The sequence below is a fragment of the Mucilaginibacter gotjawali genome, from assembly GCF_002355435.1.
GTDB classification, from domain to species: domain Bacteria; phylum Bacteroidota; class Bacteroidia; order Sphingobacteriales; family Sphingobacteriaceae; genus Mucilaginibacter; species Mucilaginibacter gotjawali.
Map to the genome: position 1 here is coordinate 5,991,797 of NZ_AP017313.1, position 57,671 is coordinate 6,049,467.

The following is a 57,671-nucleotide window of genomic DNA, read 5'->3' on the forward strand; positions in this document are numbered from 1 at the left end:
GGAATTCGCAAAGCTGATAAAACCGGAAAAAATGTCGTGGTGGGGAATGGCGCGGATTGATACGATGGACAAGTTTAGCGATGCCTCTTTAGCATTGATCAGGGAGGCTGGGTGCAAGATCATTTTCTTTGGCGCCGAAAGCGGCAATAACCTGATCCTGGACCAACTGGATAAAGGAGGCACTCAAACAGGTAATCAGATCATCAGATTTGCGGAGCGGTTAAAGAAATTTGATATTATCCCCGAGTACTCTTTTGTGTTGGGCACCCCGGCGCCAACAGCAAAACAGGTGGAAGCCCAGATTGATTTCGAAATAGATTTTATTAAAAAAGTAAAGGCAGTAAATCCCCGGACCGAAATTGTGCTGTACACCTATAGCCCGGTTCCTACGGAAGGGTCGGCCCTTTTTAAACAGGTAGAAGCTGCTGGGTTTAAATATCCAAAAGTATTGGAAGACTGGATTAGCCCTGCCTGGGAAAACTTTGACCTGCGGAAAAATCCGCTTACCCCCTGGTTAACGCCCGAAATGATCGGTAAGATTCAAAACTTTGAAACAGTTTTAAACGGTGTTTATCCAACCGTTACAGATATCCGCCTCAGCAGCATCAAACGAAAAGCGATACAGCTGGTAGCCGGCATGCGTTACAAGGCGAATGTATATAATTACCCTTACGAAATAAAGCTGCTGCAAAAAGTTTGGAAATACCGCCAACCGGAAATCCAGGGATTTTAAACGTTTTTTATGATAACGGCCGGAAATGATATGGAAACAACCCTCGACGAAACCAATACTTCCACCTTCGAAGATCTGTATATCAGCGTCAGGAAAAAAGAGCGGCGGATAGTCTCTGACGGGGAGTTGATGTTTTTGCCGGATGTGGATGCATCGCATGTCCACTATAATGAATGGCTGATCAGAAAACGGTCATCCATGCGATTGACCGCATATCTGCAAAAGAAAAAGCGCACCTTAAAGATTCTCGAAATTGGATGCGGAAATGGCTGGCTGGCTTCCCGGATTTCGGCAATTCCACATACAACAGTAATTGGACTGGATATAAATGAACCTGAAATCAACCAGGCAAAACGGGTTTTTAAAAAGGACAATCTTGATTTTTTAACAGGCACTTTTACCCCGGAATTGTTCGCCGCTGAAAAGTTCGATATAATTTTATTCGCAGCATCAATTCAATATTTCACCTCACTAAATGACGTCGTGCAACAAGCGCTTTGTTGTTTAACAGAACATGGAGAAATACACATTGTCGATTCGCATTTCTACGAACCATCCGAAGTAAAAAATGCAGCGGCCAGGTGCATTGACTATTACACAAACCTGGGCTTTCCGGAAATGGCCGGCCATTATTTTCATCATTCAACGGCCGATCTTCTTCCTTTTAATTGCACCATGCTCATAAACCCCGGGAGTTTAATGAACCGGATCAGCAAAAAGGAGCCTTTTTATTGGATAATGATAAAGAATTAATCAGATGTCTGCACAATCAGTATACCAAACATTCAACAGGTTCCGTACCCTGCAAACGAGCAGGATAAGCGCACTGCCTGTTGTTATACTGATGCCGCACAGCGCCTGCAACTGCAGGTGTGTGATGTGCGATATATGGAAAGACAATAAAAACCTGAAACAACTGACTGAACAGGATGTTCGGCAGCTTTTGGATTCATTGAAAAAATTCGGGACACTGCAGGTGGTGATGTCGGGCGGCGAGGCTTTACTTAATGCAAATTTCTTCCGGCTATGCGAGATTCTTAAATCAGCTGACATCAATATAACCTTGCTGACCACCGGCCTCACTATTAAAAAGAATGCGGATGAAATCCTGCAATGGGTTGATGACCTGATCGTCTCGCTGGATGGCGACGAGGCCCTGCACGATGCGATCAGGAATATTCCGGGGGCATTCAATAAGTTGAAAGAAGGGGTAGAATTTATCCACTCTTTAGATCCTGATTTCCCGATAACGGCCAGGACAGTGATCCACCGGCTGAATTTCAGGAATTGGGAAGCGATCATCCGATCTGCAAAAAGTATGGAAATCAACCAGGTGAGCTTTTTGCCGGCCGATGTTAGCAGCCATGCTTTCAACAGGCAAATGGCCTGGACTGAACCCAAGCAACATGAAATATTGATCCCGGAAAAAGAATTGCCTGAATTATTGCAGGTGATCAACAGAATAATAGCTAATAATTTTGATTTTGAATCCGGTTTTATTGCCGAATCTCCAGCAAAACTCAGGCAGATACATGATTATTACGCGGCTTTTTATGGTTTAAACCCCTTCCCGTTTAAAAAATGCAATGCGCCCTGGGTATCAACCGTGATTGAGGCGGATGGCAATGTGCGGCCGTGTTTTTTTCATGAGGTGGTGGGTAATATCCGGGATTCTTCACTGGCAACTATACTAAACAGCGACGAGGTAATAAATTTTAGGAAAACGCTGGATATGCATACCCATCCAACCTGTGTAAAATGTGTTTGTTCGTTAAACTTGTCTCCTTTTGCAAAGCTGAGCTAATTTAAAAAGTATGAAAAATATCCTTTTCACCCATTCTTACTTTTTACGTTTCGACCCGAAGCAATGGCAACTGGGCCAGCCTTATCCGCCGTTGGGTACTTTGTACGCAGCGGCACTAATGCGGCAGCATGATTACGCCGTTTCATTGTTTGATACGATGTTTAGCAGCGATCCGGAAGAAATTACCCAGGCGATAACAACACACCGCCCTGATTTTTTGGTGATCTATGATGACGGCTTCAATTACCTCACCAAAATGTGTTTGACCAATATGCGCTCGGCCGCCTTCAGCATGTGCAAAATTGCCCGGGCGGAAGGTTGTAAAGTGATTGTTTCAAGCTCAGATTCCACGGATCATTTTGCTGAGTATTTAAACGAGGGCGCCGATTTTGTGATCATCGGCGAGGCAGAACATACGTTGCTGGAGTTAGTGGATCATATTGAAAATGGCGATGACGATTATTCGGCCATAAACGGACTAGCTTATTTAAAGGACGGCAAAGCCACAAAAACACCGGGCAGACCGGTTTTAAAAGACCTGGACAGTATGCCGATGCCGGCCTGGGACCTGGTTGATATAGGGCAATACCGGGAAACCTGGCTTAAACATACCGGGTATTTCTCGCTGAACATGAGCACTACGCGCGGCTGCCCATTTAAATGTAACTGGTGCGCCAAACCCATTTATGGCAATCGCTACAATTCGCGCAGCCCTGCAAATGTGGTTGAAGAGATCAAATTACTGAAGGACCGGTATCATGTCGATCATATCTGGTTTTGTGATGATATTTTCGGGTTAAAACCGGGCTGGACCAGGGTGATGGCCGAACTTTTGGAAAAGGAGCAGATCAGGATCCGCTTCAAGATCCAATCAAGGGCCGATTTGCTGGCAGAAGAAGATACCGTAAAAGCACTGGCAGAAGCCGGCTGCGAAAATGTCTGGATCGGCGCTGAAAGCGGTTCGCAAAAAATCCTTGATGCAATGGACAAGGGCATTACTGTTGAGCAGATCAGCAGGGCAACTACGCTGATGAAACAACAGGGGATCAAGCCGTCATTTTTCATCCAGTTTGGCTATCCCGGCGAATTGAAAGAAGACATCGGGCTAACGATAGATATGATCAATGCACTGCTTCCTTTTGAAATTGGGATCTCTGTTTCCTATCCATTACCAGGAACCGTGTTTTATGAAAAAGTGAAGGCTGACCTGAAGAAAAAAACCAACTGGACAGATTCGGATGAAATGGCGTTAATGTTCCACAATACTTTCCCGCCATCTTATTACAAACAACTGCACCGGTATGTTCATCAAAACTACCATATGCACCTGGCAAAAAACAGCCTGGTAAAGTTGGTCCGCGACCCCTTGCGCGCTAACTCAAAAAGCCTGCGAAAAGCCTTGTCCGTTTTCTATCATACACCGGCAACGTTTGTTGAAGGTTTAAGACTAAGGAAATTGGAGGTTGAAAAGTGAAAACGACCGCAATAGATATAAATGAGCAACTCACCGAAACGGCTTTTACCGGGCAATCCGTTGTTTTCGATCAGATCTATTCTGGCAATACCATTATCAGCTATAAAAGAGAAAGAGTACGTGCTCATGTATTACCATATTTAGCGCCGGGAAGCACTATCCTGGAGTTGAACAGCGGCACAGGCGAAGACGCTTTGTTTTTTGCGCAGAAGGGGCATAAAGTTCATGCTACCGATATCTCACCCGGCATGCAACAGCAACTTGTTCAAAAGGTAAAGCAGGCCGGCCTCGAAAACCGGGTGAGCAATGAGCTTTGTTCATTTACTAATTTAAACCAATTGGGAAATAATGGCCCCTTTGATTTGATCTTCTCCAATTTCGCAGGCTTAAATTGCACCGGCGAACTGGATAAAGTACTTACGTCATTTAACGATTTATTAAAACCCGGGGGACTAATCACCCTTGTAGTATTACCAAAGTTTTGCCTGTGGGAAACGCTGCTGATTTTTAAGGGTAAATTCCGTACAGCATTCAGGCGATTTTTTAGCAGCAAAGGAAGGTCGGCCCATGTTGATGGTGTTTATTTTAAATGCTGGTATTATAACCCTTCCTATATTATCAAAAGACTTAAAGGTGAATTTGATTTATTAAGCATTGAGGGTTTGTGCACTATTGTTCCGCCGTCCTATATAGAGGGTTTTGCAGAGAAGCACCCAACTGCCTATCAATCTTTAACCGCTAAGGAAAATAGGTTAAAATCACGCTGGCCCTGGAAGTTCATCGGGGATTACTATATTATTTCGATGAAGAAAAAATGAGCGGCGACATGGCAGTTATATTTTCAATGACACTTCCTGTCTAACAAAAAGGCCTTCTGAAAATTGAAGGCCTTTTATATTCATACTATTTTTATGGTATTACTGTATTTTATGAACAACAACGTGATAGGAGATATCTGCATACGAAGATCCGGTGATATAGATCGTGTAGATCATACCGCTCTGCAATATTACCGGCAACGCCAGCTTAACTGTTTGAGAACCTGAAATATAAAGCGCCATCGAGCTATTGGCAGCAACGGTGTAAAAAGCCGATGCAGTACCAGCGGTTACATTTGTCGCTATTTTTGAAGATCCTACAATCCCAAAATCAATACCAGAACTTAGGTCAGCATTAAAATTAATAAATTGTACGCTGGCGGCGTTTGCAGGTGGCATTGCAGCATTATCTGCGGTAGTATACGATGTAGTGGTAGTGTTTTTACCGGTATAATAAACAGTATAATAGCCACCCGGGGCAAATGTTAAGCTAAAAGAATTATTTACGGTTTGTGACCCGGAGTTGAAAAACTGGGCATTGTCGGTACCCGGCGCGGTGGCAACATAAGAAGAATATTGCCCGAAAGCAATTGCAGCGCTGTCTATCTTTTTGTTATTCAAATAAAAATCCTGTGCGGCAGAACCCTGAACGGTATTTACAACCATCACATGGGCCGGTGGTGCACTGTTGTCGACATTATCAACATGGCATGAGCTAAGAACCGCCGTTAAACCTGTGAATAATAGAGCAAGGCAGGCAAATTGGGGCTTTAATTTAAATGTTTTCATGGTGTTATATTTTATTTATATAGCAATGAAAACCAAATATTATTCCAAACAGCTTGTTTCGTTTTTAACCAACAGTTAATTAATTAAACCATTTCTTATTAAAGGCAATTTGTATCTTTTGGTAGACAAAAATAAGCGCTGCGTGCCCGACAACTTTTTTTGACTATTTAATTAAATGAAACGTTTTAAAGGCCGGGAGGAAAACAGCTTTATTGTAATGAGCTTTTTAAGATGTTGTGGTGGCTTCACTGCCTTGCAAAATGGACGAAACCAGGCGTTCATATTTGGCAAGCAATTCACATTGAAAATTCCCGGGGTCAGGTTTTGAAAAGTGCTTCCCCGATGCCATGCCCATAATAAACCCATGACTGTTTTGCTTTTTTTCTTCCGTCTTTTTTGCCCACCTGCTCTCTGTTATTTTCATCAGCATATTATCTATCGCGTTGCCCAGGCGGTTATCCAACAAGAACTCCGTTACCAGTTTAAAAAACGAAGCTTTTACGGGCTTTGCCGTTGCTACACGCATATTTTTGTTTGGCAGAAACTCCCTGGTCCATGAGTTCTCCAAATAAAATTGCTCAAACACCAGGTCGCCCTGTAACGGGATTAATGTCCCTATTTCAATGGCGGTGTAAATGTTTTTTTCGGGTATTTCCAGTTGCTGTTCATCCACATAATAATTCATGCAAAAGTAATGCTCCTTTTTCACCAGGAAGGTTAGCTTTTTAAAGCAGTGCATGATCGTCCTGGCAACCCACAGCCGGTTTTTAGCAGTGATAATAAACAAATCTATATCCGAGAATTCATCTGCAAAATTCTTAGACAGAGAGCCAGAAATGGCAATGCCGCGTACGTACGGAAAGCAGACTAATATATTGCCGATCTTCCCGGCTACTTTGATTAATTCCGCAGCCATTTTATTGCCTTCGTTTCTCCGGATAATCTGATAATGATCTTTTTTTAAAGTATAAAACCGGTCGAATTGATGAATAACGCCGTTTACAGTAAGGCATCTCAATGCATCTTCAAATTCCTCATATGGATATTTCCTTTTGAGAAATACATATACTTCCGCCCTGGTTAAAGGATAATTGAACATGTCGAAATAGGCAAGCGTTGCCAATATATTTTCTTTGACTTCGGGCATGTTTTTATTAATTAAAGGGTACGAAGTGTTTTGCATTTTCTTTCTTATTTAGCATCAAAAAATGGTTGCTCCTATATTAATAATGACGGCTAAACCTGCGCCCCGGTTGCCTCTACCCGTATCTTTTGTCCTATGCCGGCACTATTAAAATCGCTTTTCGCTTCCAAAACTACTGCCCCGTGGTTTATGGCCGAAGGATGTATTTTAACCGGAAAGCCATTATTACCATCCTCCTCATTTAAGAAAAAAAAGAAGGAAAAAAAGAAAGCATAGAAAATGACGCCCTTATCCACATCCAGCAAATTTTCAGAAAAGGAAACGATAGCCACAATCACCAAAAAGGAGAAAAAAAGAAGGTCCTTGTGCCGGAAAGCGATTTTAAATCCAAAAGCTAATGTGCTTAAATAGATCACAAGACCAATGATACCGGATTTTAACAAAAAACTTATATACTGGCTATGCACATTTAACCTGTTTAAATACGAGCTGTATAATTTATCTTTATAGAAAGCTTCCTGCATTAGGCCTATTTCAGAACCAGCTCCGTAACCGATTATTGGCGCTTTTCTGATCAACGCCGTTGCAGCGTACCACCGGGCCACTCTGCTGTCTGAGGTTTCGGTTTGATTTGATTTGGAGAGATCTGCTTTAAATTCATTAATAAAACGTTCTTTAAACGTGCCTGAATTTAATACGACGATAATTAACAAAACAGAAAGCGCCGCTGAGCCTAACATAAATTTCAACCGTGCGGCTGCTTTTAGTAAAAACCATGGCAGCGCTATATTTACAAGGATGATAGTAGCAATAACTATTGATTTTGAACTCAACTGGATAATTCCGGCAGAAAGGATGAGACTGCAGAACAGGTAAAGCACTTTTTTATCAACCGATTTTTCTTTTAGTAATACTGAGAGCAAAAAAATCAGTGCCACAGCGATCTGCATTGAAAAAAAAGTAGCATGCAGGTCTATCGGTTCCGAAAAATTATGGTTTGTAAAGGCCGCTGAAAAAAGATTTGAATAGGGAAGCCCATAATGTTTTATGGTAACCAACGCATCGGCATACAAATAAATAATGGTAGCGGTACATGCAAAGGAAAACGCCAATAGGAATTGCTGCCGGTATCTTTTTAAATCGAGCGGGTTAAGGCAAAAGATCAGCGGGAAAAGTAAAATAGTAATGTGCTTAGCCCATTCATTAAACCCCTCCTTCGGGTTAATGGTATAAACCGTGCTTAACACCGTTACTATAAATACAGAGGCCAATACAACTGTACGCCATTTAAAAATGGGCTTAATGGTGTTTTTATTTAAATGGATAAGTGTATGTATGAATAAACTCGCCAGGATAAGGTGGCTGTAAAACATATTGAAGGGTAAGCTGGCCATAAATAATATTACATGGTAATAGCTGATCCTGTTGGCCAGGTTATCCTTAATCAACAATAACCCGTTCATGATTTTTATTTTTATGGCATTCAATAATAAACGCTTCGTACTGGTCGATGATCCGCTCCCAATTAAACTGGTACTTAATTTTGCGCAGGTTGTTGTTCACCATTATTTTCTCCGGTTCCTTTCGCTGAACTGTTTCAACCAGGTTACGTACTTCATTTGCATTGGAGAAATAAAAAGCATCGGTATGCAAAACCGATTGGTTAAATGGATTATTGTGAGCCGCTATAAGGGCCTCACTCGCCATTGCTTCCAACAGAGATGGATTTGTGCCCCCGACACTATGCCCATGAAAATACAGGTAAGAGTTGTTTTGCAGCGCCCTTACCTTGCCGGTATTGTATATAGATCCTTTAAACTCTATCCTTTCGTCATTTTTAAATTTATGAGTGATAAATTTTCCAAAGCGGTTATCGGTGCTTCCTAAAACCTTAAATTTCCGGTGGGAGTTGCTGTTATTAAAGCCTTCCAAAATGGTTTCGATATTATTTTCGGGCTCCATCCTGGCCATTAATAAAAAATAGTCTTCCTTTAGCGCCTCTCTATGATCTACCTGCTCACGCTCTTCTTCCGAAAACAGATCGGCGCCATAAGGAATGTATTTACTTTCTATATTATATTTCTCGCCCAGGTACGATTTAATAATCAGCGAATCCGAAATATAAAACTGGCTGTACTTTACAGCAAGTTTTTCTGCATATCTTAAAAATTGCTGCACCGGTTTTGAATATTTGGATCGTTTCCATTCCAGGCCATCCATATTGGTAATAATGGTGCTTTTTGGCGGGTAAAGCTTCCCCCAGACCGAACTGCTGGTGTAGCCCATAATCATTACCACATCAAAATTTCTTTTGCGCGCATCCAACAGGCAATTAAAATCATAAGCAAACTGCCCTGCTGCGCCAACCATGTATTCCGGGTCATAACAATGCCGTATTTCCACACCGTTCCAGCTATCCTCCTGGTAGGGATGATTATGAGAGTTATAAACGGTTACCGAGTGGCCTCTTTTTACAAGCCCTTCAGAAACATATTCAGATATATGCTCAAAGCCCCCATAGTAGTTGGGGATGCCCCTTGTTCCTAAAATTGCTATTCTTAATTTCATGGTGTAGCTGTTAACTGGTATGCTTTTAATGTTTGTATTGCGGTTTGTTTCCAGGTGTATTGATTCAGTATTTTTTGTTGTAATTTTTCACCGCAGGGGGCATTACTTGCCTGCTCAACAGCCTCAAGTATGCTTTGCGGATTTGATGGGTCGCAATAAAAGGCGTCGCTTTCAAAGTATTCGCGGGTATCCCCTTTGTCTGTTATCACAATATTGCAGCTCATAGCGGCCGCTTCTATTGAACTTAGCCCGGTGGTTTCAAACCAACTGGGCAGTACATGTACTTTAGCCCTGCCGTAATAGGCTACCAAATCCTCCTGCGGGAGCTGGTCGATAAAGGCGATGTTATTGGCCGCCATCTCCCGGCATTGCCGGTAATAACCTGGCTGATTTGGCGCCGGGGCGCCGATGATAAATAAACGGAACCGGGTATTATTTAACGCCCTGATCAGGTTCAACTGGTTTTTTACCCCTTCTATCCTGGCCACACATAGCACCATGTATTTATCTTTTTTTATGGCAGGATCATTTTTGAATAAAGCCGGGTCGATGCCATTTGGTATCACGGCATACTTCACCTTACTGCAGTATTTTTGTTGAAGCCGGCGGTATTCCGATTCAGAATTAGGGAGGGCGATGCTTGTCTTCCCTAATATTTCAATAATGCTCTTCCGCTGCCCTTTCCATGTATAATCCAGGCTGGCCAGATGATCCCTGCCCAATACCCAGCGGGCGATTGTTTTGAGATATTCAATACTGTCGCCGGGTAAGTAACTGAATAACGCGCCTATACCTTTGCGGTGGTTTTTATCATACTCGCTGTAGTTTACCAATATGGTTGAAACTACAAACGGTTTGTTAGCTTTTTTGCTGTGGTAAAGAATATCAGCAGGGCGGATAATGTTAAAAAAATGCAGCAAGTTATAATCACTATAACAAATAGCCTGGTTTGATAAAAGAATTTCAGCATCCACTCCCAATTCAGCCAATCCGTTTGCAGTTTGCTTAACCTGCACGGTATCGCCTCCGGGCGCAGTGAATAACGTTGATCTGGTGATGAGTGCTACCTTCATGATGATATTCTTATACTTGTTCCGGGTGGATCCGATGAAGCCAGTTAATAACTCTTTCAGGCAAATAACTCACCGTATAAAGCAGGTAATTATCCAGGCGAAATGGCTGCAGCCCAATGGCCCTTACCATGTGAGTCCGCGCCCGTTCGGGCTGATAATTATTCAACAGAAATTTTTTTCCGCATAAGGCATAATAGGCACCCTCCTTTATTTTGGGTGAATAATGCTTGCCGCTTATCTGGTAAAGTGCAATACCCTCGGCTTCGGTTATGCTGCGTTTTCTCAGCGTTTCATATTTAATCGAAAGGAATTTCCGCGAATGCCATTTTTCATCAATCGTCACAGATTCAGGGTTAAGCCGTACTTTGATCAGCGCCTGTGAAAGATTGCAGGCCTTTTCATTTTTTAAAATATTCACCCATAAAAAATGATCCTCGTAGGTATAAGCATTTTCGTTATAGCCTCCATTTTCAATAATAACTTCCTTTTTGTAAAAAACGCTGGAGTGGATAAAAGGGCATACCGAATATTTTAACTGCTGGATCTCCTCATTCAGGTGCGCTTCCGGGTGATGCGTAAAAATAAAATGCCCGTCCACATCCACATAATCGGCCGCAGCGCCAATGATGCTGTACTCCGGATACGTTGTTATAAAATCGTATTGAACCTTTAGCCTGCCGGGGTAGCAAATATCATCCGCATCAAATCTTGCAATAAAAGGGGCCCTCGCAACGGCGAGGCCTGCATTAAGCGCCGAAGCAACGCCCTTGTTTTCCTGGTGGATCAATACAATCCTCGGATCTTTGAAAGACATTATAATTTCAACCGTTTCGTCTGTCGACCCATCATTAACGATCAACAATTCAAATTCAGTAAATGATTGACACAACACGGAGGCTATTGCTTCCCCGATATATTTACCTGCATTATAGGCCGGCATTAAAACCGTAACTTTTGGATCATCCCTGTACATACGCCGGCATTTTGGAGGTTTCTTTAATGTTGAGGAAAAGCATTAATTCGAAAAATATAACTACTGACAGTTGCTCAAACCAGTAATCAATGGAAAACACCGCCAGCATCAATATTATTAGTGGTATACCGTAGGTAAGCTTTTTATAATGCCGGGCGAAAAACCAAACGTAAAAAACCAAAAAGGCAGCAACCCCAAGCAATCCATATTCGGCCAATAGCTGGTCATAAACGGAGTACGGACTGTTGGTTAATGAATGAAAACCTGTGCGCTTACTAAAATAGTTAAGGTAAACGTCAAGGTGGTTTAACAGGAAATCCTTGCTGATATATATGTATTTTACAGGATAGCCACCGGCAAAACCAAGCCCTGTGGCTTTAAAAGCAAGCTTTGACGAAAAATTTCCGACGCCATCTCCTGCTATTATTTTAGCGGGGTGATTCTCCAAAAACTTTATTGTTTGCAGCTGGCTGATAACCTTTCCCGGCGGACCAGGGATAAAATCACTTCTGGCAGAAAGCGGCAGATCTGTCTTATGCGAATCAATAAACGACAGCAATGTTCGTTGTTCCGGGGTTGTATCTGTTGGCGTTTGGTAGGGTGGTGTGTTAATATCAGGGACTGCTATAAATACCCTTCCATTATTTGTTTTTGGGATATTGAGTGTGGGTGTTTGTGCCGCTATTTCTTTTTTGCCGGGGGACTGTCTTATGCTATCTAAATACTGTGCCGCTATTTTTCTTCTTGTTTCTTCAATAGTCGGCACAATAACCTGCGTTTTAGCAGTAGCGGCAGGGATAGGTTTTTGGGGGTGAATAATATTTGCTATGGTTGCATCAGCATACTTATTGTTTTGCGGCGAAATTTTCGCCATAAAAACAATAAGGAACATTAAACATATAACAATGATACTCTTTTGATCTTTATTGCTTTTGAAGATGAATAAAAAGGCGAGTATGGCTAAGAGTGTGATATTGGTGAAGTTACTGCCTGTTAAAAGCAAAACGGCCATGCAAACGAGTACCATTAACGGTTTTTTTCTCTCTAGAAAATAAATTACCCCAAAGGCATTTAACACCGCATTTGTTGTAGAAATATCAAAACTCAATCCCCTGATGTAATCCCCGGTACCGATAAAATATTTCTGGTATTCACCCTGGTAAGTATAGGGGTTTATGGTGCCGGCCTGCCACATAATTAGCCCGATGTTATAAAATGAACATATCGCATTGATCACAAAAAAAACAAGAATGGTTTGGTGGATGGTTTCCGCATCATTGTTTTCAACTGATAATTTTACCTGGTGAACAGCAAGCAGGCATATCCCCCAAAATATGATCCCGGTAAAAAAAAGCATCAGGTATGCCGGTTCAGCAATACGATGGTTCACCAACAGGCCGATAAAGGCTACGCCAATGATTAACAGGTAAAAAAGCGGTAGTCTTGAATTTTTAAAGCCGAAGCCAAACCTGAAATTAAACTGCAGCAAATAGATAATAATGATAGCCGGGATTTTTACAGCCAGCTTTACATTTATAAAAAGGATTAAAAAAAGCAGCAGCTTCCAGTCTATGGTGCTTAGCAGCTTTTTAAAAAAATTTATGCTGATATTCATCCGTTTCCTAACAATATAATCCTGTGGTTATGTTATAAAGATTACGGCCCGAAAATGGAAAGGGTTGCCTGTGAAATAGTTAAAAATGGCTTTTTTATCCGTTAAATAAATGTTTCAATGATTTAGCGTCCCGCAACTTTAGTTGTTTTGTTAAGAAAAGTAAAAGGAAATAAATAAATATAGCCGTGGGCAGGATGAGCCGGTGATCTGAAAACAGCGCCCGGGATAAAAAGCCGCTTACCAGGGCACAAATGGTACAAGGTATCAAAGGCAACCAAACGGTTTTAAGTCCGGCAATTGTGCCCTGTTTTAAATAATAAATAGTTTGAACAACACAGGCTGCCAGGAAGGCAAAAGCCGCACCTTCATTTTTAAAAAATGGGATCAATAAAATATCGCCCAATACGTTTACTAAAAAAGTAACGATAAACGAGGTTAAAATCATTTTTAACCTTCCCTGTGCAAAATAAGCCGTCCATAAAAAGTTATTCAGGTAAAGTACAGGAAGACACAGGGATAAAATGAATATCGTTTTTATATTGATCAGCCCGTATTTACCGGATGTAATCCGGTCAATAACCGGGCTCCAGCATAAGTTCAGCAGCAATCCGGTAAATGCCGCTACCACCATTTCTATCCTAACCAAAAAAATTAACTCCGCGGCCCTGATATCCGTATTTCGAAATAATTTGGTAAACCGGGGGATAAGCAACGGGGCAATGGCCAATAATGGCAGCGTAGATATTTCAAAGATTTTATAGGCAAAACTATATTCGGCCAGTTTTACCGCAGACACTATAAAACCGATAAAGATCCAATCAAACCGGGCCAGCGCCGAGGTAATTAATACCACACCTGTTTGCGGTAACGATTCAAGCAACAGGTTCTTATACGCCGCGCCATTCCAACTGAAAGCTACCGGAATATTTGTGGTTCGATAGAATAAAAAAATGCAAAACAACAGCTCTGTAACGTCCCCGCTAATAAATATCAGGATAACAAAATAAAGGCTCAAATGATGTAAAACGGCAAGGATGATAAGCCCCGAACACCTTATAAGGTTGGAAATTACCGACATATAAGCCATCAAGCTGAATCGTTCCATTCCGTTTGCTGCCTGTTTAAACGGCGTTGAAAGGAAGATCATCAGTTTACCTATACCTATAAGCAATAATAAACTGTATACCTCATTCCGGTTATGAAAAAAAAGAGCGCCGGCAATTAGCAATCCATAAAAAATAAACCCCGAAATAAGTACGTGCACCAGGTAAATTGAAAGAACAGATGAGGCATTGCTTCCCCCTGCTATCTTTTTAATCACCATTTGGTCCATGCCAAATGACAATATATTAAATACAGAAAGCAGGATAGCTAAAACAAGATTGATTTGGCCGAAACTATTTTTATCGAGCCCGGTTGAAAGCTCATAAAATATGCCCAGGCCTAAAAATTGGTTAACAATAAGTTGAACAGCATTTACCGAAAGATTTTGGATCAGCCCGTTTTTCATAGCCTGCTATTCATCAACCACGATTGATCTTTAATAGGATTTTGATTAAATATAATGAATTGAATTAGTATTCTACGGCATACCTGTCTTTCACGGCTTGTCTTTTCTGATCAAGATTTTCAAGCTGACTAAGGTAAACGTATTTTCGCCGGGTGTTCCTCAGGGTAGCCTTGGCTATCTCCCAACCTTCCTTACCATCCAAAAACCCGAGATAACAGATGTAGTTTTTAATAAATCCGAATGCCGGCGAAATATATAGTTTAACCAGGTTTGCCTTTTTTCCGTTATTAAAATATTTTTTTGCGCTGAGTTTTGCATAAAACTTTCCCTTTATATCGTATTCAGCGGCATCCTTTACCGAATAGTGGTGTATATATCCAACCGTTTTTTTAATGGCGATGGTTTGCGGCATTACCAGCGTTTCGTGAACTACGGTTTCCGACCATTTAACCAGCGTGCGGTTAAACAGCCGGATATGATGATCGCGGCCCCAACTGCCATACCTGATGGCTTTTTTTCCGAAATACGATCTGAACTTTATATCATAAACAGTGCAGGGGTCGCTGAAATTTAATTGGTGCAAAGAAATTGCCAGTTCCACATCCGGCATTTCATCCGCGTCAATACTCAAAATCCAGTCGTATTTGGCAAGGGCAATCCCTTTATTTTTATTTGCACCATACCCGTCCCAGGTTTTTTTAAATATCCTGCATCCATACGTGCCTGCTATTTCCGGCGTACCATCGATACTGTCATTATCAACCACCACAATATCGTCCGAGATCAGCCTGCATTTTTCAATACACGCAGCTATCGTAGCAGCCTCATTTTTTGTAATTATTACGATTGAAACCGGAACCATCAATTGCTCATTTTATGGGTTGTGATTAACCTGTGTTTATACATATACCGCCCGGCTGTTCAAAATGGTTGCCTGGTGATTCAAATTTTTTGCTCACCCGCTGCAATATAGCGCCATGGATATTTTAGCAGACAAAATATATAATTGACAATCAGTATATTACCAAAACCGGCTGATGTTCAGGCAACCTTTGGGCACTGGCAATCGTGATGTAGAAGGATAAGGAAATTTATTACAAAGCGAGTAGTTAAACAACTTAATGAGCGAAGAAGAGCTACATAAACTTATCGGGGGCTGTATTAAACAGGATAGAAAATGTCAGAAAATGCTTTATAAAGCATTTTACGGATTTTCTATGGGCATCTGCCTGCGTTATGCCGGAAACCGGGACGAGGCTGCTGAAGTAATGAACCAGGGCTTTTTTAAGGTGTTTACGCATATGGAGAGCTACGATGTTTCCCGGCCATTTAAAGCCTGGCTCGGCAAGATCATGAGAAATGTTTCCATTGATTTTTACAGGTCGAATTTAAAAACGGCTTATACCGAGGACCTGGATATGGCGGAACATGTTACCGACGGAGAACTTGTTGACAGGAACCTGCATTATAACGACCTGTTAGCGATGGTTCAAAGGCTACCACAGGCCTACCGTACAGTATTCAACCTGTTTGCTATCGACGGGTATTCGCACGAAGAGATCGGCGAGATGCTGAATATAAATGCCGGCACATCAAAATCAAATTTGCATAAAGCCAGGCAAAAACTTAAACAAATGATATTGGAGGCCGATGTATCGGCCCAAAGTGCCAGATACAATAACGGCGTTGATTACAATACCTCGTATGTAGCTATTAATGCTGTAAACATGAATGGGGTATTTATAAATAAAGGTATTAGAGAATGAACAAAGAGAACAATGAAGGGTTAGATGATCTTTTCAAAAAGAAGCTGGAGGATCCTGTTTACCAGGCCGGTTTCCGGGAGGAAGATTGGGGTGCCCTTGAAAAAATGCTGGAACGGCATAAAAAACCACGGGGTATTGTTTACTGGCTGCCTGTAGTAAGTGGCTTAGCCGCCTTATTGCTGGTGGTTTTTGGCTGGTGGTTTTTTAAGGGGGCAACTCATCAGCATAATTCGCAAAAAATGCATTTGACTGCTATAAATCATCCACAAAAAAATTCCGGTAAAAACGGCGGGCCTGCCCGGCAAACAGCAACCCATTCCATCAACACAACACCTGCGCCTGTTACCTATGCCGGCAATTTAAAACCTGGTAAAAACAGTGCAGGAAGTAAAATATTTTTAACATCTGCCGACGGCGCCCGCCGTACCGCCGGCCAGGGTATAACAGTTAATGACACATTGGTCAACCGGTCTGGCGAAATGCTGGTATCGAAAGCACCTGTGCCACAATTTGCAAACGAGCAGCTGGCTATACAAACATTACCCGTAATTGATTTATCGAAAAGAAATTCTGCTAATGCTGCCATTACATCCCCTGATAAAAAAAGCATCAAAAAGATAAATACAAAACGCGCTTTTATACCGCAATACGCGCTTACTGTTTTGGCTGCGCCTGATATAAACGGAGTTGGCTCTTTTCAGCAAAGTAAAGTGGGCACCAATATTGGCTTGCAGTTTTCGGCTGAGGTAACAAAAAAATTAACCATAACTACGGGTGCAGTTTACTCAGTTAAACCCTATATCACCGGCTTTGACAACTACCATACCCTGTATCATTTCAAGGCCGACCCTATAAATGTTACGGCTGATTGCCGCATGCTTGATATACCTATTAACTTAGGCTACCAGGTATTTAACAAACGTCAAAATAGAATAACCATCGGCACCGGTCTTTCGTCCTATATTATGGTGCACGAGAGTTATAAGTTTAATTATGCGAATACATATATAACCGGCCCGTCAAGTTATACAGTGCCCAATAGCAATAAATATTTTTTCGGAGTGCTTAATCTGAACGCCACCTACCAGCGCCAGCTGAACCAAAAAGTTGGATTGACGATACAGCCCTACGTAAAACTTCCCCTTGCAAACATTGGGTATAGCCAGGTACGGCTGCAAACAACTGGAGTGGCCATCGGGCTTAGCTGGAACTTAAATTCGTCATCAACACCCTAGAAAAATGAAGTATATCAGTATTATTTTACTTGCCTGGATGACCTTCAACCGGGCAGGACAAGACCTTTATGTCTGCAAAAATGCCAGGATCAATTTATTTTCGAGCGCACCGATCGAAGATATCAAGGCAGTCAGCCAAACAGGAGCCTCGGTTTATAACCCAACTACCGGCCAATTGGGTTTCAGCGTTACCATCAGGTCCTTCCAGTTTGCAAAATCGCTTATGCAGGACCATTTCAACTCGGATTATATGGAAAGCGATAAATACCCGAAAGCAATATTTAACGGCACCGTTAAAGAGCCGGTTGATATTACAAAAGATGGCTCGTACCCGATTACCGCAGAAGGGAGCCTTAGCGTTCATGGCATATCACAAAAAAGGACCATCCCTGGGACACTGGTCGTCAAAAACGGTGTAATAAGCATGGAAGCCAGTTTTATGGTGAAATGTGCCGACCACCACATAGACATTCCAAGCATTGTATTTCACAATATAGCCGAAAGCATCAAAGTGGATGTTTCAGCCACCTATACAAAATATAACCCAACCAACTAAACAATAAAATGAAAAAACACCTAATGTTAGCAGCCTTTCTTATAGTAAGTTCAGGCTTAATGGCACAAAACGCCGATAACTCAAAAACCAGCACCCCGGCCGATTCATTACTAAATTCAATGAGCAGCGATCAAAAGAATTTACCGGTTATTGGTTTCAGGTCAACAAGGCTCATCCTGTCCCAAACTACAGAAACCGTAAAAAAGAAAACGCTTAATTTTATGGTTATTCACCGTTTTGGTGATTTTGCCGGAAAAAACGGCGGCGGCCGGTTCTTTTACGGATTAGATGACGTAGCCGACGTTTATATCGGCTTTGAATACGGGATCACCGATAATTTAAATATCCATTTCGGCAGAAGCACGCAGCCAACACTTGGCGGCCTGGTGGACCTGGAACTTAAATATGCCATGCTGCACCAGACAACAGATAACAGTGTACCGGTTTCATTAACTGTTTTGGGCCAGGCTGGCGTAAGGCCGTACAATACGTACAATAGTTTTGGCGACAGGCTCTCCTATTTCGGCCAGTTGATCATTGCCAAACAGTTTGGCTCAAATTTTACCTTACAGGTTTCGCCGGGGTTTGTTCAGGATAATACTGCATACCCCTTAGTTGCCGGCAACCAGGAAGGATTTTTTTCGCTTGCCGCAGCAGCCCGCCTAAAGGTAACCAGGCATTTAAACCTGATTATTGATTATGCGCATCCGTTTTCCTCTTTCAGGACTGGCGCCAACGGATTTACCGACCCGCTGGGTTTTGGCTTTGAGATTGAAACCGGCGGGCACGTATTTACCCTTAATATTACCAATGCCCGTTCAGTATCAGAGATCAATTACCTGAGCAACAACCAGGCGGATTTTGGAAAAGGGCAGTACCGTATCGGTTTTACGATCTCGAGGATATTTGATTTTAATCATAAGAGCAGCTATAAATAAAATTTTTACAGCTTCAATAAACCTAAAAAGCCTGCCGGAAAACCCTGCAGGCTTTTTGGGTTACGCTAAAAATTTCTCTGATAAACATTTAAGCTGTCTAACCCGGAACAAGCCAGTTCGAGCAGAAATATTATGATATACAGTGTTTTCCGACCAAATTCGGACATTATTCTTTCAAAATAATCGCTCTCCTATTTGACTTACCAGTCAACACCTTTGATCTCTCCTCCATTATTTTATGAATAAAATATATATTCTATGGATTTAGTAGTATTTAAATAAATTTATTATATTTGCTGCGCTAAATAAACGCCATGACAGCTTTTTTTCATTTGTGCAATAAGTCGACAAACAACCGCATACTGCCTTTAGTGGGTATGATGTGTTGTGCTTCTATCTGTATGTGCTGTTGATCAGGGCGAATTCTCTCCTTCTATCCTCCGCTTATTTTTGGTCAATTATCTAAAGGGATAAGTATGGATTCATCAATACACACTAAACACCTTTTTATAAATTATAAACAATCTGCAATGAACTAAAAACCAATATCATCTAAATAAAAAAACCGGCAAGGAAGCCTCGCCGGTCATTTCAACGATGCATCAGCTCAGTAACGGCAATCACTCACTGATCATCATAAATAGTTTTACTAACAATTAATCATTAACATAAAACCGTTAAATATATGGAAATATTTATCCATAACAGAAGGGTAACCATCGGGTTACTTCAGATACTGATTTTTTTAACTATCCCTTTCACCGTACTGGCGCAGGAAGACGCCAAACCCCTAATTAACTCGAGGCTGGAAGGGGTGGTTATAGATTCTGCTACAAAACAAACCATTCCCGGTGTGGCACTGCGCATTAAAGGGACTACCCACGGCGTATTAACAGATCAAAAAGGGAGGTTTTCGTTCATAACCGGCCAAAAATTCCCTTACACGCTTATTGTAAGCTTTATTGGCTACAAAATAAAAGAAGCCGTTGCCGATGGCAGCCCGATCACCATACAGCTTTCTGAAAACGTAAGCCAGCTTAACGATGTAGTCATTGTTGGCTACGGCACCCAAAAGAAAAGCGATGTAACCGGCTCAATAGCGTCTGTACCCAAAAACCTGATCGCCCAGCCGCAGGCGTCCTTTGATAATATCTTGCAGGGCGGGGTATCAGGCGTATCTGTTACACAAAACTCAGGACAGCCGGGTGGAACTGCTACGGTACGTATTCGCGGCGGTAACTCCATTTCATTTGGTAATGCCCCTTTATATGTTATTGATGGCTTTATTGTTTATAACAACAACGATTACGCTAACGTAGGTTCCAACGGCGCCAGCGTAAATGCGCTTTCGACTATTGACCCCGGCGATATTGAGTCAATAGAGGTTTTAAAAGACGCATCGGCTACGGCCATTTATGGTTCCCATGGCGCAAACGGGGTTGTGATCATCACCACCAAAAAAGGTAAGAAAGGAACTAATAATGTGAATTTCAGTTCCTACTACGGTGTGCAGTCTGTATCCAAAACCCTCGATCTGCTCAATGCTTCCCAATGGGCCACCGTTGTAAACGAGGTAAATACCGCTGATGGCGCCGCGCGCACTTTTTCGGATGCTCAAATATCCGCCCTGGGGGCCGGCTCCAATTGGCAGGAAGCCGCACTCCGGAATGCGCCGATATTAAATGATGAATTATCTGTATCGGGTGGCGATGAACGGTCAAGGTACCTGATCTCCGGAAATTATTTCGACCAGAAAGGTACTGTGCTAAATACGGGATTTAAAAGGTATTCAGCGAGGGTTAACTACGAAAAAGAAATCTCCGAACGCTTCAAAGTAACAACAAACGTCTTCGGCAGCCAAAGTAAAGAAAGCAAACTTTATGGCAGCCCGTACAACAGCATTAACTTCAGCAATGCCTATGCCAATTTATTGTTTACATCGCCTGTCGCGCTTATCAAAAATCCCGACGGCAGTTATAATACTGCCAACCCCTACCTGGCGACGCCCACAAATAGCCTGGAAGATATTACAGCTACTACCAATAACACCCTACTTACCAGGATATTGGGAAACGTTGCCGCGGAGTATAAACTACTTGACGGCCTTGTATTAAAAGTAACCGGTGGGGTCGACATCCTGAATACCACCCAGGATTATTATGCGCCTTCATCCACGGGTTCCCCGGCCGGAAGCTCCACGGGTTACGCGGCGAGTGGTTATGCTTCGGTTGGAGCCGGAAACGAGTTAAGCTGGCTGAATGAAAATACGCTTACTTATGACCATGCTTTTAACAATACCCACTTTTTAAACTTACTGGCCGGTTACACCATTCAAAACACACAGAATGCTACAGCTGTCGCCACTGCACAAAAGTTTCCGAATGATCTTTTAAAATTCAATAATCTTTCCTACGCCGGTGTAGCCAACCTGCCTTCATCAAGCAGTGCCTCATCTACGCTAGAATCCTACCTGGCAAGGGTTAATTATTCATATCAACACAAGTATAATTTAACCGTGTCGGGGCGTGCTGATGGCTCTTCAAAATTAGGGGCAAATCATAAATGGGGCTTTTTCCCGTCTGCAGGGTTTTCATGGAATGCGGATAAAGAAGATTTCTTTAAACCTATCGCCGGAACGATCAATAATTTAAAGGTAAGACTGAGCGCAGGGCAAACCGGAAACTCAGAAGTGCCGCCGTATAGCTCACTATCGGCATTAGCCCCTACTAATTATTATTTTAACAGTACCCTGGTAACCGGCATTGCACCCTCACAACTGGCAAACCCGGATTTAAAATGGGAAACGACAACACAATACGACCTGGGTTTTGACCTTGGCCTTTTTAACAGTCGTGTTAACCTGGTTTTTGATGCCTATTATAAAAAGACAACCGACCTACTGCTTAGTGTACCCCTGCCACTATATACCGGTTATGCAAGCGAACTTGAAAACGTAGGCAGCGTGCAAAACAAGGGGATCGAAATTGCATTAAATACGGATAATATTAAAGCTGATGCTTTCAGCTGGAAAACAAGCATTGTTTTTGGTTTAAACCGGAACAAGGTTTTAAGCCTGGGGCCGGGTGTTAACAGCTATTTCCCATTAGCGCCTACCGGGCAGGTATCGCCGGTAATTGTACAGGTGGGCCTGCCGGTTAGTACATTTTGGGGCTACACTACAAACGGGCTTTTAACCGCTAAAGACCTGGCAAACGGAGCGCCACTTTTAGCCGGTGTGCCGCAGCAGGTGGGCGATACCAAATACGTTGACAATAACGGCGACGGCAAAATTACCACAAGCGACAAACACAGCCTTGGCAGCGCACAGCCCAGGTTTACCGGAAGCATAACCAACACTTTCACTTACCAGAATTTTGATCTTTCCGTATTCTTTAACGGTTCCTATGGTAATAAAATATTTAACCTTTTACAGCAAAGTTTAGAGCGGCCTACTTTAACCCAAAACGTTTCGGCAAGCTTGTTAAATAGCTGGAGCACAGCCAATCCAAACGGCACTGTTGCCAGGGTGACTGATTCGCCGGTGCCCCAGGTAACAGACAGGTATATACAGGATGGTTCATACCTGAAATTGAAAAATGCTTCCCTGGGATATACTTTCCCAATAGGGACGCTTTCGAAAATCCGGGCCAAAAAAGTAAGGATCTATGTTTCAGGAGAAAACCTGTTAACCATAACCAAATACAAGGGACTTGACCCGGAAGCAAACTTTTATGATAACGATAACACCAAACAAGGAATTGACTACGGTACCTACCCCCCCGTACGGACCTTCCTGGCAGGCATTAACGTAACCTTTTAATAAGATTAATAATGACAATTATGAAAAATACACTTTCAATAACACTAATAATTGCCTTTTTTAGTACGCTTTACTCGTGCAAAAAGCTTACTGAGGATCCCAGTTCGGTTATTGTTTCCTCGCAATTTTACCAAACGGCAGCCGACGCAAACGCAGCAGCAAACGCGGTTTACAGCACATTGAACAGCGATCCTGCCGGCGATTTCCCTATTTATGGCCGCCAGCTCAATTTATTGGTTGAAAACGGCAGCGACAACCAGATCTATAGCCCGAGCAACACCAATCCTGACGTTCGTGCTTTGGGTACGGCTACGTATGTAGCAGCAAACAGCCGCGTGCAAAAAATATGGCAACAACATTACTATGGTATCAATAGGGCGAATATTGCAATTGATAACATCCCGGTAATTCAGTTTGATACAACGCAGCGTGCCCGCTTAGTACGAGAATCAAAATTTATACGGGCGCTGCTGTACTTTAACCTTGTTCGTTTATATGGAGATGTCCCCCTGGTGCTACATAACGCTACCAGCATAAATGTAAGTACCCTGCTGGTTGGCCGAGCTCCCGCAAGCGCTGTTTATGCGCAGATCATTGCCGACCTTAAGGATGCAACAAACCTGCCATCAACATATACAGGTGCCAATAAAGGCAGGGCTACGGCAGGTGCTGCACATGCATTACTTGCAAAAGTATACGTGACCCTGCAAGACTGGCCAAATGCGCTGGCTCAATTAAATGATGTGATTAACGGCGGTTATGGTTACGCTCTTTTCCCAAATTTCAGGGATGCCTTTCAAAAAGCAACAAAAAATGGTGTTGAGCATATTTTTTCCGTTCAGTTCGAGACAAACCTTGGCGCGGTAAACAGCACCCAATTTTTAAGTGAAGAATTTGGTTCCTTTAATCCGGGTATATGGCCAATTGATATTCCGGCAGATAGCAGCCTTTATAAATTGTATAGCCCCACTGATACACGCAGGGCGGTAACTTTTTATAGCTCACAATATAACCCGGCAACAGGTCAAACTGTTTATTACACTGGTTCTGCAGCGCCGTACTTTAACAAATTTGTTGATTACAGTTTAAACCCGCTGACCACGCAGGCACAAAGCGGGATCAATTACCCGGTTATCCGCTATTCCGAAATATTGCTGTTGTATGCTGAAGTTCAAAATGAAATAAATGGAACGCCTACCCCTGATGCCTATAACGCCATTAACCAGGTTCGCACCAGGGCCAATGTGCCGGGTCTTACTCCCGGGCTAAACCAGGCTGATTTCAGGGACTCCGTTTTTTTAGAACGGAGAAAGGAATTTATACAGGAGGGGCAGCGTTGGTTCGACCTTGTACGCAGGGGCGGTACTACGTTGGTAGACGCCTTACATAAATACCCTGCAAAGGCAGCCGCAAGCAGCAAAAACACCTTGTTTCCGATACCGCAGGTGGAAATTCAGCTCAATCCGAAGCTGACACAAAACCCCGGGTACTAAGGAGATCATGGTTGATAGTTCATGGTTCATAGCAATAAGCCTGATGACCCCGAACTATCAACCATGAACTATCAACTATGAACCATTAACTGAATTTATATGACTTTATCAGATGTAACACTAATCGGGAAAAAAATACTGGTAGGCATCGTTGTTACCATTATCCCCTTCCTCATCATTTTCGGCGGCCTGTGGCTCACCCGGAAATTGCTCGCCGACCATGACAGGGCGAATCAACAGATTACACAACCCACTAAAAGCACCGCATCATGAAAATTGAAAAAGAAGTTAAACAAAGCATTGTAAAGAATGTGCTGTTAAGCCTATTCATTTACATACTCCCCATTCTGCTCATGTTTTTAACCTTTTATTTTACGGGACAGCGTCCCTGGGAAAAAAGACAGGTTCAGAAAGAACAAATTAAATCAATTAAAAAAACACATAATAACTTAAACAATGGAAGCAATATTTGATTTCGTGAAAAAATTAGTGGATAACCTGGATAGTTTTGGGTTTCCATTCTTAATATTTTTTATAGGTGTGCTTGAATTTTCATTCGGGCTCTATAAAAGAAAATGGCCAAAAAATGAACGATGGGTTGACATTACGTGCTTTGCTGCACCAATACTGGTATTGCGGCCAATTTTTGCATATGTTGCCCTTCACTTTTTACCCGTTTTACTGCCTGGTTTAGCCAATGTATTTGCCTGGGTTCCCTTCTTTTGGGGCTGTATTATTATTGCTGTCGCGGATGACCTTACACAATACTGGTATCACAGGCTGCATCACCAGGTGCCATGGCTATGGCGTTTTCACCGTACACATCACTCGGCATCCTATATGGGCATGGCCATGGCCAGCAGGCAAAATGCTATCTACACGCTGTTTTTCTCCCAAATCTATTTAACCCTTGCTTTGGTTTATTTAGGATTGGGTATTCCGGCAATCGTTGTAAGGGCAATAAAAAGCACTATTACAACGCTGGCACACTCCAGCATACCATGGGATAAACCGTTTTATAAATATAAAGTATTGCACCCCCTGGCCTGGATACTTGAACGCACCATATCAACACCGGCAACCCACCACGCACATCATGCTGCTACAACCGACGATGGAGTGGGCTATTATAAAGGCAATTTTGGTAACATGTTTTTTTTATGGGACATTATATTCGGCACCGCCCTGATCTCCCGCCAATATCCAAAAACCTACGGTATATCGCACTACGAAGCGGACCCATGGTACGCGCAATTATTATGGCCGATATTTAAATCAAACGTTGAAGGCAGCGAATTAGCCCCAAATGGACCAATGGTAAGGATAGACCCCGTTGAAACTCAGACCGTATCCATCAACGCGAATAACCACATTCAGGACGCTAGCGCGCTGTTTGCGCAAGCAAAGCAATAACCAAACCGGATGAATTAAATAAACCATGGTTAATAAACCTTAAAAAATGAAAACACCATCAAAAAATACAACAGGCAAATTCACATTGCTACTTGCCGGGTTGTTTGCTTTAAATTTTGCATCAGCCCAAAATATAACCCAACAACAGCAGCCCTTTCAGGGCGTTGTCGGAAAAACTTTAGCAGATTCCAAAGAATCATGGACGGCGCCCATAAAAGCGCCCAAAGGCGCACCCAACGTTTTATTGATCATACTGGATGATGTGGGTTTTGGCGCATCGTCAATTTTTGGCGGTGTAATCCGTACCCCAAATTTCGATACGTTGGCTAGCCTTGGCCTAAAGTATACCAATTTTCATACTTGCGCAATTTGCGCCCCTACACGCGCTGCATTATTAACCGGCCGGAATCACCACTATGTACACATGGGCGGGTTTGCGCATACGAGCCTGTCAGCAGGCTTTCCGGGCTATGACGGGCGGATCCCCTCAGACAAAGGCACCATTGCCGAGATTCTGCGTGAAAATGGCTACAATACTTTTGCCGTAGGAAAATATGGGCTCACCCCTGATGAGGACGCCACAGACGCCGGTCCGTTTGACCGCTGGCCCTTAGGTAAGGGATTCGACCATTTCTTTGGTTTCCTGGGTTCACAAACTGATCAATATCAGCCTGACCTGGTGGAAGACAACGCCCATGTTACGCCGGACGGGCGTAATTTAAATACGCAGATTACCGACAAAGCTATTTTCTACCTTACCCGTCAGCATAAAGCGGCTCCGGACAAACCATTCTTTCTATATTATGCACCGGGCGCTACACATGCTCCGCACCAGGTTGCCAAAGAATGGAGCGACCAGTATAAAGGCAAGTTTGATGGCGGCTGGGATGTTTTCCGCGAAACGGTTTTTGCCAATCAGAAAAAACTGGGTATTATTCCTGCCAATGCTGTTTTGCCTGAACGCAACCCGGATATTAAAGCCTGGAAATCGCTTCCCGAAGATGAAAGGAAATTATATGCACGGTTTATGGAGGTTTATGCTGGTTACCTAACCTACGCCGACAATGAAGTTGGTCGCCTGATTACTTATTTAAAAACAAGCAAACAGCTTGATAACACGCTTGTTTATGTAATTATTGGCGATAACGGGGCCAGCAAAGAAGGTACATTCAACGGGGATATAGACCGGTCAGTTTTTCGAAATCCTGTTAGCGAAGAGGAAAACATAAAACATAATCTTGAAAAAATAGGCGAGATAGGTACGCCAGATGCGAAGCAAACCAATTATCCGCTGGGTTGGGCGCAGGCTGCCAACACCCCGTTTAAATACTGGAAAGAGGACGCCAACGCCGAAGGGGGCACCCGCAACCCCTTAATTGTTTATTATCCAAAAGGGATTAAAGATGCTGGCAGTATCCGAACACAATACGGGCATGTGATTGATATTTTGCCGACCACCTTAGAATACCTCGGCATTAATCCACCGGAATACATCAGGGGCATCAAACAGGATACATTGCAAGGCACTTCACTTGTTTATTCATTTAAAGATGCTAATGCGCCATCCAGGCATAAAACCCAGTATTACTACATTTTTGGTTCAAGATCTGTCTATAAAGATGGCTGGAAGGCTGAAGTATTCCACCATCCGGACGTGATAGATCTTTCGAGACCGAAAACAGGCACCGTAGCCGGGCCGGCTGTAAACAACTTCGACACAGATGTTTGGGAATTATATGACCTTAAAACAGATTTTAACGAAAGAATCAATGTAGCTGATAAATACCCCGAAAAACTAAATGAGCTGAAAGCGCTGTATGACGATCAGGCCCAAAAATACCACATCTACCCTTTCATTGATTGGGAAGATGTACTTAAAGGCAGGATCCATCATCTCCCAAAAGAACAGCCCGCAAGTTCGCAGGTGAATTAACGTTTTGTTTTTTTGATATCATGAAGCTGATAAAATTTCCTTTTTTTTTGTTATTGTTATATTTTGGCTGTAAGCAAAAAACGGCACAGGTAGTCAACATTCAATCGACATTAAAATTACCTGAAGTGGCACTTTGCTGCGAATCAAATATTCCTGCGCGTTTTGTCTCGCTCAGCAGCAGCTTTTCAAATCCGGCAGTATCAATAGCGGCCAAACCATCCCACAATGGGATGGTTTGGATAAAAACCGGCACATTTATGATGGGCGGCGATAACAACCAGGCCGCAGATGATGAGTATCCTAAGCACAAAGTAACGGTTGATGGGTTTTGGATGGATACAACAGAAGTAACGAATGCAGAATTTGCAAAATTTGTACGTGCAACGGGCTATATTACCACGGCAGAGCGCAAGCCGGATTGGAACGCATTAAAAAAGCAATTGCCCCCAGGCACCGCCAAACCGGATGATAATCTGCTGGTAGCGGCATCACTTGTGTTTGACCCGCCAAATCACGCGGTCGACCTGAACGATTACACACAATGGTGGCTATGGAAAAAAGGTGCAAATTGGAGACACCCGCACGGGTCCGGCAGCAATATAAAAGGTAAGGAGCACTACCCGGTAGTACATGTATCGTGGTTTGACGCGGTGGCCTACAGCAAGTGGGCAGGTAAGCGTTTACCCACCGAAGCAGAATGGGAGTGGGCGGCTCGGGGCGGCCTTCAAAATAAAATATATCCATGGGGTAATGAAGCTGTGGATGAAGGCAAACCAAAGGCAAATACCTGGCAAGGACATTTCCCTTATCAGAACACCCTGCGCGATAAGTTTTATGGCCTGGCCCCTGTGGCGTCATTCCCGGCAAACGGTTTTGGGCTTTATGATATGGCGGGCAATGTTTGGGAATGGTGCGCCGATTACTACAACAACACTTACTATCAAAGCACTAACCGCCCCGGCGGAATAAAAAACCCGCAGGGGCCACTGAAGAGCTATGACCCGGCGGAGCCTTACGCCAAAAAAAGGGTTATTCGTGGCGGCTCCTTTTTATGCAACGAAAGTTATTGTTCGGGTTACCGGGTATCAAGAAGAATGAAAAGTTCTGAAGACAGCGGACTTGAACACGTCGGATTCAGGTGTGTTCAATACTGATTGCGCAATCTCCCGGGGTCTCAGACATTCGGTACCTGTCTGCAAAAAAGCCTTTTGGTATTCACCAAAAGGCTTTTTATTTTCAAGTCGGGATGAGAAGATTCGAACTTCCGACCTCCAGCACCCCATGCTGGCGCGATACCGGGCTACGCTACATCCCGAACTGTTGATTTTTTCCGCTTTCGCATACTCGCTAAGCGGGGAACAAATATATATTATCTCGTTTTATTTTCTGCATCCAATCTTAAATTATTGCTTTAAAAGGCGGCAAGTATAATAGCCTGTTGCCTATTGTTTTGTATCATTTGTTACATAAAAATGGCTTTTTAAGGCTTGTGCAAACAATCATTTTTTTTGGTGCCGACAATCATTTTGTAACCAAACCAAGGTCATTATTAATCCCGCTTTGCCGTCCGAATTTTACATTCAAATACAAACACATGAAAAATCTTGTAATTCTGGGTGCAGGAACCGCCGGAACAATGATGGCAAATCACTTGCACCATCATCTTAAAACTCCCGATTGGAACATCAGTATTATTGATGAACGGGACAAACATTATTACCAGCCGGGGTTCCTGTTTCTGCCTTTCGACATTTACACGCCCGACGACATTATTAAAACTGTTGATGAGTTTATCCCAAAAGATGTGTCGCTCATTAAAAGCAGGGTCGATAAAATTTTGCCGGAAGAAAATAAAGTTCAATTAGCAGATGGCAAACAACTCGACTACGATGTGCTGATCATTGCTACCGGCGCCAAAATATCGCCAGAAGAAACTCCGGGAATGGGTGGCGAAGAATGGCAAAAGTCCGTTTTTGATTTCTACACCTTCGAAGGCGCACTTGCGCTCAGAAATAAACTGCGCGACTGGACAGGCGGCAATCTGGTGGTCCATATTACCGAAATGCCTATCAAATGCCCGGTTGCCCCACTTGAATTTGCGTTTCTGGCCGACTCTTTTTTTAAGAACAAAGACATGCGCGACAAAGTAGGAATCACTTATGTAACACCCCTGAGCGGAGCCTTTACCAAACCAAAAGCCACAGAAGCTTTAACGCATTTACTGGATGAAAAACATATCAGGATAGAAAGCGATTTTGCTATTGAGCAGGTGGATAACGAAAATAAGCAGATCATTGATTATGGCGGTCGAGCCATCCCGTTTGATATCCTGGTAACCGTGCCCACCAATAAAGGCGACGAGCTAATGGACCGATCAGGCATGGGCGACGACCTTAATTACGTGCCGACCAATAAGGCAACGCTGCAATCAAAGGTCTACCCCAATATTTTTGTTTTGGGTGATGCCAGTGATATCCCTGCCTCTAAAGCGGGCTCCGTTGCGCATTTTGAAGCAGAAATATTAACCGACAACATTTTACACTTTGTAAAAGGCGAACCTTTAAGTGAGGAGTTTGACGGCCACGCAAATTGTTTTATCGAAACAGGTAATGACAAGGCGCTGCTGATTGATTTTAACTATACGCACGAACCGGTTGAAGGCAGTTTCCCTTTTCCGGGGATAGGCCCCTTACGGTTATTGAAAGAAAGCCGCATGAACCATATGGGTAAACTGGCCTTCAGGTGGATTTACTGGAACGTATTGCTGAAGGGAACGCATATCCCCTTTGTTTCGGCAAATATGTCCGAATCCGGAAAACATTATGAAAAAGCATTGAACGAATAAAAAAAGCAACATCATGGAAAAAGTTATAGCAGGTAAACCAATTACCGTAAACGAAGAAGGTTATTTAACCGATTTTAATCAATGGGACGAAAAAGTTGGCGAGGCGATCGCCGCCGAAAACCACCTGTCCCTCACCCCAAGGCATTGGGACGTGATCAGATATTTACAAAATGAACAGAAAAACCAGGTAGCATTAAGCATCAGGCGTGTTGGCAAAAGCGGGGTGGTTGATATCAGGGAACTCTACTCGCTATTTCCGAATGCGCCGTTAAAAACTGCCACCAAAATTGCCGGCATTCCAAAACCTGCCAGCTGCATTTAACACTTAATATCAAACGATCATGAACGAAGATAAAGGCGCCATCAAAAAAATGATGATCATCCTTTCAAAAGGCACACTTGAAAATGTATACGCCGCATTTGTACTGGCCAACGGCGCCAGGATGGAAGGAATAGAAGCTGAAATATTTTTTACTTTTTTCGGCCTCGAGGCCATTCACAAAAAGAAACTGGAACATTTACATGTTGCAACCGTAGGAAATCCGGCCATGCATATGCCCACCATGCTGGGTGGCCTGCCGGGCATGGAGGCCCTGGCATCCCATATGATGAAAAAGGAAATGGAAAAAATTGATATGCCGGAAATTCCCGAATTCCTGGATATTTTAACAGCATCCGGCGTAAAGCTCTGGGCCTGTAAATTAGCTGTGGATATGTTCCATTATACAAGGGACGACCTTTACGAAGGTGTTGAGGCCATCATAACCGTAGGCGATTTCTACAAGGAAAGCGCCGGCGAAGGCGTGCACATGTTGTTTATATAATGCGGGTAGTAATACCGGCAAATACGATCCATAGCTTTGGTTAAGCCCATTGCTATGGATTACTTATTTTTTCACCAGAATCCGCAGGCCGTTTATGCCAAAATAAATACTCCGGCCGCTAAGCGTTCCGGCGTTCCATTTTTTCGCACGCGGAACACTGCGGAACGCTATGAAACACGCTCATTATCAATATGTTTCAACTTGTAACAAATCATCGCACTTCGCTAAGTGGCTGATAATCAATTCAAATCAAATTATCTTTTTTGTCAATATCGACGCATTCTCCTGATAATCAATTGCTTCAGGTTTTTCTTCTGCGCTGGCGCGGTGTGTAAAATCGCAAAGTATTGCTATGCTGCGTTAAAAACACCTATCTTTAAAAATGGAACCCATAATCCCCCCGGATGCCCGCATCATTAAAAAAATATAGCTGCTTAACGTTGTTGGCCTTTCTGTTATTTGCAGAAGGCTGCAAAAAGAGCGCCCACCCTGCCGTGGCACCTCCTGTCGCCACGTTGAAGGCGGCGGCCCCTTTTCCAATGGGCTCGGCTGTTACATCTAATGGCATTTTAAATAATTATTATTACCAGGGCGTGTTGCTTACGGAATACAACAGCATGACGGCGGATTATGAAATGAAGTTCGACATCACCGAACCTCAACAGGGCACTTTTAACTACGCCCCCGGCGATGCTATTGTTAATTTCGCAGCCCTGCACCATTTTCGGATGCATGGGCATAATTTTATTTGGCACCAGGCACTCCCGGCATGGTTGCTTACGTTCCAGGGTGATGCCCCGGCCTGGGAAAATGTTTTTAAGACCCATATTCAAACAGAAGCCGCACACTACAAGGGGCAGGTTGCTTCGTGGGATGTGGTAAATGAAGCCATCCGTGATGATAACGGACAACTACGCAACGAGGATGCAACACCTGGCGATGGCACCGGCAGCATTTGGCGGCGGCATCTGGGACCTGATTATATTGCACGGGCATTCGTGTATGCACATCAATCCGATCCGAACGCACTTTTGTTTTATAATGATTATGGCCAGGAGTGGGGCGGGATAAAGCTTGATTCAATGATTGCACTGGTAAGCGGATTAAAAAAACGGGGCATCCCTATCTCCGGCATCGGCATGCAAATGCATATTGATATTAATGTAGATACAGCTGGCATTACGTCTGCCTTAAAAAGGCTGGCAGCTACAGGCTTATTGGTTCACCTATCTGAACTGGATATTTCAGTCAACCCCGGCGCCGACCCAAATATCACTTTTACCAGTGCCCTTCAGCTGAAACAGGCTGCGCTTTACCAATTTATTGCAGAAACCTACAGGGCCTCGGTTCCAGCAGCCCAAAGGTACGGCATCACTACCTGGGAGTTTTGTGATGCGGACAGCTGGATACCGGCATTTTTCAATCGCAAAGACTGGCCCCTGCCGTTTGACGCTGCCTATAAAAAGAAACCTGCTTATTTCGGACTGCTAAAAGGACTAACCAATTAAAGGCTGGAATATCCGCCATTAAGAGACGTTGATCCTAACGTCGCATCATCCGATGACAATTCGACGCCCTTATCGCAACGGCCAAAAAAAACAACAGGATACAATATCTCGAAACTCAAAAAAAAACCGCCCCAAAAATCAATCCGGGACGGCTGGTCAGTTAACATATAGGTTTATCAATAGATTTGCCGGGCACAAACAAATGGATTAATCCCTTTACCTGAAGATCACCTGCCACAAGGACAGATAAATGGATAATTTTCGTCATCAATAATAGGTAGCACGCCAAAAAAATCATTTAATACGGATTCTGCTGTACAAAAGGCGCCTTCCACCCAGGCCTGGTCGTTTGAATAGGCCTCACCAACAATAAAAATATTGGCATCGGCATTGCTTATCAATTGCGACGGCTTACGGATCTTTTGCTGCACATCGCAAACATCGTAGTGTGCAGCGTAGGCATGGTATCCGGCATTGAATGGCGGCAGCGACCAATCCATATAGCGGCACTCCAAAGGCTCAGGTATAATACTGTAATCGGCCTGCGGGCCAAAATGCAGTGCAGCCAACTGCTGCCGCAGCATTTTCACCATTACAGCTGTTGCCTTACGCGGCCCGATCAGTGGCTGGTAATTTTCTGAAAAGGGTACTTTTTCTGCATCATTATTCCCATATTCCAGTTCTTCCCAAAAGCTTGTAAACTGCTCATCGTCATAGCTTGCAAGGATGCCGTAAACGGGCTTAGCGTCCCTGTCCAACGCGTTATTGCCAAAATAAACCACCTGCCTGATGGGGGTATCGGTAATGCTTGGGCCAATGGTGTTTCTTTGCGATGCCGCAAGCAATTCTTTTTCCTGCTCAATCGTCAAACGTTCGTTAATGCATTGCACTACCGCTTCAATAAGAGCCGCAGAAGAAGCATAAGGGGTGTTGAGGATTGTGTTGCAGTTATTGATTTTTTCGATATACCTTAAGGGGAAGCCTTTTTTTGCCAGCGCCTCAAGCACAACCATTGTTATTTCCCAGGCAAGTATCGGCGCCTGGTAAACCGGGTTATTTTTATTATTCGGATCGTTTATCCACCATGGCGTATCAAAAAACATCCCGATCTTATAGGATGGCTGCATGATCGCGGAACTAAGATAATTCTGCACCCTTTCGTGATTAAGCACGTCCAATCCTTCAACGTCCGCATAGCGCGTAGCCTGCGCTACCAGCTCCAGTGCATAAGGAGGCATTGCCAGCCATGCCGCATCGCTTACTTTTAAAGCCGCCTTTTTATCGGGATGTTCGCGGGTGGCCAAACTAAAATGAACTTTGCCGTTTTGGTCGAGGATAGAATGCAGCCGGGTGTCCGGCTGGTAATCAAATATTATCCCTTTCTGGTTCGCTAACTGTACGATGGCACTGAACAATGCATTAAACAAGCTTGAATAACCTTTGGTAAGTGTTTTATACTGGCTTCCCGGTGTAAATTCATCGTTTGCCTGGATGGCAACTGCAGCGTTCCAGTTAATGATATTGGAAGTGTACCCGTTTCCGTCGGCCGTATATTGAAACCCTTCGGATCCTAATTGATCAAACAAAAGGTTCCAGTAACCAATGTTTTTGAGTTTGTCTCCCTTCTGGAAAACAGACGACTCCGGTAGTTCCACGTTTATGGCTCCGTTTTGATAAAATTCACACCACTCTGCCCTGGTTTTTGGGCTGGCATCAGGGTCAACTGCTAAACTTTCTATCGTTGAAAATCCTGTATCCGGCGAAGTGGTCGCACCGTAATTATCAACGTTATACGGAGCAGGGTTACTTGAAGAAATATCATTCAGGTACATGTTCTTTGTCCGTAAATAAAACAGGGTGTTAGCGGATACATTGAAGGGCACTGAATATTTATCGAGGTCGAGCTTGTTAATTACGGTCGTAACCAGCCTGTGCCCCGGGTTTTGGGCGCCCGGCTGTCCGTTCCATGCAGAATACCGCATGCCGCCCAGTTCCAGGTAGGCCTGTGAACTATCATTGTTATAATGCCAGGTACATACCCTTGCGCCGGCGGCGCGGGTGCCCGGGTTTTCTTTTGTAAAATCGTATTTCCCCCAATCATATAATTCAAGGGTATCGCCGGCCAGTAATCTTTTTTCCTCTCCCTGTTTACTATCAGGCTCGCCGTTTAATAGTCGCCAGGCGGTGTACAGACCCGAGGCGCCCGCGCCAAAAATGGAATAGGTTTTATTTTTCATATCGTGTTTTATTTTTAGCGTTAACTCAGGCTGGCTCAGCGCCCAGGCGGTACATTTGTCGCGGCAGATCTTTTTCAGGGATCACCACTTCTACCAGGGTTGGTTTATCCTTTATGTCTTTGAGTTTTTCCAGTACCGTTTTCAACTCGTTTATGGTGGTTACGCGGAAGCCTTCGGCACCGAAAGCTTTTGCCAGGGGCAGGTAGTTCCACCCGGGCAGGATGTCAAATGCGTCGAATTTATATTGGGGCCCGGGTTTAAAAGCGTCCATATCTACATAAACCTGTTCAATGGCATATACGCCATTACTCATAACAAATATTACTGCGTTTAAATTATTCCGGGCGAGGGTTGAAAGCGACTGGCAAACCATCATGAAACCGCCATCTCCGGCAATTGTCCATGCGCGTTTTCCGCCTCCCAGCTGGGCGCCCGACGCGGCGCCTGTTTCAAAACCGATGCATTGCCAGGCTGCTGACGATATAAAGCTGCCTTGCGACAAGCCGTAAGCGTTAGTAGCCACGTACAATGATGAACTTACGCCAAGCGTGATAACAATATCCTTCAACAGGTTATTATCATCCAAAAACTTCATCGAATGCTGAAAAAAGCGGTTATAGGTAATGGTATCCGGTTTATCATTCCAATAGGGGTCGGAGTTGGCCAACCATGGTTCGGGGTAAGCGGGCGGCGGCGGCGCAATTGCTGGCAAGGGGTAGGTATTATCGTTTTTAAATTTATACAACAAGGCCTCCATAAAGTCAGGCATCGTTACGTTTTCATAAGTGAAATAGCCCGCCCGCACTTGCCCGGTAGTAGCCAGCACCATATCGGCGTATTTGCTTTTTATAAAAACCAGGTAATCATCGGTGATGATAGTTCCGAAGGTAAGGAAACAATCTGCACCGGTTACCAGTTGATGAACTTCATGTATGGAGGCTGCATCAGCGTAGGTCCCGATAAATTTATCGCCCCTCTCATCCAGCACTGTTTTTCCCTCGGTGGTGGTGGTGTACAACATACCGCTGGCGTCGATTATTTGTTGTAAAAGGCCGGACAACCCATGGCGGAGGATTTCAACGCCGGCGAAAATCAAGGGACTTTTCGCCGCTGTTATTTGGCTCCAGGCCTGTTCAACGGCGTTTTCAAGGGCGAGTGGGTCACTTTTAATAATAACGGGCTGCAATATACTTTCGGGCGGCATGGGGCAGGGTTCGCCCCAAACCTCTTTGTAACAAGCTATGTAAACCGGCCGTTTGTGCGTGATTGCTGCAATGAGTAAATTATCAATCTTTTCGGGGGCTCCCGCCGATGTGCTCAACGTAATTGCGCCAACGGTTACGTGCCGGTAAATTTCCTGGTCTGCCGCCATATTGCCGGTTGAATGATGATATAGCACATCATACATTTTAGTGATCTGCCGGGCGTCCGCACCGGGGCAGGCACTGATCACAACCACCGGGCTGCGTTCAACAAAAGCGCCGGCGATGGCGTTAAGGGCACTGAAGGTGCTCACCCCATATTGCAGCGAAACAGCACCGAGCCCCCGGGTGCGTCCGTAAGCGTCGGCAGCATATGCAGCATCCAGCTCGTTAACTGCACCAATTGCATTAACCCCGTCAAAATACTCCAGGGCCTGGGTGAAGTGTTTTACATAATCCCCCGGTATTTGAAACACCTCCGTCACATTCAATTGCTTTAGGCGGGTTAACAAATAGTCGGCTACGGTAAATGGTTGGGCTTGCATGGTGATACGGGTTAGGGAGGATGAAATTCATTTTTTATTGGCAAAAGTACCGGCTTAAAATAATAGAAAACCAAACGGCTATCCGCTGTAATTGCGCTAACAATGGCTGGTTATCTGAGTATTGTTTAGTATAAAGCTAAACTAAATTTAAACACGGTGGTTGTAAATTACACCAACGGGCTTAATGTATATACGATTGCGGAGAATAGCTATACCAATGTATTATGATAGCCCTGCAGGGGACAGGCTGTTGGCCCGGTGCATCATAAAAAAGCCGCCTCAAAAATTAATTTTGAGGCGGCTAAAAAATCTTTAATCCCGGCTTACAAATATTTTGTCAGGTCAGGAGACAACGGTGTTGTTTGCGAGCGGAAACGGTGGATCAATTTGCCATTTTCGTCGATCAGGAATTTTTCAAAGTTCCATTTGATCTCTCCGGTAAAGTCAGGATTTGGCGCTTCGGTCAGATATTTGAACAGTGGGCATATATCGTCGCCTTTAACGCTAACTTTTTCGCTTAAGGGGAAAGTTACGCCGAAGTTCTTTGAACAGAATGTTTTGATCTCGGCTGCTGTTCCGGGTTCCTGCTGTCCAAAGTTATTGGCAGGGAACCCCACCACAACTAATTTGTCTTGGTAAAGGTCTGCAAGCTTTTGCAGTTCGGCATATTGTGGTGTAAAGCCGCATTTGGATGCGGTGTTAACTACTAACACTTTTTTCCCCCTGTACTTAGCCAGCGAGAAATCCTGTCCGTCAATGTTTTTTAATTTGAAATCATAAACTGAAGATGGAGCAATGAGCATCGTTGCAAAAATTAAAAAAAGTATTTTCATGTTTTTAAAAGATTGGTTTCAAAAGGCGTATAATCAGGGTAAAATTAGCCAATAAAACTTCTTTTGTTTAAATAGAAATCTTCTTTTTGTGTCATTTTTTGTTCCTCTGTTTATTACAGTTCTTCGTCGCTTATTTCCGCTATACTCATCAATTTTTTCTGTAAGCCGATCTTAAGGTCTTCATTTTTGTGAACAGGAACCGAAATAATCTCAGTTTTTCCAGGATGCGTGTAAATATGGTGGCTGCCATTAATTCTTTTCAGATTCCAGCCTTTTTGTTCTAATATTTTAATGAACTTTTTCCCACTTAAGGTCTTCATACGGCTAACTCCAAAACCGTATCGTGTTCCCCGATGGAATCCGGCTCAATTTCAACCATCAAACACCCCTCAACTGCTTCATAAATGTTAGGAATCAACTCCTCCATGGTTTCAGCCTGCGTCACGCATCCCGGCAAAGCAGGAACTTCAGCCCACAAACCGCCTTCTTCAGCAACATGTATAATTACTTTTAATTTCATAAAAATGCTTTCTCAAATTTAACGATTAAAACTAATATAACGTGAGCTCGATATAAGCATTTAATATCCATTGTAGTATGCTCCGCCTCGTGGCGGACTACCGCTTTGTAGAAACCAAATACCAAGCATAATTGCCACGTCAGTGGCTACCCTTCGCGAATGGGTAGCCGCTGACGCAGCAAAAACAACGTTTGAACATCGTATTACAAAGCGGTAGTCCGCCACGAGGCGGAGCAAAAGTTTTTCTTATCTCGAACTCACGTTAATATAAGGAATTAGGTGAAATGCGCAAAAATACCGGCAACAGAGGGTTGCTGAATACGGCGACAACTAAAAACTTCTTTTGTTCAAATAGAAATCCTCTTTTTGTGTCATTTTTTGCTTGGTGGCAGGAGTTTTATCTTTATAGCCCAGCAAATGCAAGGCCCCGTGAATGATAACGCGGTGTAGTTCGTCGGTTTCGCTGGTACTAAATTTTGCGGCGTTTTCGCGGATACGCTCGATGGAGATAAAAATGTCGCCGATAATAACCTTTTCTGTTTCTGAATTGTCAAAGGTTACGATATCTGTATAGGTATCATGGTTTAAGTATTGCTGGTTGATCTGCAATAAATAAGCATCGGAACAAAAAATATAATTGAGCTCTTTTAGTTTATAACCCTCTGCAAGTATGGTCTGGGTGATCCATTGCCTTACGAGGGTTTTATTTTTTAACTTGTAGGTGATGTCTTCTTCAAAAAAATGGATTGCGGGCATTATAATTTAAAGTGAAGTTCAACTTCGTTGCCTTTGGTATTAAAAATGCATTGATCGGCCAGGTGTTTCATGATGAAGACTCCCCTGCCTGTTAAGTTTTCCAGGTTTTCCGGCGATGTTGGATCTGCCAGGTTATTATAATCAAACCCTTCACCTTCATCGGTAACGGTCCATATAATGCGGCGATTTTCAATTTCGGCATTAATAATAACCTTTTTTGCGGGGTCGAGCTTGTTACCGTGTACAATAGCGTTAATTGCGGCCTCACTAAGTGTAGTCATCATATTAGCAAAAGTATCTTCACTAATTTTGTGTTTATCGGCAATTTCTTCTATCAAATTTTCCAGCAGTGTTATGCTTTCCTGTTTTGAAGGCAATTGTAAGGTATACATTTCACTTGTTTGAACATTTGATTGGTCCATGTCATTTAGCGTTGAGTAGATCAAAGTAAGATTTTATTTTTAATTTATAATAAAAATTTAGTGCAGGCGGTATAGTTTTTACCTGCTCAGTTTGTTTTTCATTGGCCTGCCTGTATTCCTGCAGTGCTTTAATATAACCCGGTGGGACATCTTTCCCTGCATGGCTTTCGCGCTGCTGGTCCTGTTCCCGCTGTTGTTCAGCCTTTTCAGCCTCCAATAACCGGCTTTGTATTTGTTGCTGGCGTTTGATGGCTTCTTCCGATATTCTCCTGTTTACGAGATCGCGTTCAGTTTGTTCCATTTGTTGTGAAATTTTATCCAAATTTCCCAAACTACCTGTACCGTCCTTATTTTCCTGCCTGTTTAACTGCTGCAAGGCCTCTCTTATCTCTTGTTGCTGACGCGCTAATTTAGCTAATTGTTCACTAATATTTTCATTATTTCCATTTTGACTTTTTCCCGGGTTTCCCTGTTGCTGCATTTGCTCCCGGGCCTTCTGCATGTTTTGATTTAATTGTTGCTGCATCCGGGCCAGCGATGAAACCGATTGCTGTTTCCCCTTGCCTTTGCCGCTTTTCCCTTTGCTCATCGCATTTTGCAACTGATCAAGCGCTTCACTTAGCATTAATGCAAGGTTGTTCATGGAGGTCATGGCATATTGCTGATTGCGCGAGGCTTCCGGCGTAACGCGCTCGCCTAAATTCTGCAGCGCCTTGTCAATATGGTCATTTATACCTGCTATTTCCTGGTTAACGGTGGTTTGTATCTGCGGAATGCGCCGGCTCAGGGCGTAAAGACTATCCTCTGCTGTTTTAAGGTTATCTTTAATGTTTTTTTGTGTTTGCGACAGCGTGATATAATTGGGATCGTTCGTACTGGTATTTTTTAATGTTTGCATTACCTTTTCCTGCGCGAACGAGCTATTGACCAGGTTTTTCAATAATTCGCGCAATTGCTGTGCGTCAACCGTGTTTTGGCTTTCTTCACCCTCCTGCTCCTTTTGCTGCATTTTTTCAGAAAGCGCCTTCATCTGGCCCGCAGCCTTCTGCTGTGATTGCGCTGCTTTTTTCGGATCGTTCTTGCTCAATTCGTCCGAGCTTTTCTGCATTTGCTGGTCAATATTCTGCTCCTCCTGCTTTGGGTTATCAAATTCCTGCTTATGTTCAGCCTGTTCATTGGTTTTTTGCAGGTCGTCCAATGATTTTTTGATATCCTGGAAATTCTTATTCAAATTCTCCTGTTCCTTTTGCAGGTCCTTTGCGTTGGCATCGGGTTGCCTGGCTTGTTCTGATAATTGTTGCTGTTCCTGCGCCAGGTTCTTTAACTGGTCGGCGTTTTGATTCAGCTTTTGTTCAAACTCCAGTTTTTTATACAACTCCAGCATACGGTCAAGCTCTTTTTTCAGGGACTTATTATCCATCTGCATTTTCGATAATTGATCCCTTGTCCCTTCTTTCTGTTCCTGCTGCAGCATTTGGGCCAGTTTTTGCAGCATTTCTTCGGTTTTCGGATCCAGTAACTTATCCAGCAACTGCTCCATCTGCTGTTGCTTTTCGCTCAAATTTTTATCCTGCTGCTGGTTTTCCTGCCTGTTAAATAAATTCTTTTTATTCTCTCCCTGTATTTCCTTTACCAGGTCGTCCAGATCCTTCTTTTTTGCATCAGGTCCTGGATCTGCTTTTTTTCATCAAATGAAAGGTTGTTTTTATCCAGCAACAGCTCATTCAGTTTTTGGGATTCGCGCTCTACCTGACCGGCAAGTTTTATAGCCGACTCCATTTTCTGTTTCACTTGCTGGGTGCCGGCATTTAATTCGTTATTCAATTCGGCGGCATCGGGGATGTGAAGCGAATGCTCGGGCGACCGCACCTTTTTGGGCCCATTTACGCCATCATTATCAGCAACTTCAAAATAATAGGTTACCTGGTCGCCGGGTTTTATGCCCATATCTTTAAGGCTCCAATAATAAAAAAAGCCGGCCTGGGTTTGGCTCAAATCAGCCTTAACCTGTTTGGTGTATGTTTTAAGATTTACTTTATCTGCCGGGTCGCCCACTTTATAATTAAAGGTGAGCGACGAGAACCCATGGTCGTCCTGTATGCTCCCGTTAAAATAAAGCGTTTTGATGCTCACCGAGTCCTGTTTTTCCTGCACGGTAATCGTGGGTATTTCGTCGGCTATCACATTTAACCGGTAACTGGCCGAATCGCGACGATTAGCCATCGCATTCAGCGGTATAATTTTATAAACACTGTTTTTGATGACCCTTTCCCTATGCTCAAATACATCCGGAGCAGCAGGGTTAACCATCACCGGTCTTCCATTTATTAAAAACTGTAATGCCGTAGCGTTTTGGGTATGGAAGTTCCATTTTACTTCGGTGCCGGCAGGTATGGTCAAATCGCCGGCATTAGGAATCGTTTCCTTTTTTTTATGCAGATAGGCCGGGTAATTCAGGTCGGCATCAAAATGCAGCAGGGCCGGGCGCAAATTTACTTTTATTTCATAGGGCGCAGATGTAAAGCCATTTGCGGTGAGCTTAAACGAGGTGTTTTTTTGTATATTGGTAAACAGGTAATGGAATTTGCTGATATTCTCCTTATCCAGTTTAAAGGTATTGTTCGCTGTTTCCACGTAAACATCTGCGGGGAGCTTGTCGCCCTGCAATTTCAGGTCGAGCTTCAGGTCGTCGCCCTGTACAACAGACAATGTTTTGTTCTGCACGATAAAATTGAAAGGGGCGGCCGGCACAAAATATTCATTATGCCTGATGAGCCTTTTTGTGCTTTCGGTAAGTACCGATGGCGCGGCCAAAGCAATAATACAAATGATCGCCGCCGGGAAAATTACCCATTTTAAATATTTAGCATTCTCTTTGATATTAATAGCCGCCGGAAAGCTAACCGGCTTTAATGTCTCTATTTTTTGGTCGATTCCGGCTTCAATCAATGCCCGGTGCCGCGGATCGGCATCCGACAATTTCTTAAGCTGAAGCGTATTGAGCAGCTTATCATTTACGTCGCTAAAATGTTTCCCTATTATTTCTGCTGCCTGGTCGTGGGTTAAGGTTTTTCCTAATTTTAGCCACGCCAGTAAGGAGGGGAGTATCAGCCAGGCAATAAAACCAATATTGAGGAAAATAAAAAAGTAGAACAGGATAGTGCGGAAAAGAATATTAAAATTGCCGAAATACTCGCTCACGGTAATTACAACATAAGCCGAAAATAGCCCCGCGCCCAAAAAGATCAGGCCCCGTAAAAACCGGTTAAAATAGTATTTACGGATAAACAGGTTTATCTTTTCAATCAAAAGCTCATAGTTACCGGCAGTATTCATAATTCAGTACTATTCAGTTTCTTTTAACGCAAATACAAGTTTAATAATATAATTGGGTTTTTAGTTGATTGGGTTGGATTAAGTTGATTGAGTTGACTAAGTTACTGCCAGGAAAACCGCCAATTTAAGAAGTGCGTGATCTACGACGCGGTGTGACAGATGAAACACTTGGATTACAATTTTATATAAAAAACTAATAAACAGCCTGTTATCAAATACCCGTGAAATAGCATGTACCCCCTTTTTATCCAAAATCTTCAAAAAACTTGTATTTCCAATGTAAAATCCAACTCAATCAACTTAATCCAACCCAATCAACCTATTCCTGACCTTAGGGTGATAAAACTCTCAAAAAATCGATCGATATTTGTAAGGTAAACTTATTAGTTTAGCTTACAATTTAAATGGAACATCAGCAAAACCTTCAATTTGCATCAGATTTGCGGACGGTTTTTAACCGTTTGATCAAAAAAATCAGGAAAGAATCGCCCACCGGGCAAACGTTCTCTTTCACCGAACGATCTACAATGGGTTTGTTGTATGAGCATAAGGCTTTGTTGCCCAGCGAACTTGCCGCCATGGAAATGATCACCAACCAAAGCATGTCTCAGGTTTTGAATCATTTGTTTGAGATGGGGTATATCATTCGCATACCATCGGCCACCGATAAAAGAAAAGTTAACATTTCTCTTTCAGAGGAGGGAGAAAAAATCTTTTTGCAGTTTAAAAACGAACGCGATGAATGGCTGCTTAATGCGATTGAGAAAACCTGCACCCCCGAAGAGAAGGAATTGCTGAAAAAAATAATTGTTCCGTTTACCAAACTGGTTGAATTTAAGTGAGAAAGAAAAGATTAAATGAGTACAGACACCATTAAAAACGCAAGAACATTCAGGGCTTTTAAAAGCCGTAACTACCGTTTATTTTTTACCGGGCAATCCATCTCGCTTATTGGCACCTGGATGCAAAAAACCGCCGTAAGCTGGGTGATATATACTTTAACCCATTCCACCTTTATGCTGGGGCTAACGCTTTTTGCCAGCCTGTTCCCTGCATTTATATTTTCACTCATCGGAGGTGTAGTATCCGACAGGTATAACCGTTACAAGGTTTTGCTCACCACCCAGGTGGCTTCGCTGATACAAGCCGTTTTACTGGCCATACTCATCCTGCTTAAACACTACGAAGTTTGGGAAATATTAACGCTGAGCGTAGTTTTAGGTATCATCAATGCTTTTGATGTACCTGCACGGCAGTCGCTGGTGTACGAAATGGTGGAAGATAAAGAAGACCTGCCAAATGCACTCGCGCTAAATTCTTCAATGGTTAACCTTTCGCGTATTGTTGGGCCTGCCCTCGCGGGCCTGGTTTTGGAGGGTATTGGCGACGGCGCCTGTTTCTTACTCAACGCCTTAAGCTTTGTTGCGGTAATTATTTCGCTTTTAATGATGAAATTGCCTCAATACAAACATGTTATACATAAAAAAAATGTTTTTGGCGAACTAAAGGAAGGATGGGCCTATATTAAAAGCACACCATCCATATCGTTTGTACTGATCATGCTGGCGCTGGTTAGTTTGCTGGTATTACCCTTCAGCACCCTGGTTCCCTATTATGCCCGTGATGTTTTCCATGGCACGGCAACAACTTTTGGTGTAATAGACAGTTTTATAGGCCTCGGCGCATTTTTGGGCGCTATTTTCCTGGCATCCCTAAAATCAGGAACCGACCTCAGGCGTATTCTTTTCTTAAATACCCTGATTTTTGGCGCCGGGCTGGTCCTTTTTTCGCATGAGCACATTTACTGGCTGGCCTTATTATTTGTTACTGTTGCAGGGTTCGGCATGATGTCGCAGATCACGGTAACCAATACCATCATTCAAACAACTGCTGATCCAAAAATGCGTGGCCGGGTGATCAGCTTTTATGCGCTGGCCTTTTTCGGCATGCAGCCACTGGGCGGTTTACTTGTTGGTACCATCTCCAAATATATCGGCCCCAATGATACCTTAATGGCCCAGGGCATGGCCGCTTTATTATTAGGCGGAATACACTGGCGGTTTTTGCATAAAGAGAAATTGAAAAAACAACAGGCAATGCTTTTGGATAATGACCGGAAATTTCAAACGGCCTGATCCTGCAGCTTTAACCCAATTTTTTTCGTAAGCGGGCTGGTGGTGTTGTATGGCCAATTCCTGTTTACTGTTTCGTTGCTGGTGTTCCTGCGGCCTCTGCCCTCTTTATCGAATCCTGTTGCTCCTTCTTCTTTTTCTTCTTAAAAAATCCCTTTAACAAAAAGTTACTTTGAGCCGCTTTCAGGTCTGTATTTAAAGTAGTAGTAGTTTTGTGTACATTCTGCATGGTAGTTTTTGCCTGCCGAACGGTTCCTTCAAGATCCTTTGACAGTTTATCGCTGTTCAATAACCGCCCAATACTTCCCTGCCCGCTGTTTACTTTAGCAACAATTTGCGACAAGCCGCCTGTAAGCGTTTCTGCATTGTCAATCACTTTCGTCATTTTAGCGATTATCCGGTCAACATCAACCGGGTTAACAGCGGTTAACTGATCTCCGTTTTTCACTATCTCTGTGCTGGTTATACCCCCGGGGGCAATAACAATCAATTTATCACCCATTAAGCCATCGCTGCCAATGCTTATTTTGGAATCTTTTTTAATAAATTTTCTGACATCGCTGTTTAAGGTGAGGTCAACCCGGGCAGCGCTGTCGGTTACTATATTAATTGCCTGTACCACCCCTACATTGATCCCGGCAAAACGCACGTTATTGCCTACCTGTAACCCGTTTACGTTTTTAAAGGTGCCGTATACCGCAAATGTCGAACTGAAAAGATTTTTTCTGTTCCCTATAAAAAAGATGGCCAGTACCAATACAAGCAGGCCGGTAAAAGTAAAAAAGCCGATTTTTATTTTTTGGCTGGATGTTGTTTTCATAATATGTCTTTAAAAAAAGATGCTACAATTTTGTTGTTTGATTTATGAAGGCTTTCAAAAGTACCTTCAGCTATAAATTCTCCGTTATCCATTATCATCATGCGGTCGGCCGCTATCCGGGCACATTCCATATCATGCGTAATAATGATTGATGATGTTTTATATTTTTTTTGTATACTCAATATCAAATCACTGATCTCTCGCGAGGTGATCGGGTCAAGCCCGGTGGTCGGTTCATCATATAATATGATCTCCGGGTTTACAATGATGGTACGCGCCAGGCCTGCTCTTTTCCGCATCCCACCTGATAAATCAGACGGCATTTTATCTATTGCCTCAAGGAGGCCAACCCCATCGAGCGCCTCTTCAACTCTTTTATCAATTTCCGCCTGATCGGTTAATTTCAACACCCGCGTTAACGGGAATTCCAAATTTTCTCTAACGGTCATCGAATCATACAATGCCCCGCTTTGAAATAAAAAGCCGATTTTTATCCTTAGTTCCTTTAGTTGTTTGTCGTCCATATCTGCAACTTCATCGCCAAATACGGTAAGCGAGCCGGCATCCTGCTTCAACAAACCCACTATACATTGGATAGTTACAGATTTGCCTGTGCCCGATCTTCCTAAAACAACTATATTCTCGCCCCTTTTCAATTCAAGGTTAATGTCCTTTAAAACATCTTTTTCTCCGAAGGATTTCTTCAACCCTTTAATGGATATCACCACTTCATTTTTGTTTTTCGCGGTTTCCGATTGATCGTTATTTGTCCTCACTATTTCCATCTCCATCCTATTTATAAAACAATAAACTGGTAAGCTGCACCGCGATGGCGTCGATAACGAAGATCCATAAGGAGGCGGTCACAACAGCTGAATTTGCTGCAATGCCAACGCTTTCGGTACCTTTATTTGAATGGAAACCTTTGTAACAACCCACAAAACCTATGGCAAAGCCGAAAAATATGGTTTTAATAAAGGCGGGCAGGAAATCAGAGAAATCAATTGATGCCACTACTTTGGTAAAATAGAGGCTAAAACTCATATTATCCCGGAGATTTAACGCGAGGAAACCCCCAAAAAGTCCAATTACATCGCCAATTACTGATAAAATAGGCACCATAATGGTTGTTGCCAGGATACGGGTAACCACCAGGTATTGCTGCGGGTTTGCCCCTGATACTTCCATAGCATCCAGTTGCTCCGTAACTTTCATGCTACCCAGTTCTGCACCAATGCTTGATGCTATTTTACCGGCGCATATTATTGCGATGATCACCGGGCCAATCTCCCGTATAAATGAAACAGACAGCGTTTTGGGTAACATACTGGCTGCACCAAAGGCAACAAGCGTGGGCCGGAGCTGCACAATTAATACCACGCCCATAATAAATGAGGTAATACCCACCAGCATCATGGACCGGTAGCCGATTTCGTAACATTGCCGAACAAATTCCGACCATTCAAAGCCTCCGGTGAAAATGTTCCTGAAAAATTTTAAAAAAAAGTCCACCTGGTCGCCGATACCTTCGAGCCACTTCTTCCAGCCGGGAATTGCTATTTCTTCTGCCATATAACTATATTCATTTTAAAAAAACTATCTCAATAAAATTTGAAGCTATGAGCGACCTTAAAGTTTGGGGTGATCCTTTATTGCAGTCGGGATTTGTGCCTCGGTTTCAAATGAATCGAATTATTGGTATAACACACAACCGCACAGTTTGTTTGCACATTTGGCGTCAATCAACTAATGGCCCTGTTTTACAAAAATTTAGACTGATGGTAAAAGTCGGCTACAAATTAATTATATGTATTTTTGCAAAAAATTTGATACAAGGTGGCCAAAGCGATCATAGCGGGCGCAAGCGGATTAATCGGAGGATTATTGCTCGAGATTTTATTACAAAGTTCTGAATATAAGGAGGTTGTGATTTTAGTTCGAAAGGAATTGCCCATAACACATCAAAAACTTAAACAACTTGTTATTGATTTTGACAAGCTGGAAGACTATGCTGCAGAAATAAACGGGCAGGCTGTTTTTTGTTGCCTGGGTACCACTCGTAAAAAAACGCCGGATCTTTCGGCTTACCGGAAGATTGATCACGATTACCCGTTGCTGATGGCCAGGATCGCCTTGCGGAACGGCATTCAGCAATATCACCTTGTTTCGGCGCTGGGCGCAGATGTAGGTTCTTCGACTTTTTATATGAAGCTAAAGGGCGAAGTGGAGGACGATATCACAAAGGTGGGACTAAAATGCCTGCACATTTACCGGCCATCGTTTTTAACCGGCCACAGGACGGAGAAAAACAGGGTTGAAGAAAAGATCGTTACCATATTATTTAAGCTGATAGATCCTTTATTGCTGGGCGGACTAAAAAAATACCGGAGTATCCCGGCAAAAACCGTAGCTATGGCTATGTATAAACAATCATTGATAAAACAGGAGGGTGTTTTTATACACCTGTCCGACCAAATAAAATAAATAGCGTGAGTACATATATCTCTGCCGAAAATTTAGGCCACTCTTTTCATGACCATTGGCTTTTCAGGAATGTATCCATCGGGATCAACCGCGGGCGCCGCGTTGCGCTGGTTGGCATTAATGGCGCCGGAAAATCAACCTTACTAAAACTGCTTGCGGGCAGCTTAAAACCTACCGAAGGAAAAGTGGCGCAAATGCGCGACCTTAACCTTGGCTACCTTGAGCAAGACCCCGGCTTTAAAGACGCCATTACCATCAGCGATTATATTTTCCATGCGGATGATATCCAGCAACAGTTAATCCGCAAATACGAGGAATTACTGGAAAATCACCCTGACAATTCAAGGGCAATTGAAGAGGTAATGGAAGAGATGGGCAATATTGATGCCTGGGAATATGAGTACAAAATAAAAACAATATTAGGCCGGCTGGATATTCATCACCTCAACCAAAAAATCACAACGCTGTCCGGTGGCCAAAAAAAGCGCCTGGCATTGGCCAAGCTGCTGATTGAGGATCCTGATATTTATATTTTGGATGAACCTACCAACCATTTGGATATTGATACCATTGAGTGGCTGGAAAAATTATTGACCGACGGCTCAAAAACCATATTGATGGTTACGCACGACAGGTATTTCCTGGATAATGTATGTAATGAAATATTAGAAATAGATAAAGGCAAGATCATCCCTTATGTAGGGAACTACGGCTATTATTTAGAGAAAAAGGCCGAACGCGAAAGCGCTGACGAAGCCGCATTTCAGAAAAACTCAAATTTATTGCGAAAAGAACTGGAATGGATGCGCCGCCAGCCCCAGGCGCGGGGAACCAAATCCAAAGCACGGATCGATGCTTTTTATGAACTGGAAGATAAAACCAAAAACGGCGGCGCCAAGCAAAAGGTGGAGTTAACCGTTAAAACGGCACGCCAGGGGAATAAAATTATGGAGATGAATCATCTTTATAAAGCATTCAACGGACATACTTATATCAATAACTTCAGTTACATATTTAAAAAAGGCGACAGGATAGGCCTTGCCGGAAAGAACGGCAGCGGTAAATCAACCTTATTAAACCTTATCACAGGTGGTTTACTTCCTGATAAAGGTATTATTGACAAGGGTGAAACTACGGTCATTGGTTATTTTCATCAATCGGGCATTGTTTTTAAAGAGGATGAGCGGGTTATTGATATTGTAAAAAATGTAGCGGAATTTATTACTATGGCTGATGGAAAGCTGATTTCCGCCTCTGCCCTGCTCACCCTATTCCTTTTCCCGCCGGCAAAACAATATGGATTTATTTCCAAGCTAAGCGGTGGCGAAAAGAAAAGGCTGCAATTAATGAGCATCCTGATGAAGAACCCTAATTTTTTAATCCTGGATGAGCCAACAAACGACCTGGATATTGACACGCTGAATGTACTGGAAGAGTTTTTAACCAATTATACCGGTGTATTAATGATTGTTTCGCACGACAGGTATTTACTGGACAAGCTAACCGACCAGCTTTTCATTATGGAACCCAACGGCCATGTGAAGATCTACAATGGCAATTATTCATCGTACAGGCTGGAACTGGAAGAAAACAAACAGCAAAGTAAAAAAAATAGTGTTATTGAAGCACCCGCAGCCCCTCAACCAAAAAAAAGTAAATTGAGTTTTAAAGAAACCAAAGAGCTTGAAACAATTGAAAGCGAAATAACTGCTATTGAAAAACAACTGCATGAAAAGAATGAAGAACTAAATGTGGCAGGCATTGATACGAATAAGCTTAATGATATATTAAAGCAAATTGCTGCGTTAAATAGTAAACTGGATGAAAAAAGCATGCGCTGGATTGAATTAACCGAATTAAAAGAAGCCTGATGAAAACATCTGATGTACTGGCATCCATAGGTGTAGTAATATTACTGGTAGCTTTTTTATTAAATCTTTATAAAAAACTACCCGCACAAAGCAGCACCTATAAACTAATGAACCTTATTGGTGCCGGGATTTGTTGTTTTTCGTCATATATGATCAGCTTTTATCCTTTTGTAGTATTGGAAGGCGTTTGGGCATTTGTAGCGTTATTATCATTATTTAATGTTCCACGTGGAACATCGCCGATAAATAAATAATTTTGTGTTGGCAGATTGTCGAATAATATATAGGGGTACAAAATTTTGTACCCCTATTACAAAACAAATAATGTTCCACGTGGAACATGGATAATAATAATTTCATACCGTAGGGGTACAAAATTTTCTGCCCCTACAAAAACAAATAATGTTCCACGTGGAACATGGGTGGTAATAAAATAATACAGGTAGGGGCAGAAAATTTTCTGCCCCTACGACGGAAATATTAAATATTCCACGTGGAACATAAAGAATGTGCCATAGGTACATAATACAGGTAAAACATGTTTAAAAAATATAATGTAATTGTAGTAGGTGCCGGTCATGCCGGCTGTGAGGCGGCGGCGGCAGCGGCTAACCTGGGTTCCTCTGTGCTTTTAATCACCATGAACATGGGTGTTATAGCACAAATGAGCTGCAACCCGGCCATGGGCGGCGTAGCTAAAGGACAAATAGTAAGAGAAATTGACGCACTGGGAGGTTATTCAGGTATTATTACAGATAAAACATCTTTACAATTCAGGATGCTAAACTGCTCAAAAGGTCCTGCCATGTGGAGCCCCAGGGCGCAAAGCGACAGGATGCGTTTTGCCGAAGAGTGGCGCCTGGCGTTGGAGCGTACACCTAACGTAGATTTTTGGCAGGATACTGTAACATCGCTATTGGTAAAGAACAATACAATTGCCGGGGTAAAGACATCCCTGGGTATAGAAATAGCATCGGATGCAGTTGTTTTAACTAACGGTACTTTCTTAAATGGCGTTATCCATATCGGCGAAAAACGCTTTGGCGGCGGTCGCACCGGCGAAAAAGCTGCTACCGGTTTAACCGAACAATTAGTAGAACTCGGATTTGATTCGGGCAGGATGAAAACCGGCACCCCGCCACGTGTGGATGGCAGGAGCCTCAACTATACCTTAATGGAAGAACAATGGGGCGATGAAGAGCGCGGCCGTTTCTCCTACACCGACGTGGAATTAGCCAAAGACCAGCGCTGCTGCTGGATAACCTACACCAATAATAAGGTACACGAAACCTTAAAAGAAGGTTTTGAAAGGTCCCCAATGTTTACGGGGCGCATCAAAGGATTAGGGCCAAGGTATTGCCCGTCTATTGAAGATAAGATCAACCGCTTTGCCGAAAGGGAGCGGCACCAGATCTTTGTAGAACCTGAAGGATGGAACACGGTTGAAATATATGTCAATGGTTTTTCTACCTCATTGCCTGAAGATATTCAATATAAAGCCCTGATCCAAATACCGGGTTTTGAAAATGCAAAAATGTTCAGGCCCGGATACGCCATTGAATATGACTATTTTCCCCCTACCCAACTCGGGCTAACACTGGAAACCAAACTAATCAGCAACCTCTATTTTGCCGGGCAGATCAATGGAACAACCGGATATGAAGAAGCCGCATCCCAGGGATTTATCGCCGGTATAAACGCCCATCAGAAAATTAATGATAAACATGAACTGATCATGAAACGTTCTGAATCCTATATCGGGGTGCTGATTGATGACCTGGTAACCAAAGGAACGGAGGAGCCCTACCGCATGTTTACCTCGAGGGCTGAACACCGTTTACTTTTGCGCCAGGACAATGCCGATATCCGGTTAAGCCCTATGGGACATGAGTTAGGTTTAATCAGCGACGAGCACCTTGAAAAAGTAAACAACAAAATAAAAAACTCGGATGATATTGTTGCTTACACCAAATCAAAAGCGATAGACCCGGCAAGTGTCAACAACTTACTGGAAGAAATGGGAACGAGTGCACTTAGCCAAAACACCAAATTGTTTAATTTATTAAGCCGCCCGCAAATTGGTTTTAACGACCTGAGAAAAGCTGACGACACTTTAAATAATTTATTGCTGGCTTATGATAAAGAAACTATTGAACAGGCTGAAATAAAAATCAAATATGAGAGTTATTTTGAGAAGGAATTAGACATTGTTGAACGGATGAGGAAAATGGAAGACAAAGAAATAAATCCTGAATTTAATTATCATCAACTGAATTCACTATCAAAAGAAGCACGGGAAAAATTAATGAAGATAAAACCGCGCACACTGGGCCAGGCATCCCGGATTTCGGGCGTAACGCCGTCTGATATTTCGGTTTTAATGGTTCATATCTCCAGGTAGGCTTATAATTAATTGATATACAAACGATTATAAAATTATTTGCTTAAATTAATTATTTTTAATTTTTAATATCAGGCATCGTCAAAAGATAAAAATCGCCTGAATCGCTTAAAAACTATGTTAAACAAAAAATGCTCATTTTTGGCCCTTATTTTACCCGGTTTTTTGATGCTGATGGGCTGTGCAAACCGGCAAGCGATTACCGGAGGACCCAGGGACCATGATCCGCCGAAATTGCTCAAGGCAACACCGCCAAACATGACCCGTAATTTTAAGGCCAATACTATTCAGCTGGATTTTGATGAGTATTTTAAATTAACGAATAGTTATACCGAAATTACGATGAGCCCTGCCCAGACAAAAATACCGGAGTATAAGACGAGCAAAAAAAGTTTGATCATTAAACTGAAAGATACGCTCGAAAAAAATACTACCTATGTGATCAATTTCGGAAAAGCCATCGCTGATGTAAATGAAAGTAACGTGATGAAAAATTTCACCTACGTTTTTTCAACCGGTCCGCATATCGATTCGTTAAGTATGTCGGGAAGGGTGATCAATACAACCACCGGCGAAAGGGAGAAAGAAGCAACAGTGATGCTTTTTACTTTAAAACAGGATTCCTTACTTTTTGGAAAGAAGAAGCCCACCATATTTACCACCACGGATACCAGCGGTAATTTCTCGCTCAATAACCTGCATGACGGAAAATATAAACTTTATGCCCTTAAGGAAATCACCGGCGGAAATAAAATATACGATAATGACAAAGAGCTGATAGCCTTCAGTAAAAATATAATCAACCTTCAGCGCGATACGTCAAATATCGAATTGAAGCTTTTTAAGGAAAATCCTGAAAAATTTAAATTGGTTGAAAAACGTTTTGACCAGGATGGTAAACTATTTTTTTCCTTTAATAAGAGTTTGGATAATCCATCTGTAAGAATAACTTATCCGCCGGATTTTGATAAATACAAAATTGCAGAAATAAGCAAGACGAATGATACCGCTACTATCTATATGCGCAATATGGATTTCGATTCGTTAAGGGTTACTTTTTTAGATAATAACAAACCGTTGGATACAATCGCTATGAGAAAAGGAAGAAAAGAATCCTTTATCAGGATCCTTACTTTTCAATATAACCTGAGCGACTTAAAACTAAAACCACGTACACCGCTTATCGCCACGGCAAGTTACCCTATAGAATCATTTGACCCGGCACTGATCACTTTAAAGGAAGACTCCAACGAGGTAAGTAACTTTACTATTGTAAGAGATACGGCTAACACCAGGAAATTTACTGTAGACTACCGGTGGAAACAAAATGCCAACTATACCTTAGTTTATAATGCAGGCGCCTTTACGGATATTTACGCCGAAAAAAACAAAGGCACGATTAAACATTTTTCACTTAATAAACCTGAAAATTACAGCTTGCTTACTTTAAAAGTAACCGTACCGGACAGCGGAAAATACTATATTGTACAGTTAATGGATGATAGAAATCATATCTTAAGAAAAGACGTGATCCATAAATCGGGACCAATAGTTTATAAAGATTATATAACCGGTAAATATAATATCAGTGTAGTATATGACGATAATAAAAACGGTAAGTGGGATAGTGGCAATATCCATTTAAGGCTGCAACCGGAAAATATTTGGGTTGACCCTGTAGTATTAACGCTAAGGCCAAACTGGGAGCAGGAAACTGAAGTTATTATACCTAAGGAACCCGCTACTCCTTAAACCAGCCTGAATACATAACATAATTATCTGGTAACTTTTTAAGCATCTCCTTTTGCTGATCAGTTATCGGTTTTATTTTTTTTGCGGGGATACCGGCATAAAGAAAGCCTGATTCGCATATCGTTTTTTCGAGCACGATGGCGCCCGCAGCTATGATCACATACTCCTCAACAATAACATGATCCATAACGATAGCGCCCATCCCTATCAATACATGATCATGTACGGTACAACCATGTACCAGCGCATTGTGGCCTATTGAAACACAGTTACCAATGTTGGTTGGCGCATACATATAGGTACAATGTATAACGGCGCCATCCTGGATATTAGTTTTGTTACCTATTTTGATGTAATGCACATCCCCCCTGATCACTGCGTTAAACCATACCGAACAATTATCGCCCATTACTACATCGCCAACAATTGTAGCATTGGGAGCAATAAAGCAGTCGTTTCCCCAGGATGGGCTGATATTTTTAACAGGTAGTATAACAGGCATATTTAAATCAGATGAGGATTTATTATTTCAAGTCCTTCAATCTTTTCAAAGTCTGAAGTGTTTCTTGTTATTAAAACTAAATCATTATGTAGAGCGGTAGCCGCGATTATTGCGTCCGGAAGTTTAATTTTATACCTTTTTCTAAGTTCAACAGTTATTGAAGCAATTTCAATACCTACATCGTAAACGGTTGCAACGTCACAAAAACTTTTTAGTTTTTGTGACTCCTCTCCGCTAGTATTACTATTAGCAAACACTTCAATAAAAGTTATGACAGAAATTAAAGGCTCAATAGAAAAAAGTAAATATCTACCGCCGTCCGGAAGTGCTTTGTTAAAAAAATCTATAATAGCATTGGAATCTATCAAATATCTCTTTCCCACTCGTCGCGGCTTTTATTAACTTTTTCGTGAAGTTCGTTTGCAGTTTTATCGGATAGTATTCCCCAAAAATCAGCCATTGTTTTTTTAGGGGAAGCAGGGTTTATTTCATCAATCAAAAACACATTAACTTCTACCTTCTTTCCGACGTAATCAGCAGGAACGTCTAATTGGATATGGGTATCATCCGGAATAACAATTGTTCGCACCATACTCAAATTTACGTTATATTTCCTAATAAGTTAAATACTTTTTACATTAGCAAAAAATAAGCGGAAATAGCTCAGCTGGTAGAGCATCAGTTTCCCAAACTGAAGGCCGCGGGTTCGAATCCCGTTTTCCGCTCTTTTTTATTTTTCTTCATTGCTTTTTTCAACAACAATTTTTAATGATTCTTGCCCTGCATGAGGATATTCGTTTATATTCTTTAGCGCAAAATCCAACTCTTCCCGTGTGCAGCTACTAAATCTTTTATAATAAAACTCAGCCATTTTTTTATATTCTTCATTTGCTTCTTTATCTGACTTTCCAAAAACATTCTTGTAAAATTTTATAGAAAACCCATAATCAATAATAGAGTAAATAACCAACATTAATAAGAACAAAGGATTTATCCCTGGCGAAGAAAAATAAAATATACCAACATTATAAATGGCACTTTTTCCAAAAGAGATATTTTCAACTGTAAATGATATTATATTAAACGCAGCCAGCATCAAGAGGCAAATCAAAAATACTTTGGCTCTTTTTCCATCTTTAATTCTTAATAAGGTAGTTATAAATAAACAGATAAACCCAAGGTATAAATTTACCGTTAAAATATATCCGTCAGAAAAATGCCGAAATATTGAAATTACCAGAAAAATAAATAATATTAACAAAACAAAGATGTCTTTATATTTTGCCTTTTTATTCATATTTATATCAAAACACAGTATCCTCTATAACATCTGCATGAAAAGGATAATCTGTAGTAGAATGTAAACCACGACTTTCTTTACGCATCATCGCCGATTTAACTACCAGGAACGATACCTGGATCAAATTTCTTAACTCGCAAAGCTTTACAGACAGTTTGGTCTTTTTGTAAAAATCTTCAGTTTCTTCATACAATAAACCTAAACGGCGCATGGCACGTTCCAGCCTGAAATCTGAGCGGACAATCCCCACATAATCATTCATCACTTTTTGCATTTCGCGCACGTTATGGGTTACGAGGATATCTTCATTAGATAGCTGCACCCCTTTTTCATCCCAATCAGGTATATTTTCAGGAATTGTTATATCCTTAAATTGCATTATAGCATCCTCATAGATCCGGTGAGCAAATACCAGCGCTTCTAACAAAGAATTTGACGCTAAGCGGTTAGCACCATGTAAACCGGTAGATGAACACTCACCGCAGGCATACAACCTTAGTAAGGAAGAACGACCTACATGATCAACCATTACCCCACCACACATATAATGACAGGCAGGCGCCACGGGGATCATATCTTTCGTCATGTCAATGCCTATCTCCAGGCATTTGGCATAAATATTTGGAAAATGTTTTAAAATATCTTTTTTACTGCGATGCCTTATATCCAGGTAAACAAAATCTTCTCCTGATTTTTTCATCTCCGCATCGATTGCCCTTGCCGTTATATCCCTGGGCGCTAACGATTTACGCTCATCATATTCCTGCATAAACTCTTCGCCATTGGTTCGTTTTAAAATACCACCAAAACCACGTACCGCTTCCGAAATTAAAAATGAAGGATATTCGCCCGGGTTATATAAAGCTGTAGGATGGAACTGGATAAATTCCATATTCCTTACTTTACCCTTAGCCCTGTAAACCATAGCTACCCCATCGCCGGTTGCTATGGTTGGATTTGTCGTAATTGAATATATATGCCCGGCACCACCTGAAGCCATCACTGTCACCTTTGAAAGAATCTTTTCAACATTCTTGGTATGGTTATTAAAGGCATAGATACCATAGCAGGTGATATCTGTTGTTGATTTACCTACCAACACTCCTAAATGGTGCTGGGTAATTAAATCAACAGCAAAATAATGGGTTAAAATCTCAATATTAGGATTATTATGGATCTGCTCCAATAACGACCTTTCTATCTCAAAACCGGTGATATCTTTATAATGCAGCACCCTGAATTCTGAGTGGCCACCTTCTTTAGCAAGATCATAAAGGCCATCATTTGTTTTATCAAAATTAGTCCCGTAATCAATAATTTCATTGATCCTGGCCGGACCTTCTTTTACAACTGCTTCTACAACTTCTTTATCACAAAGCCCGTCACCCGAAATTAAAGTATCCTGTATATGCTTTTCGAAGGAATCATCCTTTTTATCAACAACTACGGCAACCCCGCCCTGGGCATACTTAGTGTTTGATTCGTCTTCATTAGATTTCGTAACTATCAGAACTTTACCATGTTTTGCCGCCTTAAGGGCAAAACTCAATCCCGCTATACCTGATCCTACAACCAGGAAATCCACAGTTTTAGTCATAAATTTATTCGCTATGTAAACAATAACCGATGATGTTAATAACCGGTATAAAACATGTTAATTTTGTGTAAACAAAAACCTAATAAGTAATTACCCCGTGGATAAACCCTATTTTTGCGCCTTATCTTA

Annotated in this window: 52 protein-coding genes and 2 tRNA genes (1 of these 54 cut by a window edge); 27 read left to right on the top strand and 27 right to left on the bottom strand. The window is 42.5% G+C overall.

Going from position 1 to position 57,671, the window contains the following annotated elements:
• The 5 genes in view from MgSA37_RS26335 to MgSA37_RS26355 are tightly spaced (at most 10 nt apart) and all read left to right on the top strand, a layout consistent with a single transcriptional unit that may run on beyond the window.
• Window positions 1-733: the end of a B12-binding domain-containing radical SAM protein gene (locus tag MgSA37_RS26335; RefSeq protein ID WP_096356596.1), read on the top strand. The gene continues 767 nt to the left of window position 1, outside the view; 733 of the gene's 1,500 nt are visible here — the last part of the coding sequence; its start codon lies off the left edge, out of view; it ends in the stop codon at window positions 731-733.
• A 9-nt stretch (window positions 734-742) separates the two neighbouring features.
• Window positions 743-1,486 (top strand): class I SAM-dependent methyltransferase, encoded by a 744-nt coding sequence (locus tag MgSA37_RS26340; protein WP_096356598.1) that lies wholly within the window; start codon window positions 743-745, stop codon window positions 1,484-1,486.
• A 4-nt stretch (window positions 1,487-1,490) separates the two neighbouring features.
• Window positions 1,491-2,537, top strand: coding sequence for a radical SAM protein (locus MgSA37_RS26345; RefSeq protein ID WP_096356600.1), 1,047 nt, complete (start codon window positions 1,491-1,493; stop codon window positions 2,535-2,537).
• Between the two features lie 10 nt (window positions 2,538-2,547).
• Window positions 2,548-4,011 (top strand): B12-binding domain-containing radical SAM protein, encoded by a 1,464-nt coding sequence (locus tag MgSA37_RS26350; protein WP_096356602.1) that lies wholly within the window; start codon window positions 2,548-2,550, stop codon window positions 4,009-4,011.
• On the top strand, window positions 4,008-4,829 hold the full coding sequence (locus MgSA37_RS26355; protein ID WP_096356603.1) for a class I SAM-dependent methyltransferase: 822 nt from the start codon (window positions 4,008-4,010) through the stop codon (window positions 4,827-4,829). The genes MgSA37_RS26350 and MgSA37_RS26355 overlap by 4 nt, the downstream gene beginning before the upstream one ends.
• Before the next feature lie 99 nt (window positions 4,830-4,928).
• Here the strand turns inward: MgSA37_RS26355 and MgSA37_RS26360 are convergent, their stop codons facing one another.
• The 9 genes from MgSA37_RS26360 to MgSA37_RS26400 form a co-directional block, all read right to left on the bottom strand.
• Complete coding sequence (locus MgSA37_RS26360; protein ID WP_096356605.1) at window positions 4,929-5,618, bottom strand: DUF4397 domain-containing protein; 690 nt, start codon at window positions 5,616-5,618, stop codon at window positions 4,929-4,931.
• A gap of 226 nt (window positions 5,619-5,844) precedes the next feature.
• Window positions 5,845-6,765 (bottom strand): nucleotidyltransferase domain-containing protein, encoded by a 921-nt coding sequence (locus tag MgSA37_RS26365; protein ID WP_157750755.1) that lies wholly within the window; start codon window positions 6,763-6,765, stop codon window positions 5,845-5,847.
• 89 nt (window positions 6,766-6,854) lie between these two features.
• A complete protein-coding gene (locus MgSA37_RS26370) occupies window positions 6,855-8,225 on the bottom strand; it encodes an O-antigen ligase family protein (protein WP_096356608.1) in 1,371 nt (456 codons plus the stop codon).
• Complete coding sequence (locus tag MgSA37_RS26375) at window positions 8,203-9,330, bottom strand: DUF1972 domain-containing protein (RefSeq protein ID WP_096356610.1); 1,128 nt, start codon at window positions 9,328-9,330, stop codon at window positions 8,203-8,205. The genes MgSA37_RS26370 and MgSA37_RS26375 overlap by 23 nt, the downstream gene beginning before the upstream one ends.
• On the bottom strand, window positions 9,327-10,403 hold the full coding sequence (locus tag MgSA37_RS26380; protein ID WP_096356612.1) for a glycosyltransferase family 4 protein: 1,077 nt from the start codon (window positions 10,401-10,403) through the stop codon (window positions 9,327-9,329). Before MgSA37_RS26380 ends, MgSA37_RS26375 begins: the two co-directional genes overlap by 4 nt.
• Window positions 10,404-10,413: 10 nt before the next feature.
• The gene (locus tag MgSA37_RS26385) at window positions 10,414-11,376 is read right to left on the bottom strand and encodes a glycosyltransferase family 2 protein (RefSeq protein ID WP_096356614.1); all 963 of its coding nucleotides are present in this window, start codon (window positions 11,374-11,376) and stop codon (window positions 10,414-10,416) included.
• On the bottom strand, window positions 11,363-12,991 hold the full coding sequence (locus MgSA37_RS26390; protein WP_096356616.1) for a hypothetical protein: 1,629 nt from the start codon (window positions 12,989-12,991) through the stop codon (window positions 11,363-11,365). Before MgSA37_RS26390 ends, MgSA37_RS26385 begins: the two co-directional genes overlap by 14 nt.
• A 94-nt stretch (window positions 12,992-13,085) precedes the next feature.
• Window positions 13,086-14,501, bottom strand: coding sequence for an oligosaccharide flippase family protein (locus tag MgSA37_RS26395; protein ID WP_096356618.1), 1,416 nt, complete (start codon window positions 14,499-14,501; stop codon window positions 13,086-13,088).
• A 64-nt stretch (window positions 14,502-14,565) separates the two neighbouring features.
• Window positions 14,566-15,363, bottom strand: a complete 798-nt coding sequence (locus MgSA37_RS26400) for a glycosyltransferase family 2 protein (RefSeq protein ID WP_096356620.1) — start codon at window positions 15,361-15,363, stop codon at window positions 14,566-14,568.
• 259 nt (window positions 15,364-15,622) lie between these two features.
• Here MgSA37_RS26400 and MgSA37_RS26405 point away from each other — a divergent pair, with 259 nt between their 5' ends.
• The 10 genes from MgSA37_RS26405 to MgSA37_RS26450 all read left to right on the top strand — a co-directional run bounded on the left by MgSA37_RS26405 (window position 15,623) and on the right by MgSA37_RS26450 (window position 28,809).
• Complete coding sequence (locus MgSA37_RS26405) at window positions 15,623-16,267, top strand: RNA polymerase sigma factor (RefSeq protein ID WP_096356622.1); 645 nt, start codon at window positions 15,623-15,625, stop codon at window positions 16,265-16,267.
• Entirely contained in the window at window positions 16,264-17,502 is a 1,239-nt protein-coding gene (locus tag MgSA37_RS26410; RefSeq protein WP_096356624.1) for a hypothetical protein, read from the top strand. The genes MgSA37_RS26405 and MgSA37_RS26410 overlap by 4 nt, the downstream gene beginning before the upstream one ends.
• A gap of 4 nt (window positions 17,503-17,506) precedes the next feature.
• Complete coding sequence (locus MgSA37_RS26415; protein ID WP_096356626.1) at window positions 17,507-18,058, top strand: YceI family protein; 552 nt, start codon at window positions 17,507-17,509, stop codon at window positions 18,056-18,058.
• A gap of 8 nt (window positions 18,059-18,066) precedes the next feature.
• A complete protein-coding gene (locus tag MgSA37_RS26420; RefSeq protein WP_157750756.1) occupies window positions 18,067-18,996 on the top strand; it encodes a DUF5777 family beta-barrel protein in 930 nt (309 codons plus the stop codon).
• Window positions 18,997-19,681: 685 nt separating this feature from the next.
• On the top strand, window positions 19,682-22,816 hold the full coding sequence (locus tag MgSA37_RS26425; protein ID WP_096356630.1) for a SusC/RagA family TonB-linked outer membrane protein: 3,135 nt from the start codon (window positions 19,682-19,684) through the stop codon (window positions 22,814-22,816).
• Between the two features lie 20 nt (window positions 22,817-22,836).
• Window positions 22,837-24,309, top strand: coding sequence for a RagB/SusD family nutrient uptake outer membrane protein (locus tag MgSA37_RS26430; RefSeq protein ID WP_096356632.1), 1,473 nt, complete (start codon window positions 22,837-22,839; stop codon window positions 24,307-24,309).
• A 99-nt stretch (window positions 24,310-24,408) separates the two neighbouring features.
• Complete coding sequence (locus MgSA37_RS28650) at window positions 24,409-24,582, top strand: hypothetical protein (protein ID WP_172885376.1); 174 nt, start codon at window positions 24,409-24,411, stop codon at window positions 24,580-24,582.
• A gap of 183 nt (window positions 24,583-24,765) precedes the next feature.
• On the top strand, window positions 24,766-25,722 hold the full coding sequence (locus tag MgSA37_RS26440; RefSeq protein ID WP_157750757.1) for a sterol desaturase family protein: 957 nt from the start codon (window positions 24,766-24,768) through the stop codon (window positions 25,720-25,722).
• A 46-nt stretch (window positions 25,723-25,768) separates the two neighbouring features.
• Window positions 25,769-27,655, top strand: a complete 1,887-nt coding sequence (locus MgSA37_RS26445; RefSeq protein ID WP_096356636.1) for an arylsulfatase — start codon at window positions 25,769-25,771, stop codon at window positions 27,653-27,655.
• 20 nt (window positions 27,656-27,675) lie between these two features.
• Window positions 27,676-28,809: a formylglycine-generating enzyme family protein gene (locus tag MgSA37_RS26450; RefSeq protein WP_096356638.1), complete on the top strand. Its 1,134-nt coding sequence runs from the start codon at window positions 27,676-27,678 to the stop codon at window positions 28,807-28,809.
• A gap of 87 nt (window positions 28,810-28,896) precedes the next feature.
• On the opposite strand, the gene MgSA37_RS26455 is transcribed toward MgSA37_RS26450, so the two are convergent.
• Window positions 28,897-28,970: transfer RNA gene (locus MgSA37_RS26455), tRNA-Pro, on the bottom strand.
• 279 nt (window positions 28,971-29,249) lie between these two features.
• Here MgSA37_RS26455 and sqr point away from each other — a divergent pair.
• From sqr to MgSA37_RS26475, 4 genes are all read left to right on the top strand, one after another.
• Window positions 29,250-30,500 carry a type III sulfide quinone reductase, selenoprotein subtype gene (gene sqr / locus MgSA37_RS26460; protein WP_096357765.1) on the top strand — a complete coding sequence of 417 codons (1,251 nt, stop codon included), beginning with the start codon at window positions 29,250-29,252 and terminating at the stop codon, window positions 30,498-30,500.
• 13 nt (window positions 30,501-30,513) lie between these two features.
• Window positions 30,514-30,822: a TusE/DsrC/DsvC family sulfur relay protein gene (locus MgSA37_RS26465; RefSeq protein ID WP_096356640.1), complete on the top strand. Its 309-nt coding sequence runs from the start codon at window positions 30,514-30,516 to the stop codon at window positions 30,820-30,822.
• A 19-nt stretch (window positions 30,823-30,841) separates the two neighbouring features.
• Entirely contained in the window at window positions 30,842-31,324 is a 483-nt protein-coding gene (locus tag MgSA37_RS26470; protein WP_096356642.1) for a DsrE/DsrF/DrsH-like family protein, read from the top strand.
• 404 nt (window positions 31,325-31,728) lie between these two features.
• Complete coding sequence (locus MgSA37_RS26475; RefSeq protein WP_096356644.1) at window positions 31,729-32,832, top strand: endo-1,4-beta-xylanase; 1,104 nt, start codon at window positions 31,729-31,731, stop codon at window positions 32,830-32,832.
• A 227-nt stretch (window positions 32,833-33,059) separates the two neighbouring features.
• Here the strand turns inward: MgSA37_RS26475 and MgSA37_RS26480 are convergent, their stop codons facing one another.
• The 9 genes from MgSA37_RS26480 to MgSA37_RS26520 form a co-directional block, all read right to left on the bottom strand.
• Window positions 33,060-35,069, bottom strand: coding sequence for a flavin monoamine oxidase family protein (locus MgSA37_RS26480; RefSeq protein ID WP_096356646.1), 2,010 nt, complete (start codon window positions 35,067-35,069; stop codon window positions 33,060-33,062).
• A 25-nt stretch (window positions 35,070-35,094) separates the two neighbouring features.
• Complete coding sequence (locus MgSA37_RS26485) at window positions 35,095-36,816, bottom strand: alpha-keto acid decarboxylase family protein (protein ID WP_096356648.1); 1,722 nt, start codon at window positions 36,814-36,816, stop codon at window positions 35,095-35,097.
• Window positions 36,817-37,139: 323 nt separating this feature from the next.
• Window positions 37,140-37,649, bottom strand: coding sequence for a glutathione peroxidase (locus tag MgSA37_RS26490; RefSeq protein ID WP_096356649.1), 510 nt, complete (start codon window positions 37,647-37,649; stop codon window positions 37,140-37,142).
• A 113-nt stretch (window positions 37,650-37,762) separates the two neighbouring features.
• On the bottom strand, window positions 37,763-37,969 hold the full coding sequence (locus tag MgSA37_RS26495; protein WP_096356651.1) for a type II toxin-antitoxin system HicA family toxin: 207 nt from the start codon (window positions 37,967-37,969) through the stop codon (window positions 37,763-37,765).
• Window positions 37,966-38,169 carry a type II toxin-antitoxin system HicB family antitoxin gene (locus tag MgSA37_RS26500; RefSeq protein ID WP_096356652.1) on the bottom strand — a complete coding sequence of 68 codons (204 nt, stop codon included), beginning with the start codon at window positions 38,167-38,169 and terminating at the stop codon, window positions 37,966-37,968. Before MgSA37_RS26500 ends, MgSA37_RS26495 begins: the two co-directional genes overlap by 4 nt.
• A gap of 330 nt (window positions 38,170-38,499) precedes the next feature.
• Window positions 38,500-38,925, bottom strand: a complete 426-nt coding sequence (ybeY, locus tag MgSA37_RS26505) for an rRNA maturation RNase YbeY (RefSeq protein ID WP_096356654.1) — start codon at window positions 38,923-38,925, stop codon at window positions 38,500-38,502.
• Window positions 38,925-39,347: an ATP-binding protein gene (locus MgSA37_RS26510; protein ID WP_096356656.1), complete on the bottom strand. Its 423-nt coding sequence runs from the start codon at window positions 39,345-39,347 to the stop codon at window positions 38,925-38,927. The genes ybeY and MgSA37_RS26510 overlap by 1 nt, the downstream gene beginning before the upstream one ends.
• 1 nt (window position 39,348) lies before the next feature.
• A complete protein-coding gene (locus MgSA37_RS26515; protein ID WP_096356658.1) occupies window positions 39,349-40,908 on the bottom strand; it encodes a hypothetical protein in 1,560 nt (519 codons plus the stop codon).
• A gap of 68 nt (window positions 40,909-40,976) precedes the next feature.
• On the bottom strand, window positions 40,977-42,683 hold the full coding sequence (locus MgSA37_RS26520; RefSeq protein ID WP_096356660.1) for a DUF4175 family protein: 1,707 nt from the start codon (window positions 42,681-42,683) through the stop codon (window positions 40,977-40,979).
• A gap of 404 nt (window positions 42,684-43,087) precedes the next feature.
• Between MgSA37_RS26520 and MgSA37_RS26525 the strand changes: the two genes are divergently transcribed.
• Both MgSA37_RS26525 and MgSA37_RS26530 read left to right on the top strand, forming a co-directional pair.
• On the top strand, window positions 43,088-43,525 hold the full coding sequence (locus MgSA37_RS26525; protein ID WP_096356662.1) for a MarR family winged helix-turn-helix transcriptional regulator: 438 nt from the start codon (window positions 43,088-43,090) through the stop codon (window positions 43,523-43,525).
• Window positions 43,526-43,540: 15 nt separating this feature from the next.
• Window positions 43,541-44,818: an MFS transporter gene (locus MgSA37_RS26530; RefSeq protein ID WP_096356664.1), complete on the top strand. Its 1,278-nt coding sequence runs from the start codon at window positions 43,541-43,543 to the stop codon at window positions 44,816-44,818.
• A gap of 64 nt (window positions 44,819-44,882) precedes the next feature.
• Here the strand turns inward: MgSA37_RS26530 and MgSA37_RS26535 are convergent, their stop codons facing one another.
• The 3 genes from MgSA37_RS26535 to MgSA37_RS26545 are packed head-to-tail and all read right to left on the bottom strand — an operon-like array spanning window position 44,883 to window position 47,207.
• Window positions 44,883-45,635, bottom strand: a complete 753-nt coding sequence (locus MgSA37_RS26535; RefSeq protein ID WP_096356666.1) for an MlaD family protein — start codon at window positions 45,633-45,635, stop codon at window positions 44,883-44,885.
• Window positions 45,632-46,426, bottom strand: coding sequence for an ABC transporter ATP-binding protein (locus MgSA37_RS26540; RefSeq protein WP_375782344.1), 795 nt, complete (start codon window positions 46,424-46,426; stop codon window positions 45,632-45,634). The genes MgSA37_RS26535 and MgSA37_RS26540 overlap by 4 nt, the downstream gene beginning before the upstream one ends.
• Window position 46,427: 1 nt before the next feature.
• Complete coding sequence (locus tag MgSA37_RS26545) at window positions 46,428-47,207, bottom strand: MlaE family ABC transporter permease (protein ID WP_096356668.1); 780 nt, start codon at window positions 47,205-47,207, stop codon at window positions 46,428-46,430.
• 264 nt (window positions 47,208-47,471) lie between these two features.
• Here MgSA37_RS26545 and MgSA37_RS26550 point away from each other — a divergent pair, with 264 nt between their 5' ends.
• The 5 genes from MgSA37_RS26550 to MgSA37_RS26570 all read left to right on the top strand — a co-directional run bounded on the left by MgSA37_RS26550 (window position 47,472) and on the right by MgSA37_RS26570 (window position 54,143).
• A complete protein-coding gene (locus tag MgSA37_RS26550; protein WP_096356670.1) occupies window positions 47,472-48,119 on the top strand; it encodes an NAD(P)H-binding protein in 648 nt (215 codons plus the stop codon).
• A 5-nt stretch (window positions 48,120-48,124) separates the two neighbouring features.
• Window positions 48,125-49,990 carry an ABC-F family ATP-binding cassette domain-containing protein gene (locus MgSA37_RS26555; RefSeq protein WP_096356672.1) on the top strand — a complete coding sequence of 622 codons (1,866 nt, stop codon included), beginning with the start codon at window positions 48,125-48,127 and terminating at the stop codon, window positions 49,988-49,990.
• A complete protein-coding gene (locus MgSA37_RS26560; RefSeq protein ID WP_197706049.1) occupies window positions 49,990-50,244 on the top strand; it encodes a CBU_0592 family membrane protein in 255 nt (84 codons plus the stop codon). The genes MgSA37_RS26555 and MgSA37_RS26560 overlap by 1 nt, the downstream gene beginning before the upstream one ends.
• Before the next feature lie 284 nt (window positions 50,245-50,528).
• Window positions 50,529-52,391 carry a tRNA uridine-5-carboxymethylaminomethyl(34) synthesis enzyme MnmG gene (mnmG, locus tag MgSA37_RS26565; RefSeq protein WP_096356674.1) on the top strand — a complete coding sequence of 621 codons (1,863 nt, stop codon included), beginning with the start codon at window positions 50,529-50,531 and terminating at the stop codon, window positions 52,389-52,391.
• 117 nt (window positions 52,392-52,508) lie between these two features.
• Window positions 52,509-54,143 carry an Ig-like domain-containing domain gene (locus MgSA37_RS26570; RefSeq protein ID WP_096356676.1) on the top strand — a complete coding sequence of 545 codons (1,635 nt, stop codon included), beginning with the start codon at window positions 52,509-52,511 and terminating at the stop codon, window positions 54,141-54,143.
• On the opposite strand, the gene MgSA37_RS26575 is transcribed toward MgSA37_RS26570, so the two are convergent.
• The 3 genes from MgSA37_RS26575 to MgSA37_RS26585 are packed head-to-tail and all read right to left on the bottom strand — an operon-like array spanning window position 54,133 to window position 55,237.
• Complete coding sequence (locus tag MgSA37_RS26575; RefSeq protein ID WP_096356678.1) at window positions 54,133-54,645, bottom strand: gamma carbonic anhydrase family protein; 513 nt, start codon at window positions 54,643-54,645, stop codon at window positions 54,133-54,135. The two genes, MgSA37_RS26570 and MgSA37_RS26575, sit on opposite strands and share 11 nt — an antisense overlap.
• Window positions 54,646-54,647: 2 nt before the next feature.
• On the bottom strand, window positions 54,648-55,028 hold the full coding sequence (locus MgSA37_RS26580) for a type II toxin-antitoxin system VapC family toxin (protein ID WP_096356680.1): 381 nt from the start codon (window positions 55,026-55,028) through the stop codon (window positions 54,648-54,650).
• The gene (locus MgSA37_RS26585; protein ID WP_096356682.1) at window positions 55,010-55,237 is read right to left on the bottom strand and encodes a hypothetical protein; all 228 of its coding nucleotides are present in this window, start codon (window positions 55,235-55,237) and stop codon (window positions 55,010-55,012) included. The genes MgSA37_RS26580 and MgSA37_RS26585 overlap by 19 nt, the downstream gene beginning before the upstream one ends.
• 60 nt (window positions 55,238-55,297) lie before the next feature.
• Between MgSA37_RS26585 and MgSA37_RS26590 the strand changes: the two genes are divergently transcribed.
• Window positions 55,298-55,370, top strand: a tRNA-Gly gene (locus MgSA37_RS26590).
• A 5-nt stretch (window positions 55,371-55,375) separates the two neighbouring features.
• Here the strand turns inward: MgSA37_RS26590 and MgSA37_RS26595 are convergent.
• The gene (locus MgSA37_RS26595; RefSeq protein ID WP_096356684.1) at window positions 55,376-55,942 is read right to left on the bottom strand and encodes a hypothetical protein; all 567 of its coding nucleotides are present in this window, start codon (window positions 55,940-55,942) and stop codon (window positions 55,376-55,378) included.
• 7 nt (window positions 55,943-55,949) lie between these two features.
• Complete coding sequence (gene nadB, locus MgSA37_RS26600) at window positions 55,950-57,542, bottom strand: L-aspartate oxidase (RefSeq protein ID WP_096356686.1); 1,593 nt, start codon at window positions 57,540-57,542, stop codon at window positions 55,950-55,952.
• Between the last annotated feature and the right edge of the window lie 129 nt (window positions 57,543-57,671).

Excerpts from the sequence above, each read along its gene's own strand:
- MgSA37_RS26360 (WP_096356605.1), bottom strand. The coding sequence starts at position 5,618 with ATGAAAACATTTAAATTAAAGCCCCAATTTGCCTGCCTTGCTCTATTA.
- MgSA37_RS26520 (WP_096356660.1), bottom strand. The coding sequence starts at position 42,683 with ATGAATACTGCCGGTAACTATGAGCTTTTGATTGAAAAGATAAACCTG.
- MgSA37_RS26465 (WP_096356640.1), top strand. The coding sequence starts at position 30,514 with ATGGAAAAAGTTATAGCAGGTAAACCAATTACCGTAAACGAAGAAGGT.
- MgSA37_RS26340 (WP_096356598.1), top strand. The coding sequence starts at position 743 with ATGATAACGGCCGGAAATGATATGGAAACAACCCTCGACGAAACCAAT.
- MgSA37_RS26390 (WP_096356616.1), bottom strand. The coding sequence starts at position 12,991 with ATGAATATCAGCATAAATTTTTTTAAAAAGCTGCTAAGCACCATAGAC.
- nadB (WP_096356686.1), bottom strand. The coding sequence starts at position 57,542 with ATGACTAAAACTGTGGATTTCCTGGTTGTAGGATCAGGTATAGCGGGA.
- MgSA37_RS26480 (WP_096356646.1), bottom strand. The coding sequence starts at position 35,069 with ATGAAAAATAAAACCTATTCCATTTTTGGCGCGGGCGCCTCGGGTCTG.
- MgSA37_RS26445 (WP_096356636.1), top strand. The coding sequence starts at position 25,769 with ATGAAAACACCATCAAAAAATACAACAGGCAAATTCACATTGCTACTT.
- mnmG (WP_096356674.1), top strand. The coding sequence starts at position 50,529 with ATGTTTAAAAAATATAATGTAATTGTAGTAGGTGCCGGTCATGCCGGC.
- sqr (WP_096357765.1), top strand. The coding sequence starts at position 29,250 with ATGAAAAATCTTGTAATTCTGGGTGCAGGAACCGCCGGAACAATGATG.
- MgSA37_RS26475 (WP_096356644.1), top strand. The coding sequence starts at position 31,729 with ATGCCCGCATCATTAAAAAAATATAGCTGCTTAACGTTGTTGGCCTTT.
- MgSA37_RS26420 (WP_157750756.1), top strand. The coding sequence starts at position 18,067 with ATGAAAAAACACCTAATGTTAGCAGCCTTTCTTATAGTAAGTTCAGGC.
- MgSA37_RS26400 (WP_096356620.1), bottom strand. The coding sequence starts at position 15,363 with ATGGTTCCGGTTTCAATCGTAATAATTACAAAAAATGAGGCTGCTACG.
- MgSA37_RS26510 (WP_096356656.1), bottom strand. The coding sequence starts at position 39,347 with ATGGACCAATCAAATGTTCAAACAAGTGAAATGTATACCTTACAATTG.
- MgSA37_RS26450 (WP_096356638.1), top strand. The coding sequence starts at position 27,676 with ATGAAGCTGATAAAATTTCCTTTTTTTTTGTTATTGTTATATTTTGGC.
- MgSA37_RS26575 (WP_096356678.1), bottom strand. The coding sequence starts at position 54,645 with ATGCCTGTTATACTACCTGTTAAAAATATCAGCCCATCCTGGGGAAAC.
- MgSA37_RS26545 (WP_096356668.1), bottom strand. The coding sequence starts at position 47,207 with ATGGCAGAAGAAATAGCAATTCCCGGCTGGAAGAAGTGGCTCGAAGGT.
- MgSA37_RS26585 (WP_096356682.1), bottom strand. The coding sequence starts at position 55,237 with ATGGTGCGAACAATTGTTATTCCGGATGATACCCATATCCAATTAGAC.
- MgSA37_RS26595 (WP_096356684.1), bottom strand. The coding sequence starts at position 55,942 with ATGAATAAAAAGGCAAAATATAAAGACATCTTTGTTTTGTTAATATTA.
- MgSA37_RS26440 (WP_157750757.1), top strand. The coding sequence starts at position 24,766 with ATGGAAGCAATATTTGATTTCGTGAAAAAATTAGTGGATAACCTGGAT.
- MgSA37_RS26560 (WP_197706049.1), top strand. The coding sequence starts at position 49,990 with ATGAAAACATCTGATGTACTGGCATCCATAGGTGTAGTAATATTACTG.
- MgSA37_RS26570 (WP_096356676.1), top strand. The coding sequence starts at position 52,509 with ATGTTAAACAAAAAATGCTCATTTTTGGCCCTTATTTTACCCGGTTTT.
- MgSA37_RS26500 (WP_096356652.1), bottom strand. The coding sequence starts at position 38,169 with ATGAAATTAAAAGTAATTATACATGTTGCTGAAGAAGGCGGTTTGTGG.
- MgSA37_RS26405 (WP_096356622.1), top strand. The coding sequence starts at position 15,623 with ATGAGCGAAGAAGAGCTACATAAACTTATCGGGGGCTGTATTAAACAG.
- MgSA37_RS26495 (WP_096356651.1), bottom strand. The coding sequence starts at position 37,969 with ATGAAGACCTTAAGTGGGAAAAAGTTCATTAAAATATTAGAACAAAAA.
- MgSA37_RS26365 (WP_157750755.1), bottom strand. The coding sequence starts at position 6,765 with ATGCCCGAAGTCAAAGAAAATATATTGGCAACGCTTGCCTATTTCGAC.
- MgSA37_RS26375 (WP_096356610.1), bottom strand. The coding sequence starts at position 9,330 with ATGAAATTAAGAATAGCAATTTTAGGAACAAGGGGCATCCCCAACTAC.
- MgSA37_RS26425 (WP_096356630.1), top strand. The coding sequence starts at position 19,682 with ATGGAAATATTTATCCATAACAGAAGGGTAACCATCGGGTTACTTCAG.
- MgSA37_RS28650 (WP_172885376.1), top strand. The coding sequence starts at position 24,409 with ATGACTTTATCAGATGTAACACTAATCGGGAAAAAAATACTGGTAGGC.
- MgSA37_RS26485 (WP_096356648.1), bottom strand. The coding sequence starts at position 36,816 with ATGCAAGCCCAACCATTTACCGTAGCCGACTATTTGTTAACCCGCCTA.
- MgSA37_RS26430 (WP_096356632.1), top strand. The coding sequence starts at position 22,837 with ATGAAAAATACACTTTCAATAACACTAATAATTGCCTTTTTTAGTACG.
- MgSA37_RS26535 (WP_096356666.1), bottom strand. The coding sequence starts at position 45,635 with ATGAAAACAACATCCAGCCAAAAAATAAAAATCGGCTTTTTTACTTTT.
- MgSA37_RS26490 (WP_096356649.1), bottom strand. The coding sequence starts at position 37,649 with ATGAAAATACTTTTTTTAATTTTTGCAACGATGCTCATTGCTCCATCT.
- MgSA37_RS26540 (WP_375782344.1), bottom strand. The coding sequence starts at position 46,426 with ATGGAGATGGAAATAGTGAGGACAAATAACGATCAATCGGAAACCGCG.
- MgSA37_RS26530 (WP_096356664.1), top strand. The coding sequence starts at position 43,541 with ATGAGTACAGACACCATTAAAAACGCAAGAACATTCAGGGCTTTTAAA.
- MgSA37_RS26370 (WP_096356608.1), bottom strand. The coding sequence starts at position 8,225 with ATGAACGGGTTATTGTTGATTAAGGATAACCTGGCCAACAGGATCAGC.
- ybeY (WP_096356654.1), bottom strand. The coding sequence starts at position 38,925 with ATGCCCGCAATCCATTTTTTTGAAGAAGACATCACCTACAAGTTAAAA.
- MgSA37_RS26385 (WP_096356614.1), bottom strand. The coding sequence starts at position 11,376 with ATGTACAGGGATGATCCAAAAGTTACGGTTTTAATGCCGGCCTATAAT.
- MgSA37_RS26395 (WP_096356618.1), bottom strand. The coding sequence starts at position 14,501 with ATGAAAAACGGGCTGATCCAAAATCTTTCGGTAAATGCTGTTCAACTT.
- MgSA37_RS26470 (WP_096356642.1), top strand. The coding sequence starts at position 30,842 with ATGAACGAAGATAAAGGCGCCATCAAAAAAATGATGATCATCCTTTCA.
- MgSA37_RS26410 (WP_096356624.1), top strand. The coding sequence starts at position 16,264 with ATGAACAAAGAGAACAATGAAGGGTTAGATGATCTTTTCAAAAAGAAG.
- MgSA37_RS26415 (WP_096356626.1), top strand. The coding sequence starts at position 17,507 with ATGAAGTATATCAGTATTATTTTACTTGCCTGGATGACCTTCAACCGG.
- MgSA37_RS26345 (WP_096356600.1), top strand. The coding sequence starts at position 1,491 with ATGTCTGCACAATCAGTATACCAAACATTCAACAGGTTCCGTACCCTG.
- MgSA37_RS26525 (WP_096356662.1), top strand. The coding sequence starts at position 43,088 with ATGGAACATCAGCAAAACCTTCAATTTGCATCAGATTTGCGGACGGTT.
- MgSA37_RS26380 (WP_096356612.1), bottom strand. The coding sequence starts at position 10,403 with ATGAAGGTAGCACTCATCACCAGATCAACGTTATTCACTGCGCCCGGA.
- MgSA37_RS26350 (WP_096356602.1), top strand. The coding sequence starts at position 2,548 with ATGAAAAATATCCTTTTCACCCATTCTTACTTTTTACGTTTCGACCCG.